This window comes from Streptomyces sp. DSM 15324 (assembly GCF_001514285.1).
Lineage (GTDB): Bacteria > Actinomycetota > Actinomycetes > Streptomycetales > Streptomycetaceae > Streptomyces.
On record NZ_KQ949024.1, the window covers coordinates 697,714 to 753,908 of the forward strand.

The following is a 56,195-nucleotide window of genomic DNA, read 5'->3' on the forward strand; positions in this document are numbered from 1 at the left end:
GCCCGATCCGGACGGACCCATCACTGCGGTGAACGTCCCCGGAGCGAAGCTGACGTCCACGCCGCGCAGCGCACGGACCGCGTCGCGGCCGCGGCCGTACGAACGGTGCAGGTTCTCGGCGCGGATGGGCAGGCCTCCTTCCGCGAGGGAAGGGACGGGGGACCCGGTGCTCAGTAACATGCCCCGATTCTCGGCCGCTCGTCTGCCCGGGGACCACCCGGCTACCTCCCGTCTTCGGGGTTCGGATATCCGCCCCCCATCACGAGCGCCTGACCTCCCGCACGTACGCGAGTACGGCCTTGACGCGACGGTTGTCGGCGTCGGTCAGGGGCAGGTCGAGCTTTCCGAACACGGAGGCCGCGTGCTTCTCCACCGACCGTTCGGACATGCGGAGCAGCCCGGCGATGGAGCGGTTCGAGTGGCCCTGTGCCATCAGGTCGAGGACTTCTCGCTCCCGGGGTGTCAGGCGCTCCAGGGGGCTGGTGCCGTGGTTCAGCATGCGGCGGACGATCTCCGGGTCGAGGGCCACACCGCCGGCCGCGACCCGGCGCAGCGCCTCGACGAAGTCGGCGGTGGCGGCGACGCGCTCCTTGAGCAGGTAACCGACGCCGGACGCCTCGCCCGCCAGCAGCCGGGCCGCCCAGGACGGCTCGGCGTGCTGGGAGAACACGAGGACACCCACCCCCGGGTGGTCCGTGCGGAGTCGGACGGCGGCCCTGATGCCCTCGTCGGTATGGGTCGGCGGCATACGGATGTCGACCACGGCGACGTCGGGGGTGTGCTCGGCCACGGCGGCCAGCAGTTCGTCGGCGTCGCCCGCGGTGGCGAGTACCTCGCAGCCGCGGGCGGTCAGCAACTCCACCATGCCTTCCCGGAGGATGACCGAGTCCTCGGCGATGACCAATCGCACTGCGCGCTCCCCTGTTCGCGGTCAACGGCCTTGACCCGACCGGGAGTTCATTCAATCAGCAGGTAACCGTCGTCCGGACGACCAGATCACGACCGGGTGCCGCTCAAGCACACACCGGGGCCGCGAGAGGTAAGAGTTCTTACCGCCCCGCCCACCGGGAGGGCGGTTTCTCCTGTACAGCCCCCTGCCGTGTCACCGCTCGTCAATAACGCGGTAACAACGGGAGCAGGCAGGCGAGACGGGGCGTTGGGCGGGGTAAGCAACCCGTTAGTCGTACCATTCCTGAAAGTTGAAGGCAGGACTACCGGATGTCGATCACGGGACCCTGCGCCAAGAACGGACTCGCCTTGCAAGATCGCCCCTCCGACTCGGCCGCCTCCTGGCGGATCGCACTGCCGCACTCCGCCGCGGCCGTGCCGGTGGCCCGTGCCCTGGTCCGTACGGCGCTGGCGGAGCTGGAGCACGGAGCGGACAGCGACACGGCGGAGCTGCTCACGGCCGAGCTGGTGGCGAACGCCGTGGAGCACACGGCCGTTGGGGACGCCCCGATAGAGCTGGTGGTGGAGCTGCGCCCGAGCGGCTGCCAGGTCGAGGTGCACGATCCCGACCCGATGCCGCCGGGCGATCTCACCCGTCCCTCGGGCGCGGAGCCCGACCCCTGGCTGGAGCACGGGCGGGGGCTGCTGCTGATCCGTGCCCTCAGCTCGTCGTGCGGGCACCGCCCCACCGCCCAGGGCAAGGCGGTGTGGTTCCGCCTGGCCGTGGTGCCTCCGCAGTGGCGGCCGCGGCCCGAGTGAGACGGGCCCCGGGTCAGGCGAGGGTGGCGACCAGGACGGCCTTGATGGTGTGCAGCCGGTTCTCCGCCTCGTCGAAGACGACCGAGTGGGCGGACTCGAAGACCTCGTCGGTGACCTCCAGCGAGTCCAGACCGTGGGCCTCGAAGATCTCGCGGCCCACCTTGGTGCCGAGGTCGTGGAAGGCCGGCAGGCAGTGCAGGAAGCGGACGTCCGGGTTGCCGGTGGCGCCCAGGACGTCCATCGTCACGGCGTACGGGCCGAGGGCGGCGATCCGCTCGTCCCAGACCTCCTTCGGCTCCCCCATCGACACCCAGACGTCGGTGGCGACGAAGTCCGCGCCGCGCACGCCCTCGGCGACGGACTCGGTGAGCGTGATCCGGGCGCCGCTGGCCTCCGCCAGCTCACGGGCCCGGTCCACGACCTCCTGGGCGGGCCAGTAGGTCTTCGGCGCGACGATCCGTACGTCCATGCCGAGCAGGGCACCGGTGACCAGGTAGGAGTTGCCCATGTTGAAGCGGGCGTCGCCGAGGTAGGCGAAGGCGATCTCCGGCAGCGGCTTGGCGGTGTGCTCGGTCATCGTCAGGACGTCGGCGAGCATCTGGGTGGGGTGCCAGTCGTCGGTCAGACCGTTGTAGACGGGCACACCGGCGTACGCGGCGAGCTCCTCGACCTTGTCCTGGCTGTCGCCGCGGTACTCGATGCCGTCGTACATCCGGCCCAGCACCCGCGCGGTGTCCTTGACCGACTCCTTGTGGCCGATCTGGGAGCCGGAGGGGTCCAGGTAGGTGGTGGCGGCGCCCTGGTCCGCGGCGGCGACCTCGAAGGCGCAGCGGGTGCGGGTCGAGGTCTTCTCGAAGATCAGCGCGATGTTCTTCCCGCGCAGGTGCTGGACCTCGGTCCCGGCCTTCTTGGCGGCCTTCAGCTCGGCGGCCAGTTCGATCAGGCCGCGGAACTCCTCCCCGGTGAAGTCCAGTTCCTTGAGGAAGTGGCGGCCGGCGAGGGCGGTCGGGACAGTCGCCATGGGGGCGCTCCAGAGGTACGAGAACGGGACTGTGGAAGTCTATACGACGAATAGCATTTCTATACAGCCCCGTTCGGCTCCCGTGTTCGCTACACGGCCCCCCGTTCGACGGGGCAGCTCATACAGCGCGGCCCACCCCTGCCCCGCCCCAGCTCGCTGCCCGGGATCTCGATCACCTCGATGCCCTGTTTGCGCAGATGGGTGTTGGTGGTGGCGTTGCGCTCGTAGGCGACGACGACACCCGGTTCGACGGCGAGGACGTTACAGCCGTCGTCCCACTGCTCGCGCTCGGCCGCATGCACGTCCTGGGTGGCGGTGAGCACGCGGATCTCGCTGAGGCCGAGGGCGGCGGCGATGGCCCGGTGCATGTGCTCGGGCGGATGGTCGGTGACCTTCAGCTCCTTCTCGCCGACGCCGGGCTCGATGGTGTACGAGCGGAGCATGCCGAGGCCGGCGTACTGGGTGAAGGTGTCGCCGTCGACCATCGTCATCACGGTGTCGAGGTGCATGAAGGCACGCCGCTTCGGCATGTCCAGGGCCACGATGGTCTGCGCCGAGCCCGCCGCGAACAGCTTGTGGGCGAGCATCTCCACGGCCTGCGGGGTGGTCCGCTCGCTCATGCCGATGAGGACGGCGCCGTTGCCGATGACGAGGACGTCGCCGCCCTCGATGGTCGACGGATAGTCGGCCTGACCCTCGGACCAGACGTGGAAGTCCTCCCCGCGGAACAACGGGTGGTGGCGGTAGATCGCCTCGAAGTGCACGGTCTCCCGCTGCCGGGCGGGCCAGCGCATGGCGTTGACGGCGACGCCGTCGTAGATCCAGGCGGAGGTGTCGCGGGTGAAGAGGTGGTTGGGCAGCGGGGCGAGGAGGAACTCGTCGAGGTCCATGACGTGGAAGCGCACGGAGGTCGGCTCGGGGTTGGCCGCCAGGAACTCCCGTTTGGTCATGCCGCCGACGAGGCTCTCGGCCAGGTCGGGCGCGGACAGGTTCTCGAAGACGGCACGGAGGTGGTCGGTGGCGAGCACCCCGTACTCCTTCTCGTCGAAGACGCGGTCCAGGACGAGCGCGCGGGCCGCCGGGATCTCCAGGGCCTCGACGAGGAGATCACCGAACAGATGGACCTCGACGCCCCGGTCGCGCAGGACGTCGGCGAACCCGTCGTGCTCGGCGCGCGCCCGGCGCACCCAGAGCACGTCGTCGAAGAGCAGCGCGTCCTTGTTGCTGGGGGTGAGCCTTTTCAGCTCGAGATCCGGCCGGTGCAGGATGACGCGGCGCAGCGGCCCGGCCTCGGAGTCGACATGGAATCCCATGCCTCCATCCTGACCATCGATGCCCGCCTTCACCCCCTCGTGTGTCGTTTCGCAACCGCTTGTTTCCGCCCTTTTCTCGTCCCCTTGACGACAAGTGATCCCTCCGATTATCGTCTCAGTGACGACAATCAAGGCGAGGGGGGCCTCATGGCCGACATCACCCGCCGGCTCGGCTGGCGCCATCTGCGCGGCGCACCGACGGCACACATCCGCCACCACCGCGCGGGCACCCTGGTGCACGACGGCCCGGGGCTCAGCTTCTGGTTCCGCGCGCTCACCGCCGCGCTCTCCGAAGTACCGGTCGACGACCGCGAGCTGGCCATGACCTTCCACGCCCGCACGGTCGACTTCCAGGACGTCACCGTGCAGGCGACGGTGACCTACCGGATCAGCGACCCGGCCGTGGCCGCCGCCCGCCTCGACTTCTCCGTCGACCCGGACACCGGCGTCTGGCGCGGCGCGCCCCTGGAACAGCTCGGCACCCTGCTCACCGAGACGGCCCAGCAGCACGCCCTGGACGTCCTCGCCCGTACGTCGCTGGCGGCGGCGCTGGTCGACGGCGTGACGGCGGTACGGGAACGGGTCGCGGCGGGGCTGGCGGCGGAACCGCGGCTGCCCGCGACGGGCATCGAGGTGGTCGCCGTACGGGTGATGGCACTGCGCCCCGAGGCGGAGGTGGAGCGCGCGCTGCGCACCCCGGCCCGGGAGCAGATCCAGCAGGAGGCCGACCGGGCGACGTACGAACGGCGGGCCGTGGCGGTCGAGCGGGAGCGCGCCATCGCCGAGAACGAACTGGCCAGCAGGATCGAACTCGCCCGGCGCGAGGAGCAGTTGGTCGAGCAGCGGGGCACCAACGCCCGCCGTGAGGCGGAGGAGACCGCGGCCGCCGACCGGGTGCGGGCGGAGGCCGAGGCGACGCGGACCGTCCGCCTCGCGGAGGCGGAGGCCGCGCGCTCGGTGAAGCTCGCGGAGGCCGAGGCCGCCAAGCAGGTGCATCTCGCGGACGCCGAGGCGCGGCGCACCGAGCGGCTGGCCGACGCGGAGTCGGCGCGCACGGTGAAGCTCGCGGAGGCCGAGGCGGCCCGTTCGGTACGGCTCGCCCGCGCCGAGGCCGAGGGCGCGCGCGAGGTCGGCGAGGCCCGCGCCCAGGCGCAGGCGGCCTGGCTGCGGGTCCACGCGGACGTCGACGTCACGACCCTGCACGCGCTGACCGGCACCCGGCTCGCGGAGAACCTGCCGCACATCGACAGCGTCACCATCTCGCCGGACGTGCTGACCGGCCTGCTCGCCAAGCTGGGAGCGCGGGAGTGAGCCTCGCCCCGCGGGCCGTACTGGTCCACCGCACCACGGAGTACGAGGAACTGGTGGCCCGGCACGGCACCCACGGCCAGGCCGCCTTCTTCCTCTCCTCCCGGGGCCGGGACGTCGAGGAGATCGCCGAACGGCACCGCCGCACCCGGCGCGCGCTGGCGGAGGTGACCTCGGCGATCCCCCTGACCTGGCGCCAGAGCCAGGTGGAGCGGGCCGACCTGGACCGCTTCCTGTTCGCACCGGAGGACGTGGTGATCGTGGTGGGCCAGGACGGTCTGGTGGCGAACGTCGCCAAGTACCTGACCGGGCAGCCCGTGGTCGGCATCGACACCGACCCCGGCCGCAACCCGGGCGTCCTGGTCCGCCACCGCCCCGCCGACGCCGCCGCCCTGCTGCCCTCGGCGCTCTCCTCCGCGACCGGGGTGTCCGAACTGACCATGGTCGAGGCCGTCGCCGACGACACCCAGCGGCTGCTGGCCCTCAACGAGATCTACCTGGGCGCCGCAGGGCACCAGACCGCCCGCTACCGCCTGGGCCTCGACGACGACGGGGGTGTCGTCGAGGCCCAGGCCTCCTCGGGCGTGCTCGTCGGCACCGGCACCGGCGCCACCGGCTGGATCCGCTCGGTCTGGCAGGAGCGCGGCGGGGGACCCCGGCTGCCGGCGCCGACGGAGGAACGGCTGGTGTGGTGCGTACGGGAGGCGTGGCCGTCACCGGCGACGGGGACCTCGTACGTGGCGGGCGAACTGACCGGCGGGAGCCGGCTGACGCTCACCGTCGAGTCCGAGCGGATCGTCGCGTTCGGGGACGGCATCGAGAGCGACGCGGTGGAGCTGACCTGGGGGCAGACGGTACGGGTGGGGGTGTGCGGGCAGCGGCTGCGGCTGGTGGGGTGACCCCCGATTCCTGGGCCAATAGGGCGAAATGCCGGGTCGCCACGGCGGGTCGCACGACGGGACGGGGGACCTCTCTGGTACATGCCCCCTCTGCGACAGGAGCCTGCCGTGCCCCCCATACGTACGATCCCGGGAAGGTGGCGCGCCCGCTGCGCCCTGACCGGGATCCTCGCCGCCGTCGCGGTGCTGTGCGGGATGCTGCCCGCCGGTGCGAAGAGCGGACTGACCTGGACCACGCTGACCTCCGAGCCGACGGCTCGGGCGAGCGCGGCCGGCACCGCAGCGCCCTGCCCGCGTGGGCAGACCGGCAACTGCTTCTACGTCGTCGGCGGATTCGCCGGCACGTCGGACCTGGCCACGGTGCGGTCGTACGACCGGAGCACCAACGCCTGGACCAGCCTGACGAACCTGCCCTCGCCGCGGAGCCTCCTCGGAGCGGCCGCCGCCCCCTGTCCGGACGGGCTGAGCGGAACATGCGTGTACGCCGTCGGAGGCGAACGGGACGACATCCCCCTGTCGACCGTCCAGTTCTACAACCCCGCGACCGCCGCCTGGAGCACGGTCACGTCCCTGGGGACGGCTCGGTCGGCCCTCGGGGTGGCGGCAGCGCCCTGCCCGTCCGGTCAGACCGGAACCTGTGTCTACGCCGTCGGCGGGGTCGGTACCAACGGCACGCTGGCCACCGCGGAGACGTTCAACCCGGCCACCAGGACCTGGACCACCATCGCGTCCCTGCGCCAGGCCCGCCAGCGCCTCGGCACGACGGCAGCGCCCTGTCCGGCCGGCCAGACGGGCACCTGTGTCTACGCGGTCGGCGGGTACGGCACGGACTACTCCGACACGGTGGAGTCCTACAACCCCGTCACAAGGGCCTGGAGCCTCGTGGCACGGCTCCCGGTCGCCCGGTCGTCGCCGGCCGTGGCCTCCACGACCTGCCCGCCCGGCCAGACGGGTACCTGCGTGTACGCGGTGGGCGGCGCGAACCTGGGCGCGCAGGACACCGCCCTGTCGTACAACCCGACGTCCAACGCCTGGACCACCCTGCCGCCCCTGCCGACTGCGCGTTTCAGGGCGGCGTCGGCGGCTCTTCCCTGTCCCCCCGGTGCCACCGGCAACTGCGTCTACGTCGCCGGTGGCTACACGAACACCGGTGAGGTGGCCACCCTGGAGGCCCTCGACCCGCCGCTGGCGCGCGGCGGGCGCTGACCTCACAGTCTCGGGTCCACCGGCTCCGACTCCAGGGCCAGCACCCCGAACACCGCCTCGTGGACGCGCCACAGCGGCTCGCCCTCCGCGAGGCGGTCCAGGGCCTCCAGGCCCAGCACGTACTCGCGGATCGCCAGCGAACGCTTGTGGTTCAGGAAGCGTCCGCGCAGCCGGGCGAGGTGGTCGGGGCGGGTGTACTCCGGGCCGTAGATGATCCGCAGGTACTCCCGGCCCCGGCACTTGATGCCGGGCTGCACCAGGCGGCCCTCGCCTCCCCCACTCTCGGCTTCGCTCGAGCGGGGGGACCCCCATCGGACCAGGGCGCCGAGCGGCTTGACGACCATGCCCTCGCCGCCCCGGCCGGTCAGCTCGAGCCACCAGTCGACACCGGCCGCCACCGAGTCGGGGTCGGACGTGTCGACGTGGAGCCGGCGGGTGGTCTGTAGCAGTCCGCTGCCGTCGTGCTCCACCAGCCGGTCCAGCAGGGCCAGTTGCTCGTCGTGCGGCAGGCCCGCGAGGCTGCGGCCCTGGACGGCGAGCAGCTGGAACGGGGCCAGGCGTGCGCCGTCCAGGCCGTCCGTCGGCCAGCAGTAGCGTCGGTACGCCGCCGTGAACGCGGCCGCGTCCGAGGCGCGCTCCCGCTGCCGGGCCAGCAGGTCCGTGACGTCGACGCCCCGCGCCGCGGCGCCCTCCAGCGCGGCCAGCGCGCCCGGGAAGACGGCACCGGAGGCGGCGCCGACCGCCGCGTACTGGGACCGCAGCAGCCCCGACGCCTTCAGCGACCACGGCATCAGCTCGGCGTCCAGCAGCAGCCAGTCGGTGTCCAGCTCCGTCCACAGGCCCGCCGCGTCCACCGCCGCCCGCAGCCGCCCGAGGACCTCCTCGGTCACCGCCGCGTCGTCGAAGAAGGGCCGGCCGGTGCGGGTGTAGAGCGACCCCGTGGGCCCTCCCTCCACGCCGAAGCGCCGGCGCGCGGCCTCCGCGTCGCGGCACACCAGGGCGACCGCGCGCGAGCCCATGTGCTTCTCCTCGCACACGACCCGCTGCACGCCGTCCTTCGCGTACTGCGCGAACGCCTCCGCCGGGTGCTCCAGATAGCCCTCCACCCGGCTGGTGGCGGTCGGAGCCATGGTCGGCGGGAGGTACGGCAGCAGCCGCGGGTCGACCGCGAACCGGCTCATGACCTCCAGGGCCGCCGCCGCGTTCTCCTCCCGGATCGAGACGCGCCGCTGCCCGTCGTAGCGGGTCTCCACGATCCGGCGGCCGTGGACGTCCGCCAGGTCGAGCGGCCGCCCGTCGTGCCCGCCGGGCGCCTGTGACCGCAGCGGCTTCACCGGCTCGTACCAGACCTGCCGCGCCGGTACGTCGACCAGCTCGCGCTCCGGCCAGCGCAGCGCGGTGAGCTTGCCGCCGAAGACGGCGCCGGTGTCCAGACAGATGGTGTTGTTCAGCCAGGTCGCCTCGGGGACGGGCGTGTGGCCGTAGACGACCGCGGCCCGGCCCCGGTAGTCCTCCGCCCACGGGTAGCGCACCGGCAGCCCGAACTCGTCGGTCTCGCCGGTGGTCTCGCCGTACAGCGCGTGCGAGCGGACCCGGCCGGAGGTGCGGCCGTGGTACTTCTCCGGCAGACCGGCGTGGCAGACCACCAGCCGGCCGCCGTCGAGGACGTAGTGGCTGACGAGTCCGTCGATGAACTCCCTTACCTCGGCGCGGAACTCCTCGCTCTCGCCCTCCATCTGCGCGATGGTCTCGGCGAGTCCGTGGGTGTGCTGGACGCTGCGGCCCTTCAGGTGGCGGCCGTACTTGTTCTCGTGGTTGCCGGGCACGCACAGCGCGTTGCCCGACTTCACCATGGACATCACGCGGCGCAGCACCCCGGGGCTGTCCGGGCCGCGGTCGACGAGGTCGCCGACGAAGACGGCCGTCCGGCCCTGCGGGTGCACGCCGTCGGCGTAGCCCAGCTTGCCCAGCAGCGACTCCAGTTCGGCGGCGCAGCCGTGGATGTCGCCGACGATGTCGAACGGACCGGTGAGGTGGGTCAGGTCGTTGAAGCGCTTCTCGGTGACGACGGTGGCGTTCTCCACGTCCGCCACGCCCCGCAGCACGTGCACCTTGCGGAAGCCCTCGCGCTCCAGGTGGCGCAGCGAACGGCGGAGTTCACGGGTGTGGCGCTGGATGACGCGGCGCGGCATGTCGGCGCGGTCGGTGCGGCCCGCGTTGCGCTCGGCGCACACCTCCTCGGGCACGTCGAGCACGATGGCGATGGGCAGCACGTCGTACTGCTTTGCCAGGTCGATCAGTTGCCGGCGGGCGTCCTGCTGGACGCTGGTGGCGTCGACGACCGTACGGCGGCCGGCGGCCAGCCGCTTGCCCGCGATGTAGTGCAGGACGTCGAAGGCGTCCCGGGTGGCGCTCTGGTCGTTCTCGTCGTCGCAGACCAGGCCCCGGCAGAAGTCGGAGGAGATGACCTCGGTGGGCTTGAAGTGCCGTCGCGCGAAGGTGGACTTGCCGGAGCCGGAGGCACCGATCAGCACCACGAGGGAGAGGTCGGTGACGGGGAGCACCCGACCCTTGTCCGTTGTCTCGGTCATGCCGCCTTCGCCTCCTTCTTCTTCTGCGGGGTGCCGGCCGTGGGGGTGGTTGTCAGGGTGAACACTGCCATCTGGGTGGGCGGGCCCACCTCGGGGTCGTCCGGTCCGACGGGGACGAACTCCACGGTGTAGCCGTGCCGTTCGGCGACGGCGGCCGCCCAGCCGCGGAACTCCTCGCGGGTCCACTCGAAGCGGTGGTCGCCGTGCCGTACGTGTCCGGCGGGGAGGGACTCCCAGCGGACGTTGTACTCGACGTTCGGGGTGGTGACGAGGACCGTGCGGGGGCGGGCCGCGCCGAACACCGCGTACTCCAGGGCGGGCAGCCGGGGCAGGTCGAGGTGCTCGATCACCTCGCTGAGCACGGCCGCGTCGTAGCCCTTGAGCCGGGTGTCGGTGTAGGCGAGCGAGCCCTGCAGCAGCCGGACGCGGGACGCCTGCCGCTCGCCCATCCGGTCCAGCTTCAGCCGGCGGGCGGCGATGGTGAGCGCGCGCATCGACACGTCCACGCCGACGATCTCGGTGAACCCCGGGTCCTTCAGCAGCGCCTGCACCAACTGGCCCTGGCCGCAGCCGAGGTCGAGCACCCGGGCGGCACCGGCGGTGCGCAGCGCCTCGATGAGGGCGTCGCGGCGCCGCACGGCCAGCGGGGTCGGCTTCTCCTCGGTCTCGACCTCCGCCCCGACGGCGTTGTCGATGTCCTCGACCGCGCTGTCGTCGGTCTCGGCGAGCCGCACCAGCTCCAGCCGCTCCATCGCTTGCCGGGTCAGCGACCAGCGGCGGGACAGGTAACGACTGGTGATCAGGCGCTGCTCGGGGTGCTCGGACAGCCAGCCCTCACCGGCGCGCAGCAGCTTGTCGACCTCGTCGGAGGAGACCCAGTAGTGCTTGGCGTCGTCGAGGACCGGCAGCAGCACATACAGATGGCGCAGGGCCTCGGCGAGGGTCAGCGTCTCCGACTCCAGGACGAGCCGTACGTACCGCGAGTCGCCCCACTCCGGAAACGCGGGGTCCAGGGGCACCGGGTCGGCGGTCACCGTCCAGCCGAGCGGCTCGAACAGCGCCCGGACGAGAGCGGGGCCGCCGCGGGCGGGCAGCGCGGGTACCTCGATGCGCAACGGCCGTGCCTGCGCGGGCAGTTCCGGCTTCGCGGCGCACACGGCCCGCATCGCGCTGGAGAAGACGCCGCTGAGCGCGACGGCCAGCAGCGAGGAGGCCGCGTACGGGCGGTCGTTGACGTACTGGGCGAGCGCCGCGTCGGGTGCGCCGCCACGGCCCTTGCCCTTGCCGCGCCGGACCAGCGCCACGGCGTCCACCTCCAGCAGCAGCGCCGCCGTGCAGCGGTCGGCATCGGCCTCGGGGTAGAGGACGTGGGCCTTGCCGTAGGACGTGGAGAACGCCTGCGCCTTCCCGGGATGCTTGTGCAGCAGATAGCCCAGGTCGGTGGCGGGACGTTCAGGGGTGCCGGTGGTGGTGATCGTCAGGAACACGTGACCGAGTATGAGCGCCGGTGGGCCCACGGCGGTACCGGATTACCCCGGGACGACGGAGGGCCCCGCCGGGCTCACCCCTCGCAGGAGCCCCTGTCGAGGCGGATGAGGTGCCGGCCGCTGGCCCAGCGGCACAGCCTGACCCCGACGACGATGCCCGCGATGGTGACCAGGGCGGGCAGGTACCCACTGGCGACCTGAATGATCGGGATCGCCGGGCATCCGCCGGAGATCGCCCAGCCGATACCGAACAGGACCGCGCCGGGGACCACACCGGCGTGGAGGCGCCCTCCGCCCCGGCGCACCCGAAGCAGGGCGAACACACTCGCGATCACCACGACGGCGCCGAAGAAGGAGAGGAACATCCGCAGGTCCTGGAAGGTGAACATGCGGTTCAGCTCGGCGTAGTCACCGAACCCGATTCGGGTCACGGTGAAACCGAGAGCCAGCCCGGTCAGGAGGTTGGCCAGCAGGAGTCCGCCCCGCGTGCGCATCAGATCACCTTCCACAGGAGGAACGACACCGCGACGGCGGTGCCGAAGAACGTGGCCGTGGCGACGAGACTGACGGGGCTGAGCCGACCGCAGCCGTTGAGCCCGTGCCCCGAACTGCATCCACCGGCCAGCCGGGTGCCGAAGCCGACCAGTACGCCTCCCGTGAACAGCAGGGCGATCATGGCGACGGGGTTGCCGGTCACCAGGTGCCGGTAGCCGGCGCCCATGTCGAAGCGGAGGTCGAAGCGCCCGGAGGTCACGGCGGCGATCAGTCCGCCCACGAAAATCGATACCAGCAGCACGGCCTGGGTGACCAGCGGAGCGGGGCGCGCCTGTGCGCCCCGCCGGGGCCCGGCCGGGGCCGGGGGGACAGGCCCGGTGGGAACGGGCGCGGCGGGCACGGGCGCGGCGGGCACGGGCGCGGCGGGCAGGGTGCCGAAATGCTCGGCGGTGGCAGCGACGAGGGCGGAGACAAGAGCCTGTTCGTCCGCCAGCCCCTCCTCCCGTCGCTCCACTTCGGCTTCGCGCCGCCAGTGCAGTACTCGCTCCCAGGCCCCGGACACCCCGAACGACCGGTCGGTCGCGAGGGTGTAGCCGATGGTCAGCACGGCGAGCCCGAGAGCACCCGCCCACCATGGCCAGTAGGCGCTCATGCGTTCCCTCTCATCCACTCCGCCAACCGGGCCCACCAGCCCTGCTCGGGCTTCTCGGGGGCCGTCGGCGGCTGTTCGGCGAGGTCGGGACCGCGCTTCGCGGGAGCGGTGGGTGCTGTCCTCGGCGCCAGATGACGGGCGTGCCGCCCGTTGGGCAGCAGGGTGATCGGCACCCGCTCACCGGTGAGTGAGACCTGGTAGCGCGCGCAACCGCGCCAGTTGGCCTCATTGTCACAGTAATAGGTCCGCCACCCCGCCAGACTCTCGTTGAGATGAGGGAAGAGAGGGCATGTCGAAGAATGTAAGCAACCCACGGGAAGATCAAACCATCATTCGTATCCAGCCAACAAGACGTTGAATGGTGAAGCATCACCCTGCGCCACGTCGCGACGCACGCCCGGGGACGGGGCGATGTCCGACTAGCGTCCGGCCGGCTTCCAGGCGCCGACGCCCAGCCTGCCGGTGGTGCCGAGGTCGAGGCGGGGGGCGATCATGACCGGGGCGGCGCCGGACCTGGCGCGGATCCGGACGTACGGGACGTTCACGGGGTCGGTGCCCGCGTCGGCGGTGTTGCGCCAGACCAGGCCGGAGACGGCGCTCTGGCCGGGTTTCAGGGTGAACGCGCGGGGCGGGTCGTCGTAGCCGGTGCCCGTGGCGATGCTGTCGCCGCCGTGGAGGATCCGCACCCCCTCGACCGGGGCGCGGTCCTCGTCGAGGAGGGTGAGCAGGGGGTAGCCGTCGAGCGGGTAGTCCTTCTCGCCGCAGTTCTCCAGGCGCAGTCCGACGACGCGCAGGCTCATCGCGGCGTCGCCGTCGTCGGCGGTGACCCGGATCCCGGAGGCCGGGCAGACGCCCGCCCGCGCCGGGGCCTCGGCGGCGGGGACCTTGAGGACCTCGGCCACCTTCACCGTGGTCACGGGCGAGGCACCCGGGGCGAGGACACCCAGCTCGACGGTGCCGCGTACGGTCCTGCCCGCGCGCACGTCCCGCACGGTCACCCACTGGTTGCCCATGACCTCCCCCGCGCTCGTCGTGAAGTCGAAGAGCACGGTGTACGTCAGCGCCTCTTTGCCGTCGTTGGTGACCTCGTAGGCGGCCGAGACGCCGGAGTCGTCGGCCGGGCGGTCGGCGTGGACGGTCCAGTCGGACGCGCCGGGCCTGGGGGTGGGGGTGGTGGCGGGGAGGGTCACGGCGGTGATGCGGACGCCGTCCACCGGAGGGGCGGTGACCGGGGTGCGGGACGCCGGGGAGGCGGCTCCCACGCCGTCGCCGCCGAGGTCGCCGCCCGCGTGTTCCCCTCCGCAGGCCGTGGCGAGCAGGAGCACGGTGGCGACGGCCGGCAGGAGGCGGAGGCGGAGGGTGCGGGGTGGGCGCATCCGGTCACCCCATCAGGCGGGGCCCGCACCGACTGTGGCGGAGGCCATAGTTCCGGTCACAGGCGTGTCACAGACCACCGGGTGCGCCGCCCCGCCCCGGGACTACAGCTGGGACTGGACCTCGGCGGAGATCAGTTCCAGGTGGTCGAGGTCGTGCAGGTCGAGGATCTGGAGGTAGAAACGGCGGGAACCGGTCTCGGCGTAGCGGCCGATCTTCTCGACGACCTCGGCCGGGGTGCCGGCCAGGCCGTTGGTCTTCAGTTCGTCGACCTCGCGGCCGATCGCGGCGGCCCGGCGGGCGACCTCCTGGTCGTCCCTGCCGACACAGACGACGAGGGCGTTGGAGTACGTGATGCTGTCGGCGTCGCGGCCGGCCTCCTCGGCAGCGGCCCGGACCCGGCCGAACTGGCGCGCGCTGTCCTCGACCGAGGAAAACGGCATGTTGAACTCGTCGGCGAACCGGGCCGCGAGGCGGGGCGTACGGGTCGCTCCGTGGCCGCCGATCAGCACGGGGATCTTCGGCTGCGCGGGCTTGGGCAGCGCGGGCGACGCGGTGAGGTCGTAGTGCTCACCGTGGAAGTCGAAGGTCTTGCCGGACTCGGTGGCCCACAGACCGGTCACGATCTCCAGCTGCTCCTCCAGGCGGCCGAACTTCGCCTTCGGGAAGGGAATGCCGTACGCCTTGTGCTCCTCCTCGAACCACCCCGCGCCGAGGCCGAGTTCGACGCGCCCGCCGGACATCTGGTCCACCTGCGCGACCTGGATGGCGAGGACGCCGGGCAGCCGGAAGGTGGCGGCGGTCATGAGCGTGCCGAGACGGATCCGGCGGGTCTCGCGGGCGAGGCCCGCCAGGGTGATCCAGGCGTCGGTGGGGCCGGGGAGACCGTCGACGTCGCCCATCTTCAGATAGTGGTCGGAGCGGAAGAAGGCGTCGAAGCCCAGGTCCTCGGTGGCCTTCGCCACGGTGAGGAGGGTGTCGTAGGTGGCGCCCTGCTGGGGCTCGGTGAAGATACGAAGATCCATGCCTCCCATCCTGCACCGCGGGGTCCCCGTCCGCCCCGGGGGTCCCGGTGCCCGGGTCTCACCATCCCGGTAAGCCCGGTAAGCCCGGATGTCATCACTCCGGTAAGCCCGGTGTCACCACTCCGGTAAGCCCGGTGTCACCACTCCGGTAAGCCCGGTGTCACCACTCCGGTAAGGCCACCCCCGCCACCCCCTCTTTCTCGCCTCTCGCCTCGCGCTCCTCCCGCTCCTCTCTCGCCGCCAGTTTGCGCAGCATCTCGAGGACGCGGTCCCGGGACTCGTCGGCCGCGTCGATGGCCTCCATGCACTGCCAGTAGGTGCCCTGGTCGTCCGCCGCGCTGGCCAGGGCCACCAGGGCGATGCCGACCTCGCCGAGCAGCGCGCCCAGGTCGAGCAGGGACGCGCGGGCGTCCTCCAGCGCGGTGAGCCGTGCGGCCAGCAGATCGGCGTGGTCGAGGTCGGGGGCCTCCAGCACGCCACAGCCCCGGCCCGCCAGCTCGGTCAACCCGAGGGCCTCGCCGCGCAGTTCGGGCGGGCCCGAGACGGCCAGCCGACTTCCTATGGCCTGGGCCAGGGCCTGGGCCTGCCACACCTCCGTGAGAATCTCCGCCCGGCCCGCGCTGCCCGCGAGCGCGCGCCTGCTGGTCAGGATGAGCCGCACCGCGTCCATGCGCCACCCCCGTCTGTCCGACGTGCTCCTCGCACGTCCGTCCGGACTCCCTTGCGCACCGCCCTCGCGCACAGAGAGCGTTCCACTACCCAGAGTGAGGGTCTGTGGGGCGAAAAGCCAGAGGAAGACGGAAATCTGTGGACAACAAATCGGTTGCGGCCCCCCGGACGACTCCGGAGAGTGAAACCGGACCGAAGGAGTCCCGGGGCCGTCCCGGGCCTCCTATGGCGCTGGGAACCTGCGTTCGTTGCGGTCGATCTTCGCGTCGAGGGCGGCGAGCGGATCGACGCCGAGCACCTCGCAGAGCTGGAGCAGATACGCGAGGACGTCGGCGACCTCGTCCGTCACCCGGTGCGCGGTCTCCGGGTCGTCCATGACCCGCGCGGACTCCTCCGGGGTCAGCCACTGGAAGATCTCGACCAGTTCGGATGCCTCCACGCTGAGCGCGGAGACGAGGTTCTTGGGGGTGTGGAAGGGCTGCCAGTTCCGTGCGGCCGCGAACTCGGCCAGTCTGCGCTGGAGTTTCGCCACGTCGAGGTGTTCTGTCACTCACCCAGGTGTACCACCGTGACGCCGTGGGTCCGGGCCGCCCAGGAGGGGTCGCTGACCGTGCCGACGCAGCGGATGTGCCCGCGGTCGGCCATCCGCACCGCGAGCCGGAGCAGAGCGGCGCGCTGGCGCGGGTCCAGGCCGCGGTCGAAGTTGTCGCAGAGCAGGGTGAGCGCCTGCATCGCGGAGGGCACCTCGCCGGCCGTGTCCAGGTCGAGGACGCCGGGGCCGGTGAGGAGGACCAGGGCGAGGGCGACGTAGCGCAGTTCGCCGTAGCCGAGGCGGGCGAGTTCCGTGGCGGTGCCGTCGCCGCGGTCGAGCACCGCGCGGACCGTGCCGTCGGGCAGGGGTTCGGCGCGCAGGTCGACGATCCGTCCGGCGCAGCCGGCGTCGAGGGCGGCGACCAGTTGGCCGTGGCGGCGGGCGCACTCCTCGCCGGTGCGCCAGAGCACGTCGGCGAGGTTGTCGCAGCCGCTGAGCAGCCGGCCGGAGCCGAGGGGCACCGGGGCGCCCATCCACTCCGGCTGGGGGTCGCAGACGAAGACCGAGCGCAGGGCGACGACCATCTGTTCGGCCGCGGCGAGGACCTGCCGCTGCCCGTCGGTCCGGCCGGATACGCGCAGCGGCAGCAGGGCGGTGCCGAGGCGGTCGTCGGGGAGGGGGGCGCGGGTGACGGGGGCGGATCCGCCGGTGTGCCAGGCGGCCTGCACCGTACGGCGTCCGGGATCGCGCAGCGCGGTCTCCAGCAGCACGAGTCCGTCGGCGCTCAGCCGCTCCCCCACGATCCGCAGCTCGGGTTCGGCCTGAACGGCGACGTCGAGGCGGACCGGGCCCTCGGGGCCGTCGGCGGTGCAGCCGATCCGGAAGCCGCGGCGCCGCTGGGCGTCGGGGCGGGCCCGCTCGGGGACGCAGGAGAGCGGATCGGGGAACACGTCGGCGACCCGCGCCCCGCCGCCGAGTCGCGCCAGCGCCTCGTACGCCCGCACCGCCGAGGTCTTCCCGCTCCCGCTGTCCCCCGCGATCACGGTCACGGCGCCCAACGGAACCCGCACCCGCCGATGCCCGGCGAACGCGGACAGCCGCAACTCGGTCACACAGGGGCGCAGAGGCCGGCGCGGTGCACCCGCGGCGCCGGAAACCCGCACCCCCTCAAAACCGCCCGCCCACCCGGGGTCCCCGACCGGGAGACCGTCGGCGAGCGCCCCGCCGAGACCGGCGCCACGGTCGCGACCGCCCGCCCCGACGGTACGCCCGGTGACGAACGGGACGGGGCCGAGGGGACCGGCGGGGCGGCCGTCGGAAGACGCGCCGTCACAATCGGCGGCACCGCCGGGACCATCCGCACGGCCCGAGCAACCGGCGTCACCACCGACACCAGCCGCACGGTCCGAGCAACCGGCGTCAACCGGGCCGGCCCCGGCAGGGCGACCACCGGCGGGCACGCCATCACCAGCGGCGGCGCCGTCGGCAGCAGCCGAGCCCTCCGCACGCCCGGCGACGGACGGGACAGGCCCGGCAGGACGACCCACGGCGGACACGCCAGGCCCGGCAGAGCAGCCAACGGCGGGCACCCCATCACCAGGGGCGGCGCCGCTGGCAGCAGCCCAGCCCTCCGCACGCCCGGCACCGGACGGGACAGACCCGGCAGGGCGCCCCACGGCGGACACGCCAGGCCTGGCAGAGCAGCGCACGCCGTCACCAGCGGCAGGGCTGCCGGGAGCAGCCGAGCCCTCCGGACGACCGACATCGACCAGGGCGGGCCCGGCAGGGCGCCCCACCGCGGACACGCCAGGCCCGGCAGAGCAGCCAACGGCGGGCACGCCGTCACCAGCGGCGGCGCCGTCGGCGACAGTCGTGCCCTCCCGGTCGGTCGGGTGACCGGCGGTGGACGGGGCGCGGTCGGAAGCGGGCGCCGCAGCGGCAGCGCGGTCAGGGGCGGGTGCGCCGTCGTCGGCGGCACTGCTGTCGGCCGGGCGGTCGGGGGCCGGTGGGGCGGCCCGATCGGTCGGACGGTCGGCAGTGGGGTGGGGGGACGGGGCGGGGGGCGCGGTCATATGCGGACCGTAGGGGTCCGGTCGGCGGGCGAACCGTTCCGGCCCTGAGGACTTCCTACGATCGAGCGACATGCCCGGCTGACACGCCCCGGCCGCTACACCCCCGCGCCCTCCATGAGCCCGCTCACCTCGGTGCCCGGCGGGGTGAGGAGGAAGACGTTGCGGTCGACGCGGTGCATACCGCTGGCGAGGCCGAAGACGACCCCGGTGGAGAAGTCCAGGACGCGCTTGGCCACGTCGGTCTCCGCGCTGGTGAGGTCGAGGAGGACCGGGATGCCGGCCATCAGGGTCTCGGCGACCTCCCGGGCGTCGGCGAAGATGTTGACCCGCAGCACGACGAAGCGCCGACGGGTCTCCGTCACGTCGTCGGGGAGCGAACGGTGGTTCACCGCCGACGGCCAGGCGTCCCGGCCCCGCAAGGGGACTACCTGGGCGAGCCCTTCCCACTGCTCGTCGGTGACGTCGTATCGGTTCACCGGGTCCCCCTGAACTGACTCGCACTCAATGCCTGCACCAGCCAATTCTTACGCCAAGTCACCCGTTCGGCCCAACAGCGACACGGACGGCGACCGGATCGGGCCTCCCACGGACGCTTCTTACCCGCCGCACACCGGAATCTTCACGTCCCGGAACAGCTCGTTCACCGAGCGCGACTACGTTCCCGTGCCGTGCACTTGGCAGAAACCCCGCTGGTGACACCCGGTCGGCGGACCCGGTCGGCGGTGTCCGCCCTTCCGGAACCCCCCGCGCAGTGGCACCGCGTGCTGACCCTCCTCTCCGCCGTGTCCCTCTTCATCGGCACCCGCTCGGTGTGGTCGACGGCAGCGAGCCACAAGGTCGTCGTGGCCGCCGTCATCTCGGTCTGCTACGCCTCGATCCTGGTCTGCGGAGTGCTCGCGCTCGTCGTGCGCCGGGCCCGCTCGCTGGCCCGCGTCGACCTGGGCGTACTGGTCACCGCCGTGGTCCTGGTGCTGTGTGCCTGGGCGGTGTACCACCAGGGCGGCGACGAAGCGGTCCTGACCACCCAGGCGGCCCGGGAGATCGCCGCCGGGCGGCCCGTCTACGGCCGGCCCTGGCCCTGGCTGTTCGGCCACGGCACCGTCGCCCTCACCCCGACCGTGTACGGCGGCTACGACTTCACGTACGGCTACCCCCCGCTCGCCCCGCTGCTCACCGCGCCGCTGCTGTGGCTCGGGCACGGGGGCGCCCCGGCGACGGCCACGGCGACCGGCGCGCTGCTCGTGGGCGCGGTGGCACTGTGGCGGATGCTGCCCGCACCATGGCGGCCGGCCGCGACCATGGTGTGCCTCGGCTTCTCGTTCCTGCCGATGTACGGGCGCCAGGGCTATCCGGCGATCCTCGCTCTGGCCCTGCTGCTGCCGGCCGTGGTGCGCTGGCCGCGTACGGGTCGCGGCGGAGTGCTCGGGCGGGCGGGCGTGGCCCGGGCGGTGTGCCTCGGCGCGGCCTGCGCCGCCCAGCAGTTGTCGTGGTTCGTGGTGCCGTTCCTGCTGGCCGGGATCTACGCGGTGCGCCGCGGTGAGCTGGGCCCGCGCGCGGCGGCGGGGGTGGTGCTGCGGATCGCCGGGGTCGCCGTCACCGTATGGCTGCTGATCAACGCCTACTTCCTGGCGCAGCAGCCGGCGGCCTGGCTGAAGGGCATCGCGCTGCCGCTCACGCAGGGCGCGGTGCTGCACGGCCAGGGGCTGATCGGTGTGTCGCTGTACCTCACGGACGGCAGCGACCGGCTCGACTGGTACGGGCACGCGAGCCTGCTGCTGGCGGTGGGGCTGCTGGCGGTGTTCGTGCTGTTCGTGCGGCGGCTGGGGCCGGCCGCGACGGTGCTGCCGTGGTGCGCGTTCTTCCTGGCCACGCGCTCCCAGGACGGCTACTACCTGATGATGACGCCGCTGTGGCTGGCGTCGGCGGTCACCGCGCCGCTGCCGGAGTTCGCCGGCGCGTGGCAGCCGAGGCCCCGGGTCCTGGCGGGGCCTCGGCGGCACCGGGCGCGGGTCGCCGCGGCCGTCCTGGTGCTGCTGCCCGCGCTGGCGAGCGCGACGGCGGCGGCCACCGGGACGCCCCCGCTGCGGATGCGGGTGACGGCGGCCCGGCACGACAGGGCGACCGCGGTGACGCTGATGACCGTACGGGTGACCAACACCGGGGACAGCGCGCTGAGTCCGCACTTCACCCTCACCACGGGCCAGGGCATGGACCCGTACTGGATCGTGGCCGCAGGGCCGCGCACGCTGCCCGCGCACGGCACGGCCCGCTACGAACTCCGGCCGCCCAAGGGGACGTTCCGCCTTCCCCGGCCGAGCGTGCGCATCCGGTTGCGGGCCTTCACCGCGGATCCGCAGACGCTGTCGAGCGCGGACGTGGGCTCCGCGCTGCGCACGTCCGCGGAACGACGGTGACGTGCCGGCGGGTCAGGCCGTCGCGCGGGTGAAGCGGAGCGTGCCGGTGACCGCGGTCAGGCCGCGGATCATGCCGAGCTGGTTCCAGCCCAGGCCGAACTCGGCGCGGTCGACGGTGAATTCGGCGTCCAGGGTGACGGCGTCGGCGCTCGCGCCGGTCAGCTTCGCAGTGAAGGAGTGCGGGCGGCTGATGCCGCGCACGGTGAGCTGGCCGGAGACCTCGACCGCGTCGGCGCCGCGCAGGGCGGCGGAGCGCACGGCGTAGGTGATCTCGGGGTGGTTCGCCGCGTCGAAGAAGTCGGCGCCGCGCAGGTGCTCGTCACGCTTGGCGTTCTTGGTGTCGAGCGAGGCGACGTCGAGGGCGAGGGTGCCGGTGGCGGAGCCGTCGGCGGCCACCTCTCCCCCGCCGCGCACGGTCCCGAAGGCGCCCTTGACGGTCACCAGGCCCCACATCGTCTTGTGCTTCAGGGCGACGGTGGAAGCGCTGGTGTCGAGCTGCCACAGTCCGGTGTCCACGGCGACGGTCATGGTCGTTTCCTGTCCAGAGTGATGATTCAAATTTGGATGATGCGACGCTAGCGGATTATCCAAAACTGAACAACCCCTGTCGTCCAAAATTGGACCACGGTTACACTCGAGGCATGGCCGCCTCCGAGGAGCACACCCCTGACCTGCCCGAGTGTCCGTCCGCCCGGGGCACCGGACTGCTGCCGCCCGAGCTGCGCGCCTGGATGGTGCTGCTCGCGGCGACCGGCGCGGTGGAACAGCGGCTGCGGGCGGTGGTCAAGGAGCGGCTGGACGTCTCGCACGACGAGTTCCTGATCCTCTGTCTGCTCGCGGAGCACCCGGAGGAGGGCCTGCGCATGACACGGGTCGCCGAGTTGCTGGGGCGCCCGAAGACCCGGCTGACCTATCAGGTCGCCTGTCTCCAGCACGCCGGGCTGGTCACCCGCCGCTCCGTCTGCGGGGACAAGCGGGGCATCGAGATCGCGCTCACCGAGAAGGCCCGCACCCTCCTGCGCGAGGCCTCCACCACCCTCGCCGGGACGGTCACCGAGGCGCTGGCCCAGGTCATGGGCCCCGAACAGTGCGCGGCGATGAGCGGCCTGGTGCCGGGACCCGGATCGGGCGGGGAGCAGGAGGCACCCGACGGCTCCGCGGAGAGGACCGGCACCGATGCGGCCGGCGTCCCCGAGCAGACGGGAACCGGGACGGTCGCGCCCCGCGCGGACAGCGGCACGGGGACGGAGACCACCGGAGGGCACGCGGAGCCGCGCACAGAGGCGGTCGGCGCATCCGGCTGAGGCCCGCTTCCGGCCCGGGTCCACGCCCGCACCGTCAGCCCTAGTCCAGAACGTCGGGCTCCACGGTCGGCACGTCCGGCGTGACCTCCTCGACCACCACGCCCGCGCGCTCCGCCGGTACCCCGGCCGCGATGAGCGTGACCACGGTGACCCGGGTGCCGTCGTCCTCCAGTGCGCCGGTGTTGACCTGCTCCAGCAGGGCGAAGTGCATGGCCTCCAGGCCCGCGCTGAGCACGGCGGGCGGGAGCTGGGCGTGGAAGACCCCTTCGCGCCCGCCGCGCTCCAGGATGGACGTGACCTCCTCCCGGGCGGGCGCCAGGATCTCGGCGACGCGCTCCATGCCGAGATCACGCCGGGCGAGCGCGAGCAGCAGCCGGTAGCGGTCGCCGACGGGCCAGATGCACCGCATGAAGTGGGCGAGCGCCCGCTCGGCCGGCTCCTCCGGCCGCCGGGCGGTCTCCAGCACCCCGCGCAGCGTCTCGGACGCCTCCTCTGCGAGCGCCTCCAGCAGCGCGGCCCGCCCGGGGAAGTGCCCGAACAGGGTGCGCCGTACGACACCGGAGGCGCGCGCCAGCTCCTCCAGGGTGACGTCGGGGTTCCGGCCGAGCTCCCGGCGGGCCGTGGCCAGGATGCGCGCCCGGTTGGACCGCGAATTACGGCGCTGCGGCTCGCGGGCCACGGGCTTGGTCACGGGGCACCTCGGTGATCGGCGGTGACGACGGGACGCCCATTCTGGCACGGTCCCCACCAGCCCCACGGACCCCGTCCGGCCCGGTGGAACGCGTACCGGGCGGCCCCGTACGCCACCATAGCGGGACGAAGCGGCCCTGACCCGACACGCCAAACTTGTTGGCATCGCTTTCTTGAACTCTTCGTGTTTAGCCGAGTAGGTTGTCCCCATGACCACGCCCCAGCCCCGAACCGTCGCCGAAGAGCTGCGCGGTGCCGGCCTGCGGGTGACGGCCGCCCGCGTCGCGCTGCTGGAGACCGTCCGCGGCGGTGACCACCTCGACGTCGAGACGATCGCCTCCGGCGTGCGCGACCGCGTCGGCCACATCTCCGTACAGGCCGTGTACGAAGCGCTGCACGCGCTGACCGCGGCCGGACTCGTCCGCCGTATCGAGCCGCCGGGCAGCCCCGCGCGGTTCGAGGGGCGCGTCGGGGACAACCACCACCACCTCGTGTGCCGCTCGTGCGGCGTCGTCGCCGACGTCGACTGCGCGGTCGGTCACGCCCCCTGTCTCACCGCCTCCGACGACCGCGGCTTCTCGATCGACGAGGCCGAGGTCATCTACTGGGGCCTGTGCCCCGCCTGTTCCACCGCCGGTACCGCAGCAGCACCCTGATGTCCCCCTTCGGAAGGAATACCTTTCTATGTCCGAGAACCCCTCGTCCGAGGCGAAGTGCCCCGTCGCCCACGACCGTGCGGCACACCCCACCCAGGGCGGCGGCAACCGCCAGTGGTGGCCCGAGCGCCTCAACCTGAAGATCCTCGCCAAGAACCCGGCGGTGGCGAACCCGCTCGGTGAGGACTTCGACTACGCGGAGGCGTTCAAGAACCTCGACCTGGCGGCCGTCAAACAGGACATCGCCGCGGTACTGACGGAGTCCCAGGACTGGTGGCCGGCCGACTTCGGCAACTACGGCCCCCTGATGATCCGTATGGCCTGGCACAGCGCCGGCACCTACCGCATCTCCGACGGCCGCGGCGGCGCCGGCGCCGGCCAGCAGCGCTTCGCGCCGCTGAACAGCTGGCCGGACAACGGCAACCTGGACAAGGCCCGCCGTCTGCTGTGGCCGGTGAAGAAGAAGTACGGCCAGTCGCTGTCCTGGGCCGACCTGATGGTCCTGGCCGGCAACGTGGCCCTGGAGGAGATGGGCTTCGAGACCTTCGGCTTCGGCGGCGGCCGCGCCGACGTCTGGGAGGCCGAGGAGGACGTCTACTGGGGTCCCGAGAAGGTCTGGCTGGACGACCAGCGCTACACGGGCGACCGCGACCTGGAGAGCCCGCTCGGCGCCGTCCAGATGGGCCTCATCTACGTCAACCCCGAGGGCCCCAACGGCAACCCGGACCCGGTCGCCGCGGCCCGCGACATCCGTGAGACGTTCCGCCGCATGGCGATGAACGACGAGGAGACCGTCGCCCTCATCGCCGGTGGTCACACCTTCGGCAAGACCCACGGCGCCGGCCCGGCGGACAACGTGGGCGCCGAGCCCGAGGCCGCCCCGATCGAGGCCCAGGGCCTCGGCTGGGCCAGCACCTACGGCTCCGGCAAGGGCGGCGACACCATCACCTCCGGCCTGGAGGTCACCTGGACCGCCACGCCGACCCAGTGGAGCAACGGGTTCTTCAAGAACCTCTTCGAGTACGAGTACGAGCTGACCGAGTCCCCGGCCGGCGCCAAGCAGTGGGTCGCCAAGGACGCCGAGGCGATCATCCCCGACGCGCACGACGCGTCGAAGAAGCACCTGCCGACCATGCTCACCACCGACCTGTCGCTGCGCTTCGACCCGGTCTACGAGCAGATCTCGCGCCGCTTCTACGAGAACCCGGCCGAGTTCGCCGACGCGTTCGCCCGCGCCTGGTTCAAGCTGACCCACCGTGACATGGGCCCGAAGTCCCTGTACCTCGGCCCGGAGGTCCCCGAGGAGACCCTGCTCTGGCAGGACCCGCTGCCGGCGGCCGAGGGCGAGCCCATCGACGCGGCCGACGTCGCGGCCCTCAAGGCCAAGCTGCTCGCCTCCGGTCTGACCGTCTCCGAGCTGGTCTCCACCGCCTGGGCGTCCGCCTCCACCTTCCGCGGCAGCGACAAGCGCGGCGGTGCCAACGGCGCCCGGATCCGCCTGGAGCCGCAGCGCTCCTGGGAGGCCAACGACCCCGACCAGCTGCGTCACGTCCTCAGCGTCATCGAGGGCGTCCAGGCCGAGTTCAACACCGGCGCCAAGAAGGTCTCCGTGGCCGACCTGATCGTCCTCGGCGGTGCCGCCGCGGTCGAGAAGGCCGCCAAGGACGCCGGCTTCGACGTGGAGGTCCCCTTCACGCCGGGCCGGGTCGACGCGACCGAGGAGCACACGGACGCCGAGTCGTTCGCCGCGCTGGAGCCGGCCTGGGACGGCTTCCGCAACTACACCGGCAAGGGCACCCGCCTGCCGGCCGAGTACCTGCTGCTCGACAAGGCGAACCTGCTCACCCTGAGCGCCCCCGAGATGACGGTCCTCGTCGGCGGTCTGCGCGTCCTCGGCGCCAACAGCGGCGGGTCCAAGCACGGCGTGTTCACCGACACCCCGGGCGTCCTGACCAACGACTTCTTCGTCAACCTGCTCGAGCTGGGCACGACCTGGAAGTCCACCTCGGAGGACCAGCACACCTTCGAGGGCCGTGACGACGCGGGCAACCTCAAGTGGACCGGCACCCGCGCCGACCTCGTCTTCGGCTCCAACTCCGAACTGCGCGCCCTCGCCGAGGTCTACGCGGGCGACGACGCGAAGGAGAAGTTCGTGAAGGACTTCGTCGCGGCCTGGGCCAAGGTCTCGGACCTGGACCGGTTCGACCTGGTCTGATCCTGAACCGACCCTGAGCTGAGCGAGGGCGCCCGGGCCTGCCCCGGGCGCCCTTCGCATGCGGCTCCACAGGGTGTGGCCGCACGACAGCACGGCGTGCTGGCCCTCGGGCCCGTCCGTCGGGCCTGTGGTAGCTTGCCGAAGCCAGTCGTACCCCTGTGTGTACACGTACGCACGACGGGTCAGGGAATCCGGGGGGGGGAATCCGGAGCAGGACGCGGCCGCCACGCTGGGCGTGCACGTGGCCCGTACCCGGCTCGTGCTGCTGTGCGTCACCGCGCTGCTGACGGCGGTGCTGGTCGGCTCGGCGGGGGCGATCGGCTTCGTCGGGCTGGTGCTGCCGCATGCCGCCCGTGCGCTGACCGGTCCCGGGCACACCCGGCTGCTGCCGGCGAGCGCGCTGGCCGGGGCGGTGTTCCTGGTCTGGGTCGACACCCTGGCCCGTACCCTGCTGGACCCGCAGGAGGTGCCGGTGGGCGTGATGACCTCGCTGATCGGCGTACCGGCGTTCGTGCTGGTCCTCTACCGGGGCAGGGACACCCGATGACCGGCCCCGCCCCCTCCACCGACGGTCTGCGCGCCGACCGGGTCGGCCGGTCGGCCGACGGCGCCCTGATCCTGGACGGGGTCAGCATCGCCCCGCGCCCCGGGACCGTCACCGGGCTGCTCGGCCCGAACGGCTCCGGCAAGTCCACCCTGCTGCGGCTGCTCGCCGGGGTCCTCGCCCCGGCCCGCGGCACCGTCACGCTCGACGGGCGCCCGCTGGAGCGGGTGGGGCGCCGCGCCGTCGCCCGGCGGGTGGCCGTGGTCGAGCAACAGGCCGACACCCAGGTGGCGTTGACCGTACTCGTCGTCGTACGACTCGGCCGGGTCCCGCACCGCCGGGCCTGGGCGCCCGCCTCCGCCGAGGACGAGGAGGCCGTCCGTTCCGCGCTGGCCCGCACCGGTCTGGCCGACAAGGCCGCCCGCCCCTGGCGGACCCTGTCCGGCGGGGAGCGCCAGCGGGTGCAGATCGCCCGCGCCCTCGCCCAGCAGCCCCGGGAGCTGCTGCTGGACGAACCCACCAACCACCTCGACATCCAGCATCAGCTCGCCCTGCTGGACCTGATCACCGAGCTCCGGCTCACCAGCGTGGTCGCCCTGCACGACCTCAACCTGGCAGCGATGTACTGCGACCGGCTGCTCGTCCTGCGCCGGGGCCGGGTGGTGGCCACCGGCACCCCGCAGGAGGTCCTCACCGAGGAGCTGATCGCCGAGGTGTACGGCGTCCGCGCCACCGTCACCCGGGCCGCCCCCGGGGACCGCCCGCACATACGCTTCCTGGGCACGCTCCCGCCCGAACGGACCGCACCCGGAGGAACCCCCTCGTGACCAGCCGTGTCAGCTTCGTCCCGCCCGCGATGAACGACTCCCTGCGCCGGGCCCGCTTCGACGACGGGTGCTCGCTGGACGCGGGCGGCCTGGCCCGGGCGCGGGCCGCCGCCGGGTCGCTGCCCGCCGCCGTACGGGTGGCGCTCTCCCCGAGTGTGCGCTGCCGTCAGACGGCGGCCGCCCTCGGTCTCGACGGGGTCGAGGAAGGGGACCTCGCGGGCCTGGACGTGGGGCGCTGGCGGGGCCTGACCCTCGCCGAGGTCGGCGCCGCCGAGCCGCAGGAGGTGGGCCGCTGGCTCGCCGACCCCGACGCGGCACCGCACGGCGGGGAGTCGGTGACGGACCTGTGCGCACGGGTGGGCCGCTGGCTGCGGGCGGCGGCCGGGACGGACGGGCACACGGTCGCGGTGGTCGAGCCGGAGATCGTACGGGCCGTGGCGGTGGGGGTGTTGGGGGCGCCGGCGGCGGCGTTCTGGCGGCTCGACGTGCCCCCGCTGGGCGTCACCTCGGTCAGCGGGCGGGACGGCCGCTGGAACCTGCGGCTCGGACAGCCGCCGGCCCCGGCCGGCGAACAGTCGGACGACCGCGCATGACAGGGCCCCCGGACGGATCCGGGGGGCCTGGTGTCATTCCGGTGTCATTCCGGTCGGCTCACTGCGGGACGGTCATCGCCGCCCGCGCCGACGCCTGCACGGGCCTGGGGTTCAGGAGCCGTTCGGCCAGTTCGCCGAAGAGGAGGCCGAAGCCCGTCCACAGCGTGATCTGGAGGGCGAGGGTGGACAGGCGGAACCGCCACAGGAGGGTGGCCGGGAAGTCCGCCGGGACTTCGTTGATCGCGGGCAGGAACGCGTACGCCAGACCGATCAGGGTGACGAAGCCGAGGACGGCGACGACGGTCGCGTACCAGGTGCCGAGCCTCGGCGCGAGGCGCTTGCCGGCGATCACCGCGGCGATCGCGAGGAGCACACCGAGCAGCATCATCAGGAAGAACAGGGTGGTGCGTTTGGCGATCGTGTCGTGGTCGCCGACCGCGGGCGGGTTGGCCGGGTACTTCAGGAACGGCACGACGTACACGGCCAGCAGCGCGGCCCCCGACAGCAGCAGCGCCGTGGCCCGCGGGCCGAAACGGCCGACCCGGCCGAGGGCGAAGCAGTAGGCGAGGGCGGCGATGCCGCCGAAGGCGACGCCGTAGACCAGGACTCCGGTGGCGAGTCCGGCCGTGGACTGCAGGGAGCGGGAGACGAGTTCGACCTCGTGCTCGTGGGCGTGGGACTCCTCGAAGCCGATGGCGCTGTCGACGTTCGGCTCGCCCAGGAAGTAGGCGACGACGAGGGCGAGCACGCCGGCCGCGAGGCCGGCGAGCATGCCCCGCACCAGAAGGTTGCGCACGGTTGCGGAGTTCATGGTGGTGCGGCGCCCCTCGTCAGTGGCAGGGGAAGCCGAGCAGGTGGCGGGCGTCGTGCACCCACTCGTGGACTCCCTCGCCGGAGACGACGGAGGTGGCGCCCTGCTCGGCGCCGACGAAGTACAGCAGGACCAGCATGAGGATGCCGAAGAAGACCGCCCAGGGAGCGATGTCCTTGAGCGGGAGCTTGGCGGGAACGGCGGGTGCGGCGGTGGTCGGCTGGGCGACGTGCTGCGCCATGGCAGGGCCTCCTCTGGGAGTTCGCGTCCCATCTCGGTGGTGCACAGGACGACGGCCCCGGGTCTGACTCGCGGTCCGCTCCCGCTGCGGGGAGCGCACCGTTCACAGTGGCGCGACCGTGCCGGACTTCCACCGGCTTCCGTGTTTCCGTCGTCGATATCAGAGTGAAGGTACCGTGCCCCGCCGAACTGGCCAAGAGCGCGAGGTCCGACGTGATCAGGCTCTCCACCGCGTGGCGGTTCCAGGACGCCGATCTGACGGCCCGTCTGCACGGTCCGTACGACGCCGACGGGCCGGTGCGCTCGGCCCGGCGGATCCGCACGGTCGGACCGCTGGACGCCGGCCGGTCGGCCGCGCTGGCCGCCAGGGTCCCCTTTGTGGCCGCACCGGTCAGTCCCGGGGCGGCTGCGCGCTGCCTAAGTTCCTCCCACGCCGAACGGGGCGACGAGAGGAGGTGGACTCGTGAAGGAGTCCGAATTCGACACGTGTGTGATCGGGGCCGGTCCCGCGGGGCTGGCGGTGGCGCGGGCGCTCGCCGAGCGGCGGCTTCCCTACACGCACATCGAGCGGCACACGGGTCCGGGCGGCCTGTGGGACATCGACAACCCGGGCGGCCCGATGTACGAGTCCGCGCATTTCATCTCCAGCAGGACCCTCTCGGGCTTCGGCGGCTGGCCGATGCCCGACCACTTCGCCGACTACCCCTCGCGGCGCCAGATCCTGTCGTACCTGACCTCCTTCGCCGACGCGTACGGGCTGACGGAGCGGATCGGGTTCGGGACCGAGGTCCGTGACGTGGCGAAGAACCCGGACGGCACCTGGACCGTCACCCGTGCCGACGGGCGCACCAGCCGGCACGGGCGGGTCGTGGTCTGCACCGGTTCGCAGTGGCACCCCAACGTCCCCGAGATCCCCGGTGACTTCAGCGGCGAGATCCGGCACACGATCGGCTACCGCAGCAGCGACGAACTGCGGGGCAAGCGGGTGCTGGTGGTCGGCGCGGGCAACTCCGGCTGTGACATCGCGTGCGACGCGGCCCGCGCCGCCGACCACGCGGAGATCAGCATGCGCCGCGGCTACTGGTTCATCCCCAAGCACCTCTTCGGCAGGCCCGTGGACACCCTCGAAGGCGTCGGTCCGCGGCTGCCGAAGTGGCTGGAGCAGAAGCTGTTCGGCGCCCTCCTGCGGATCGTCAACGGCGATCCGCGCCGCCTCGGTCTGCAGAAGCCGGACCACAGGCTCTTCGAGACCCATCCGACGGTCAACTCCCTCCTGCTGCACCATCTGCGGCACGGCGACATCACCGCGCGGCCCGGGATCGTGCGCGCCGAGGGCCGTACCGTCCACTTCACCGACGGCAGCAGCAACGACTTCGACCTGATCCTGCTCGCGACCGGATACGTCCACAAGGTGCCCGTCGCGCAGCGCTACTTCGGCGACGAGCAACACCCCGACCTGTATCTGTCGTCGTTCTCGCGCGAGCACGAGGGGCTGTTCGGGGTCGGCTTCATCGAGACCAACTCCGGTGCCTACCAACTCTTCGACGCCCAGGCGCAGTTGATCGCCGGCTTCGTCCAGGACACCCGTGACGGCCGGCCGAACGCCGAGCGGTTCGCCCGCATGATCCGGGGCGACCGTCCGGACCTGTCCGGCGGCCTGCGGTTCGTGGACTCCCCGCGCCACACCGGTTACGTCGACAGCGCGGCGTACACCAAGTACCTCACGAGGGTCGCCGGCGCCATGGGCTGGCCCACCGAGGGCCGCCCGCCGGCGGCACCCGCCGCCCGCCGCAGCGTCGGCGGCCGCACCAGCGGCAAGGAGGCCGTGGCATGAGCGGCTACGACTGCACCGGCAAGGTGATGCTGGTGACCGGCGGCGCGGGCGGCATCGGCAGCGCGCTGTGCCGGCGGTTCGCGCTCGGCGGCGCCGTGTGCGTGGTCGTCGACATCGACGGTGAGCGGGCGGAGCGGGTCGCGGACGGCCTGCCCGGCGCCGGTCACCTCGGTCTCGGCTGCGACCTGCTGGACCGGGCGGCGGTGGCGGGGCTCTTCGAGCACGTCGCCTCCGCCTTCGGCCGGCTCGACGTGCTGGTCAACAACGTGGGGATGACCAGCACCGAGCGGTTCGACGTGCGCGGGGTGGAGAGCATCGAGCGCGAGATCGACCTCAACCTGCTCTCCCCGCTCGTCGCGACCCGGCTCGCCATCCCCCTGCTGAGGGCCTCCGCCGACCCCCGCGTCATCACCACGGTCTCCCTCGCGGGCATCTTCCCGCAGGGCGAGACCCCCATCTACGCGGCGTCGAAGTTCGGGCTGCGCGGCGCGATGCTGTCCATCGCGCTCGACCTGGGCGACAAGGGCATCCGGGTCGGCTCGGTGCTGCCGTCGGCCACCGACACCCCGATGCTGCGCCGGGAGGCCGTCAGCGGCGGCAACTCCCTCCAGTTCCAGGACCCGCCGCAGCAGCCGTCGGACGTCGTCGCCGCGGTGGTGAGCATGCTCGACCGGCCACGGCTGGAGGTGTATCCGCGGCCCGGCGAATCCCGTCTGGTCCGCTGCTCCATGCTGGTGCCGAACCTCCTGCCCCGGCTCCTCCCGCTCTTCCGCAGGCGCGGCGAGCGCGGTCTGGCCCGGTACCTGGAGGACCTGCGGCGCCAAGGCCTGGCCCGGCAGACCGACGGCCGCTGGGAACTGGTGCAGGAGGCGCCGACCACGGGACGCAGGACCTAGAGTGGTCGCCAGTACGGCCCTGGAGAGAAGCCATGCCCGACCCGCCCCGCCCGGAGAACGGCACCACGCGCAGCACCTCGGCGACGATCTCCCCGAACATCCTGCGCTACCTCGGCCAGATCACGCAGGAGTACGGCGTCGACCTGCGCCCCGTGCTCTCGGACGTGGGGCTCACCGAGACCCTGATGCGCTCGGCGGCCCTGCGGGTCTCCTACCGGCAGGGCAGTTCCGTCATCCGGCGCGCCGTCGAGCTGACCGGTGACGAGCACCTGGGTCTGCGGGTCGGGGCCGCGCAGCACCTCACCGCGTGGGGGCTCCTCGGTTTCGCCATGCTCGCCGGCGACACCCTCCAGGTGGCCATCGAGACGGGTGTGCGGTTCCAGAACGTGTCCGGGGCCATGACCGTCTGGTCGGCCGGCCGGGAGGGCCCGGACTACGTGGTGCGGGCCGACCTGCCCGACCCGGTGGTCGACCCGAGCGTCGGCGTCTTCCTGGTCGAGGAGGCGTTCTCCAGCGTCGTCACCCTGGGCCGCCTCGCCGCCGGCAGCGGCCTCGCGCCGCAGGAGGTCCACTTCGCCTTCGCCGCCCCGCACGACGTCCGGCCGTTCCGCGAGCTCTTCCGCTGCCCCGTGTCCTTCGGCGCCGCCCGCAACCGTATGGTGGTGCCGCAGGCGTGGATCCACCGGCCGATGCCGGGCCGCGATCCCACCACCTTCGCCTCGACGCTCGACCTGCTCGAAGCGCAGATGGCCTCGCGGCGCCGGCAGCAGGACCTCCTGGAAGTCCTGGAGATCTCCGTGGCGCAGGGCCTGCCGGTGGTCCCCTCCTTCGCCGAGCAGGCCCGCAGACACGCGTCCAGCGAACGCACCCTGCGCCGCCGCCTCGCCGAGTGCGGCACGTCCTACGAGGCGATCGTCGACGGCGTCCGCCGCGAACGCGTCGAACAGCTCCTGCACCGCCCCCACCTCACGCTCCGCGAGGTGGCCCGCCAGGCCGGCTTCTCCGACGAACGCGCCCTGCGCCGAGCGGTCCACCGCTGGCACGGCATGGCCCCCTTGCAACTGCGCGAGGACCTTTTGGCAGGTCAGCGCCGCTCCCCCGCGCTCGTTGAATAGGACGCCGCCCGAGTCGGCGGTCATGACGGTGTGAGCACCGCGCGGGCGAGTTCGCGTGCTTCCTTCGGGTCGACGGCTTTGAGGACGTTCTCGGCCGCCGCTCGGCAGTGCTCGGCCGTGACGCTCTCCACCAGGACGCCGACAGCCGGCACCGCCGCGGGCGCCATGGACAGGGAGGTGACCCCGAGTCCGACCAGGACGGCGGCGAGGAGCGGGTCGGCGGCTGCTTCGCCGCACACGCCCACAGGCTTGCCGAGCCGACGCCCGGCTTCGGCGGTCATCGCCACCAGCCGCAGGACCCCGACGGCAAGAAGTTCGCGTACACCGAGACGCAGGGGTCCAGCACGCCTCCACGAGAGTCCCTGGAGTTCGTCGGAAGGTTGCCGGGAGAGCAATGAACACCGCTGAGTCCACGGCCGTCGCGTCCGGCCTCACCTGGTTCAAGAGCAGCTACAGCGGCGCGGAGGGCGGCGACTGCATCGAGGTCGCTGCCGACGGCGCAACCGTGCACATCCGTGACTCCAAGACCGTGGCCGGGCCCGTCGTCCGTGTGTCACGCGAGGCGTGGGCCGGGTTCGTCGGGGAGGCCTGACGGGCGGGCCCCTTCACACGGTGCCCCCGCACGGTCCGTCGATAATCGAGGCGTCAGGGACGTTGAGGCCGACTGAGTGGGGTGGCAGGGTGATTCGGGTGCTCTTGGCGGACGACGAGGCGTTGATCCGCGCCGGAATCCGGTTCGTGCTCGAGGTCGCCGATGACATCGAGATCGTGGCCGAGGCGGACAACGGTGCCGGCGCCGTCGAGCTCGCTCGCAAACACCTCGTCGACGTGGCGCTGCTGGACATTCGCATGCCCGGCGTCGACGGGCTGGCCGCGGCCGCCGAGATGCGAAAGGTGGCACCGCGGACAAGCGTGGTCATGCTGACCACCTTCGGCGAGGAAGACCATGTCACCCGGGCGCTGCGCTGCGGCGCGGCGGGGTTTCTGCTCAAGGACACCCCGCCCGACGACCTGATCAGGGCTGTCCGGGTGGCGGCCGCCGGTGAGCCCATCCTCTCGCCCCGGGTCACCCAGCAGTTGATCGAACGCTACGTCGACCGCGACCTGAGCCGGGCCGACGAGGCGCGGCGCCGCGTCGCGGCCCTGACCGACCGCGAGCGCGAGGTGCTGTGCCTGCTGCGTGAGGGCTCCTCGAACGCGGAGATCGCCAAGGCGCTGCTCATCGGCGAAGGGACCGCCAAGTCTCACGTCAGTCGCATTCTCTCCGTCCTCGGCTGCACGAACCGGGTCCAGGCGGCCATCCTGGCGCACGACGCCGGAGTCCGTCCGCCGGACAGGCGTTCCTGAACCCACCGGGACCGGGCCTGCCGGTCTACGGTGCTCTGTTCGTCGAGGTGCTGGTCGAGGCCCAGGCCAGGAGCATCCGCAGGCCGTCGTGCGAGGGGCTGCCCGGCTCGGCGGCATACGTGATCAAGGCCTGATCAGGGTCGTCCGCTGCGCGCAGGGTCTCGTAGGCCAGTTCCAGATGGCCGACCACCGGATGGCGGAATCGCTTGGTTCCCGAGGTCTTGTCCTGCACCGGATGCTCAGCCCACCAGCGACGGAAGTCCTCGCTCTTCATCGACAGTTCGCCGATCAGGCTCGCCAACTGGGGGTCCTCGGGGTGCCGTCCCGCGTCCAGGTGGAGGTAGGCCACGTTCTCGCGGGCGCAGGAGGTCCAGTCTGCGTACAGTTCCCGGGACGTCTCGTCGAGGAAGGTGATCCGGGCGATGTTGCGCTCGGCTCGGTCCAGGGCCGCGTAGTCGCCGAAGAGGGCGACCGCTGCCGTGTTCCAGGCCAGTATGTCCATGCGTCGGCCCATCACCATCGCCGGCATGTCCACCAGGTCGTCCAGCAACCGCTGGAGCATGGGGCGTACGCGTTGCGGCCGGGCCTGGCGCCGGGGAGCGTGCCGGGCGGAGGGCTGTGGTCGGGCGAGGCGGTGCAGGTGCCGCGTGGCATCCCCGTCCAGACGAAGTGCGCGGGCGAGGGCGTCGAGCACCGCGCCCGAAGGGTTGGGCACGCGGCCCTGTTCCATCCGGGTGTAGTAGTCGACGCTTACTCCGGCGAGCTGCGCGATCTCCTCGCGGCGCAGGCCCGCGACCCGGCGCCGGCCTCCGAAGTCCGGCAGGGCAACGTCCTCGGGGTGCAGGAGGGAGCGGCGGGTGCGAAGAAACTCGCCCAGGCTGATCGCTGTGCTCATACGACGATTGTGGCCGGTCGTGAGGGGTGGCTGCCTGGCCCTGCCGGGGCCAGGCAGCCACCACCCGCCGTCAGGAGGCGGGGACGGCGGTCACCAGGCCCCCGTCGACGACGATGTCCTGAGCGGTGATGTACGACGACCGCGGGGAGAGAAGGAAGGCCACGGTCTCGGCGATGTCCTGGGCCCGGCCGAGCCGCCTCAGCGGCACCTGGGCGCGGATGGCATCGTGCGAGGCGGGGTCCGGGTTGGCGGCGTCGAACATCTCGGTGACGATGTAGCCCGGGCTGATCGAATTGACCCGGATGCCGCGCTCGGCAAGATCACTGCCCAGCGTGCGGGCCAGATTGTGGACGGCGGCCTTGGTGGCCGCGTACACCGGTGCGACGGCCAGGCCCCGGTGCAGTGTCCACGAGGCGTTGAGCACGATGGAACCGCCACCCGCCGCCTCGAGCAGCGGCAGCACCTTCTGGACCGTGAAGAACACGCCCTTGAAGTTGACGTCGACACTGAGGTCGAAGTCCTGCTCGGTGAGCTCGCCACTGCGCCGGAACACTCCGACCCCGGCATTGGCGAACACCCCGTCCAGCCGTCCGTGGCGTTCACGGATCAGGGCGGCCAAGCGGTCGAGATCGGTGAGGCCGGCGGAGTCGGCCCGAACCGTGAACAGCCGGGCACCCTGGTCGGACACCTTGTCCAGTTGTTCGGCCGCGCGGTCGAGGCGGGCATCGTCACGGCCGGTGATGACGATGTCGGCGCCGGCTTCCAGGAGCAGGCGCGCGGTGGCCAGGCCCATCCCGCTGGTTCCGCCGGTGATCAGGACGACACGGTCGTGGAAGCCGGTCACATCGTTGTTGCTGTCGGTCATGACCACAGCCTCGCCCCCGGCCTTCGGGCCAACCAGACCCGGAACAACCTGGGTCGCCCAGAGCCCCCTTCTTTCGTCACGTGGGAGTCTGACCGGTGGTCGTACTCATGGTGACCGGGCTTCCCTGACGCAGCGGAAGCTCGGCGGTGAGGACGTGGTCGCCGGTGAGCGGGTCCGTGCCGGCGGTGAAGTCGCCACCGGCCAGGCGCGCGCGTTCGCCCAGGCCGGCCAGCCCCAGGCCGCTGCTGGGCGGTGGGACGGCGGGCGGGCGGGCGGCGTTGCGTACCTCGATGGTGAGTCGTTCGGTGTCGACGGCGACGGTCAGCCGCCTGCCGGCCGGCCAGACCGGTCTTGCGGCCGAGGTCGCCGGTCCGGGCGCCCTGACGCGTCTGCCGAGCTTCCGGATCGCCCCCTCCGAATGGCAGAGGAGGCCGAGCCGATCAGCCTCGGCGGGTCACTCGGCGGGCAGGCGTCGCACCGGCCCGGTCAGACCGGATCTTTTGGTCCGCGGGCCGGCCGGCCTGTCGGGCTGTTCGGTCCGTCCGGTGCGGTGATGCGGAACGACAGGTGCGCACCGCGCGGTGTGTCCTGGACCGTGAGGGTTCCTCCGTGGGCGGTGGCGATGTCGCGGGCGATGGCCAGGCCGAGCCCCGATCCGCCCGCGTCACGGGCCCGGGCCTCGTCCAGGCGGTGGAAGCGCTGGAACACCCGTTCACGGGAGGCGGCCGGGATGCCCGGGCCGTCGTCGATGACGTCGAGCCCGTCGGCCGTGACGCGGATGGTGACCTGGCAGGCGGCGTGGCGGACCGCGTTGGCGACGAGGTTGGCGACCATGCGTTCCAGGTGCGAGCGGGAGCCGGTCACCACGACGTCGGACTCCAGCTCCAGCGCGATCCTCACGGGGGCCGGGCGTGCGGCGGCCTCGGCCGCGACCTGTGCCAGATCGACCTCGGTGCCGATCAGTGGTTCGCCGCCGTCGAGCCGGGCGAGGAGCAGCAGATCACCGGTCAGCTTTTTGATGCGGGCCACGTCGGTGAGTGCTTCGGTGACGAGGTCGGGTGCCTGTGGCATCCCGAGTTCGAGCCGGGCGCTCAGCGTGGCGACGGGGTTGCGCAGTTCGTGGGCGGCGTCGGCGACGAACTGCTTGTGCCGCTCGACCGCGGACTCCAGCTGGCCCAGGGTGACGTTCATGGTCCGGGCCAGGCGTGCCACCTCGTCGCGGGTCACGGGCTCGGGCACACGACGGTGGAGGTTCTTGGCGGTGATGTCGGCGAAGGTGGACCTGATCGATTCCACGGGGGCGAGCACCCGGCCCATCAACTGCCATGTCATCACGGCCATCAGCACCACCAACGCCGGGACCCCCACCAGGAGCAACTGCTCGAGCACGCCGAGGGCGTTTTGCACGGGGGCCAGCGAGACCCGGGCCTTCACCGTCACCGGGCCGTCGGTGGTGTGCACCACCGTGGTGGCGGTCGCGTAGCCCCCGGCCAGGACCACCTTCTCCTCGCCCGGGGCGGCGCCGTTCCCGCTCTTGTCCGGTGTCGGCTCTGCGCTGCCCTCCTCGCCGGGTGGAGCCGCGAGGACGGGCGGTTCCTCGTGGAGTGCCGCGGCACTGGCCCTGACCTTCCGGGTGGCCTCGTCCGCGACGTCGCCCTGCAGACTGTCGCGCAACGTGAGGATCAGCACGAGGGAGGCCGCGGTCAGCACCGTGGCGACCATGACGGACGCGGCCAGCGTCACCCGCGTCCGCACCGACAGCCGGTTCACGGAAGTTCCAGGAGATAGCCGCTGCCCCGGACGGTCGTCAGGGTGCGGACTCCGAACGGCGCGTCGATCTTGCGGCGCAGGGCACTGATGTAGACCTCGACGATGTTGGGATCGCCCTCGAAGGCGAAGTCCCAGGCGTGCTGGAGCAGTTCCGCCTTGGTCACCACCTGGCCGGCCCTGCGGCACAGCAGATGCAGCACCGCGAACTCCTTGGGAGTCAGCGCTATGTGTACGCCGCCGCGCCGGGCGCACGCCGCCGCCGGGTCCACCTGTAGATCCCCCACCTCGATGACGGCGGGCCGTTCCTGCGCCCCGCGGCGGACGAGCGCCCGCAGCCGCGCCAGCAGCACCGCGAAGGAGAACGGTTTGGCCAGGTAGTCGTCCGCGCCGCTGTCCAACGACTGGACCTCGTCGAGTTCACCGTCCATCGCGGTCAGCATCATGATCGGTGTCCAGTTACCGGCTTCGCGCAGCTTCCGGCACACGGCGAAGCCGTTGAGGCCTGGCAGCATCACGTCCAGCACGATCGCGTCGTACCGGTGCTCACCGGCCATCCAGACAGCCTCACTGCCGTCACCGACCACGTCCACGGCGAAACCCTTGTCCACCAGTCCGGACTTGATGACGTCGGCGAGTCGTTGTTCATCCTCGACCAGAAGCAGGCGCATCCGCTCAGTTTCCGCCATGCGACCTGAAGAAATCCTGAAGACGCCCCTCAGGAAGGTTTCAGGTGCGGCACGGAAAGCTGGCCGCCATGAACACGACCCCAAACTCCCGTGTCAGGCGTCAAGCGGCGGCCGGTGCTCTCGCTGCCCTCGTGCTCGCCGGATGCGGGACCAGCGTGGCCGCCACGGACCCGGACGGGCACAAGGCCTCGCCGCAGGCCCTCTCCGGTATCTGCGCGGCCTCCACGCAGCGAAACGGCATCGTGCACTGTACGGAACTGTTCGCGGGAAAGAAGCCGATCCGACTGCCCGGCGACCCGTCCCGCACACAGCGCTACGGAGCCATCAAGCGCGACGGATCGAAGTTCCACACCCGCGGCGGCGATCTGCCGCTCTCCGCCGCCGTCACCAAGCAGTTGGAGGCGGCAGCAGCGGGTCGCGGTATGGCCGACAAGAGCCGCACCGCCTACGCGAACACGATCTACCTCGCGGTGGTCTCCCGGGGCACCGTCACCAGGATCGAACCGGTCGCGGACATCGAGGAGAACGCCGTCCTCCGTGCCGCCTTCGCCGGGCGGGCCATGGAGGGCACCATCGGTGTCCGCACCCGACAGGGCGACTACGCCTCCGCCGCCACTCTCCCCGTCCGTATCGAATTCGCCACGTCACCGGTCCGCGGGGCACTGACCGGAAAGATCACCAACGCCACCAGGGCCGTCCGGAGCGCCAAGGGCCCCTGCTTCGCCCCGCTCAACCGCACCCGGGCAAATCCTCTCGTCGCGGGATTCACCGCCGACATCGCCATCCAGCGGGTCGCCTCCATGCATGCGCCGTTCAACGACGAACTCGTCCTCCAGTGGTCAAGCGGCATGAGCAACATGGGCGCCGCGTACTACCCGAGCATCGCGACCCTGCTCGGCGGGGATCCCCTCGGCCGGACCTGGGAGACGATTCTCCACGGAACACCGTCGGCCGGCCCGTCCGTCGACCTCCGCCTCGTCAGCGGCGGCGGCGCAACCTGCTGACCACATGGCTCGGCCGATCGGCTCGGCGTCCTCCGCCGTTCGGAGGGGGGCGGTCCGGAAGCTCGGCAGACGCGTCACGGCGCCCGGACCGGCGGCCTTGGCCGCATGACTCGGACAGCCATCTCGCACCGAACGCCCCCTCCGCGGCACGCGGCACCGGCTACGTACGCGGTCGCGACCGCCGCCGCCCTGCTGGCAGCCCTCCTCACCCCGGCGGCGGCCCACGCCGCCCCCGCCCCGAAGGAGAGCCGGCCGGTCTACTCCTACACCCGGGCCGTCCGTGAGTCCGTCTGGGTGGACACCGGCCTCGACGGCGACGGCGACCGGAGGAAGGACAGGGTCGCCGCCGACATCGTCCGCCCCCGCGAACCCGCCCGGGTGGGCCGCAAGGTGCCCGTCATCATGGACGCCAGCCCGTACACCCCGACGCTCACCCTGGACCTCGCCCGTACGTCGGTTCACCTGCCGCTCCTCGGCGGCGCCGCCGCGTTCGCCCGCGCCACCTCGGGCGGTACGTCCACGGCGTCCGAGGCCACGGTCCTGGACGGCGTGCGGGCACCGCACCCCGCCCAGCGCGCACCGGGCAACTGACCGGCCCGGGCGCCGGGACGCGTCACGGAAGGCCGCCACGCGCACCTTCCCGGTGAGGCAGCCGCCCTCGGGGACGCTGATGAGCGCCATGCATCACGGCGTCCCCAACCGGCATTGGACCGCGCAGGAGCCGGTCACCAATAGTGCTGGGCATGGGCGCAGATGCCGTGACGGAGGTTCGCCGATGACCAACTCCCCAGCACCCGGAACCGCCGAGCCGGCCCGTGCCGCCTCGCCGTTGACGATCAGCGAGCAAGGCGCGTTCTGGGTCGGTGTCGGGCGCAAGCCGACCGAGGCCGGGACCGCCGCCGAGGCCGCGATGTACGTCCAGTACCAGATCCCGGCCGATCTGCGGCATCCGCTGCCCGTGGTGATGGTCCACGGCGGCGGCGGCCAGGGCACGGACTACCTGTCGACGCCGGACGGGCGCCCCGGCTGGGCCACCCGGTTCCTCCAGGCCGGTTACGCCGTCTACGTGGTCGACCGTCCGGGTCACGGACGCTCCCCGTACCACCCCGATGTCCTCGGGCCCATCGAGGGCGCGGCGCCGACGTACGAGTTCATCCGCTGGCTGTTCTGCGACGGGGCGGCACGACCCGGCAGTCAGTGGCCCGGCAGCGGCGAGGTCGGCGACGACTCCGCGCTGGACCAGTTGATGGCGAGCCAGGGCCCGACGCTGCCCACTTTCGCCGAGAACGAGGAGCAGATGCGTCGCTGCGGGGCCGAGTTGCTGGACCGGATCGGACCGGCCGTGCTGATCACCCACTCCATGGGGGCGCCGTTCGGCTGGCTGGTCGCCGATGCCCGGCCCGGGCTGGTGAAGGCCCTTGTCTCCATCGAGCCGATCGGGCCGCCGTTCACCGAACTGCCCGGCCTCGGAAAGCTGGAGTGGGGGCTCACCGCGGCCCCGATCACCTACGAGCCGCCGGTACGGACCCCGGAGGAACTGCGCCTCCGGCTGCGCGAGGCCAGGGGCCACGGGCTGCAGGACTGCCTCGTCCAGGACGAACAGGCCGGCCCCGTGCGGTCCCTGCCAGGGCTGCGGGGCTTCCCGATCGCCGTGGTCGCGGCCGACACCTCGCCGTTCGCGCCGTTCCAGCACGGTGTCGCCGACTACCTCGCCCAGGCCGGTGCGGACGCCGAGTTGCTGCGCCTGGCGGACCTGGGGCTCACGGGCAACGGTCACCTGCCCATGGGTGAGAAGAACTCCGACGACGTGGCCGAGGCACTGATGACCTGGCTGAACAAGCGACTGGCGGCAGCGGAAGAAACGCCCCGATGACAACCATGACGACCGTGCCGGCTGTCGAGCCACAGCACCTCATGGAGCCGGTGCTCGTGAAAGGGGCCGTAGCACGCGGAAGCCGACTGCGGTTCGGCACCGAGATCACCGGCATCGGCGGCAAGGAGTTCGGCCTGGCGATCGCCACGGCGGTCATCGGCCCCGGCCAGGAGTACGAGGACCCGTACGGGGACTGGGCCCGGCTGCGGGAGATCGGCGACCCGGGCGCGCTGCTGGTGCGGCCGGACAACCACGTGGCCTTCTTCGCGCGGGGCTGAGCGGCCATGGACCTCACCACGAAGACCGCGAAGACCGCGACGACGACGGCGGTGCTGGAAAGTTTCGCCCACACCTCCGATCCCCGACTGCGCGAGGTGCTGGTCTCCCTGACCCGTCACCTGCACGATTTCGTACGGGACATCGAGCCGACCCAGGCCGAGTGGGAGCGGGCGATCGACTTCCTCACCGCCACCGGGCACATGTGCGACGACACCCGGCAGGAGTTCATCCTGCTGTCGGACGTCCTGGGTGTGTCGATGCTCGTCGAGACGATCAACGACCACAAGGCGGCCGCCGCGACCGACTCGACGGTGCTCGGCCCGTTCCACATGACCGAGTCCCCGGTCCGTGACCTCGGGGCGAACATCGATCTGGTCGGCGGCGGCGAGCCGTGTGTGATCAGCGGACGGGTCGTCTCCGTCGACGGCACCCCGCTGCCCGGTGCGACGCTGGACGTGTGGCAGGCCGACGACCAGGGCTTCTACGACGTCCAGCAGCCAAAGAAGCAGCCGCCGGGCAATGGCCGCGGGCTGTTCACGGCGGACGCGGAGGGGCGGTTCTGGTTCCGCTCGTGCGTTCCGAGCCCGTATCCCATTCCGACGGACGGGCCGGTCGGCTCGCTGCTGGAGGCGACCGGCCGTCACCCCTACCGTCCGGCCCATGTCCACTTCATCGTGGGCGCCGAGGGGTACAGCCCGGTGACGACGCACATCTTCGTGGCGGGCAGCGACTATCTGGAGTCGGACGCCGTCTTCGCCGTGAGGGAGAGCCTGGTCGAGGAGTTCGTCGAGGTGGACTCCCTCGAGGAGGCCGCGGAGTTGGGCCTGGCCAACCCCTTCCGCCGGGCGCGCTTCGACATCGTGCTGCAACCGGTGATCGTGTGAGGGAACGCGCGCTGGACTTCACCTGTCAGGCCCAGCCGATGCGCGTCCTCTTCCGGTCGGGTGCCGTCCCGGACGCGGTGCCCGACGCGGTCGCGCTTCTCGCCCTGTGCCGCGTCCTCGTGCTGTGCGACGACCATGGCCTGGACACGGCCCGTGCCGTCGCCGCGTCTCTCGGCGACGCCTGCGCCGACCTGCACGCGGGGGCGGTGACGCACGTCCCGGTGGAGGTCGCCGACCTGGCCGTCGAAGCGGCTCGCGAAGCCCGGGCCGACGGCTGCGTGGCGGTCGGCGGCGGTTCCGTGACCGGCCTGGCCAAGGCCGTCGCGCTCAGGACCGGTCTGCCGATCGTCGCCGTCCCGACGACGTACGCCGGATCGGGGATGACACCCGTCTGGGGCCTGACCGAGGGCGCGGTCAAACGCACCGGGCGCGACCCGAAGGTGGTGCCGCGCAGCGTCGTGTACGACCCGCTGCTCACGCTCACCATGCCGCCCGTGGGGTGCGACCAGCGGCATGAACGCGATCGCGCACGCAGTCCGGCCCTGTACGCCCCGGACTGCACTCCGATCGTCTCCCTCATGCCGGAGGAGGGTGTGCGGGCGCCGGCCGCGGCCCTTCCCGAGATCGTCGCCGACCCCTCGGGGCATGACGCGCGCAGCCGCGCGCTGTACGGGGCGTGGCTGTGCGGTGCCTGTCTCGGCGCTACCAGCACGGGGCTGCACCACAAGCTCTGCCATGTGCTCGGCGGCACCTTCGACCTGCCGCACGCCGAGACACACGCCGTCGTCCTGCCCCATGTGCCGGTCTGCAACGCGCCGGCGGTTCCCGAGGCACCGGCGGCGCTGCGCCGGGCGCTCGATGTCCCGGATCCGGTACGGGAGCTGCACGAGCCGGGCGAGCAGCTGGGCATCCCGCGATCGCTCGCCGACCTGGGCCCGACCGCCGCCGGCGTGGACCGTGCGGTCGACGTCGCTCTCGGGGCGCCGTACGCGAATCCCCGCCCGGCCTCCGCCGACGATCTGCGCGCCGTCCTGCACGCGGCCTGGGCGGGCGAGCCGCCGTACGGCGGCTGACCGCTTCTACCGGGCGAGTTCGGCGTACGGAACGCCGCTCGCACGTCGGGCCACCCGGCGTGCGACCTCGGCGAACGCCGGGGCTGCGAGCGAGTGACCGGCCTCCGGATAGGCGACGGCGGCCACCAGGCCGAGGGGCTCCTTCGGAGCGACGTTCTCCACTCCCGGGTGCGGGAACATCCGGGTGGCCGACAGCGGCATCAGTCCCACCATGTGCTGGTAGGCGATCTTCAAGGACACGTCCAGGGCCGAGCGGGCGTGGGAGCCGACCGTCGGGGCCTCGTCGTCCCCCGTTCGTCCGCCCACCCAGAAGTCGAGACCCGGCTCGGGGGTGACCCAGGGCTGATCGAAGACCTCGGTCACGTCCACCGCGGCTGCCAGGGCCAGCGGATGCCCCTTCCACAGCGCGAGGGAAAGGGGCTCGGTGAAGATCGGTACGCGTGTCAGGCCCGGCAGGTCGACGTTCAGGGGCACCAGCGCCACGTCGTACTCGCCGGCCAGCAGCGGGGCGAGACCCTGGTGGAAGTCCGCTTCGTGTACCCGGATCGTGACGCTGGGATACCGCTCGCAGAACGCCTCGATGACCGGATGAGTGAGTTCGGCCAGAGCCACGCCGTAGCACGCGACCCGCACCTCGTCCCGTCGCCTGGCCCGGATGGCGCCCGCGGTGGCGGAGAGCCGCTCGGCGTCGGCCAGCACCTCGCCCGCCCGTTCGAGCAGTTCCGCGCCGTCGGCGGTGAGCGCCACATGCCGTTTGTCGCGGTCGAACAGCTGGACGCCCAGCTCACGCTCGAGGGCGGCGATCGATCGCGTCAGCGCGGGCTGGGTGAGGTGCAGACGCTCGGCGGCGACCCGGTAATTCAAGGTCTCGGCGAGCGCCGAGAAATGGCGCAGGCTCCGGAGTTCCACTCAGCCCTCCAGAAAGGCTAGGTCCACGGCGCTGTGGTCCGCGCCAGGTTACAGCGCGCTTCCCCGCACGTCACCAGGCCGAAATGTGCGGCATTCCCGTCACCCGCTCCGACCTGCTGTGATGCACGGCACTCATCAAGGCCACGGTTACCGGCATTGGACGGCCCTTCGCCGCGCCGCCAACACTCCCTTCAGGCCGACCCAGAACAGCAGCGGATGGGGTGCGAATTGTCCGAGACAACCGAGGCAGCCGAGAAAATCATCGAGATTCGGCAGCCGGAGCCGGACCTGACACCGGAGGAACTGGTGCGCCGGGCCGCCGGCATGAGGGCCTGGCTACGTGATCATCAGGACGAGACCGAACAGCGGACCGGAATCTCCGAGGACACGCACAAGGCGTTCCTGGAGGCGGGTTTCTACCGGTCCCTCCAGCCACGCCGCTTCGGCGGCTACGAGTTCGACCTGCGGACCTACTCCCGGATGGTCACCGAGGTGGCCCGCGGCTGCCCGTCCAGCGGCTGGAACCTGTGTCTGGCCGCCTCCCACAGCCTGGTGGTGGCCGGCCGCTTCCCCGAGAGCACCCAGCGCGAGGTGTTCGGGCCGGACGGTGACTTCCGTGCCCCGCTGCCGATCGCCCCGAGCGCCACCGCGACGAGGACCCCCGACGGGTACCTGGTCAACGGCCGCTGGGACTACTCCTCCGGAGTCAACGTCTCCACCCACTTCCTGGGTGGCGTGCTCGTCATCGACGAAGAGGGCGGCATGCCCACGCCGGGCATGGTGCTCGTGCCCTCCGGCTGGCGGATGCTCGACAACTGGGGCGAGATCCTGGGCTTCCGCGGCAGCGGCTCCAACAGCGTCGTGGCCGAGGACGTCCTCGTACCGTATGAGTACGTGTCCAGGACCCATCTCGGGGCGGCCGACGCCACCGACGGGCCGGGTGTGGAACTGCACGGCAACCCGATGTACGCGGGCCGGCTGATGCCGTTCTTCAACATCCAGCTGTGTTCGATCGTGGCGGGCACCGCCTGGGCCGCGGTCGACGAGTACCGGCGGATCATCACCACCAAGAACAGTCAGCTGCCGCCCTTCAAGCCGCGCAGCCACGATCCGGAACACCAGCGCAACCTCGGCCTGGCCACGGCCCTGGCCGACAGCGCGCAGCGGATCATCCTGTCGGTCGCCGACGACTACACCGCGTACGCCGCCCGGGGCCTGGCAGGGGACGAGCCCTTCTCCGAACTGGACGACCAGGCTCTCTCCCTCACGGCCCGGCAGTCCGGCCAACTCGCCTGCCAGGCCGTCGAGATGCTGGCCTCGGCCAGTGGCTCCAGTGCGCTGGCGAACGGCCAGCGCATGCAGCGGTACCTGCGCGACGTCGCCACGTACAAGACCCACATCAACGCGCAGCACGGCTCGTGGGCCACGGCGTACGCCCGTTCTCTGCTCGGCGTGGAGAACCCGGCGTGAACCGGACGACGTCCGCCGCGACGGCGCCCGGCGGCGGCCCGGCGGACGACCCCGGCCGGTTCCGGCACGTGCTCGGCCACTACCCGACGGGTGTCACGGTCGTCACCGCGAAGGAACCCGACGGCACCCCGGTCGGCATGGTGATCGGCTCGTTTGTCTCGGTGTCCCTGGACCCTCCGCTCGTCGCGTTCCTCCCCGGCCGCTCCTCCACGACCTGGCCCAGGATCATGGCCGGCGGCGCCTTCTGCGTGAACGTGCTGGCCGCCGGCCAGGAGGGCCTCTGCCGGGACATCAGCGCCAAGGCACCCGACGTCTTCGACCGCCACCCGTGGCGCGGCGCGGCCTCGGGCAGCCCCGTCCTGGCGGGCGTCGCCGCCTGGATCGACTGCGACATCGCCGACGTGTGGACCCTCGGCGACCACTACTTCGTCCTCGGCCGCGTGCGGGACCTCGCGGTGGAGAAGACCGGCGTCTCGCCGCTGGTCTTCTCCCGGGGGCGGCTCGCACCGCTGCCGCCACGCCGGGACCACGACGAATCGGCCGACTACACGTGGCCCGACTGGCTCTGAGAGATCTGAGAGAAGAGAGACGCACCATGCGCAATCAAGGGCTCGGCTCGTGGCCCGCGCGGCGCGCCCGCATGGCGCCGGAGGCCACCGCCGTCGTGCACGACGGTGGATCCCTGTCCTACGGAGAGCTGGCCGCCCGCGTGACGCGGCTCGCTCACGCCCTGCGTGCCCTGGGGGTCGGACACGGCGACCGGGTGGCCTACCTGGGCGCGAACCATCCGGCCCTGGTGGAGACCCTGTTCGCCGCGAACGCGCTGGGCGCCGTCTTCGTACCGCTCAACACCCGCCTCGCGGCACCTGAGCTGGCCTTCATCCTGGGGGACGCGGGGGCGCCGGTGCTGGTGTTCGGGGCCGAACTCACCGACATCGTCGACGCGTTCAGGGACGACGTCGAGGTGAAGCACTACGTCGAGGTGGGGAAGGCGTACGAGGAGCTCCTCGCGAGCGCGCCGGACAACCCCCTGGACGAGACTGTGGGCCTCGATGAGGTATGCATGATCCAGTACACCTCCGGCACCAGCGGCCGTCCCAAGGGGGTCATGCTCACCCACGCCAACATCGCCTGGAACTGCTTCAACATGCTGCTGGATGTGGACATCGCCTCCGACGACGTCGCTCTGGTGGTGGCACCGATGTTCCACACCGCCGCCCTCAACACCGTCTTCCTGCCGGGCTTCCTCAAAGGAGGGACGTCGGTGCTGATGCACGCTTTCGACCCGGAACGGGTGCTCGACGTCATCGCCGAGCACCGGGTGACGAGGATGTTCGGCGTGCCCGCGATGTACCAGGCCATGGCCCGGTCGTCGCGGTGGGCGACGGCCGACCTGTCGTCGATCCGGATCCTGATGTGCGCGGCGGCACCCGTACCCAAGGCCCTCATCCACACATACCAGGACCGTGGCCTGACCTTCCTCCAGGCGTACGGCCTGACCGAGACCGCTCCCGCCGCGCTGGGCCTGCGCGCGCGGGACAGCATCCGCAAGGCCGGCTCAGCCGGCACGCCCTGCTTCTTCACCGACGTACGCGTGGTGCGGCCCGACCTCACCGATGTCGCACCGGGCGAGGTCGGCGAGGTGATCATCGAGGGCCTCAACGTGATGAAGGGCTACTGGGAGTGGCCCGAAGCGACCAAGGACGCCTTCGTGGACGGAAATTGGTTCCGCTCCGGAGACGCGGCCACTGTCGACGAGGAGGGATTCGTCACGATCGTCGACAGGATCAAGGACATGTACATCTCCGGCGGGGAGAACGTCTATCCGGCCGAGGTCGAGCAACTCCTCTACCAGCATCCCGCGGTCGCCGAATGCGCGGTGATCGGCGTACCCGACGAACGATGGGGCGAGGTCGGCAGAGCGCTGGTCGTGCCCCGCGCGGGCGCCGACGTGTCGCCCGACGACATCATGGACTCCCTGTCCGGCCGACTCGCCAAGTACAAGCTCCCCAAGTCGGTCGTCCTCGTCGACGCCCTGCCCCGCAACGCCACCGGCAAGATCCTCAGGGCCCGCCTGCGCAGCCAGTACGGCTCAATGGCGACCCGCGGCGCCGAGGAGGCATGAGGTCAGGCGACCCGCAAACGCCCGGTGCCGGCTGATCCACTCGACCTCACGGTCGCGAAAGGGGTGCGGAGGCCGTTCGAGACCAGCGCAGCCCCGAAACTCCCCGCGCCCCCAAGCCCAGACCGAAGGATCTCCACGCACTCGACATGGTGCGTCATCGGAAAGATGCCGACCTGAGTACATCGCAAACAATGCCAGGTCAGAGGCGCTTTCTCGGCTCGCCCACCCTGCGTGCGGGCGCCAGAGCGTCACAGCTGTCGGCCCGTCCCGCCCCGGTTTCCCGCACCAGCCCCGGCACTCGCCGGGTCGTGGAGCCTCCCCGACTGCCGGCCCCCAAGCCGGCTGTCGAGTCACGCCCGAGCGGTCTCCTGTGAAGTCTGCGTCCGTCGCAGGAGAGGCAGCAGTCCGATCGCCACGACCGCCGAGGCGAAGCCGAGGCTGCTCACGGCGGTGGTGCGGAGACCGGTGGCGGACTCCATGGCCATCAGGGTGAACGGGCAGAGGAACTGGCCGAGGAAGAACGACGCGATCCACAGGCCGGTGACGCGGCCGCGGTTGGCGTACTCCAGCTTCGACGTCGCCCAGGTGAGCAGTGAGGGCAACAAGAAACCGGTGCCGATGCAGTTGAGGAACGTGCCGAAGATCAGGACCGCCACGTTGTGGGCCAAGCCGATCATCACAAACCCCGCCCCGCACAAGGCGAAGATCGCGGGCAGCCTGCGCTCCGACCTGCCGATCATGGAGGCGAAGATGACACTCCCGCAGACGGTACCCGCGCTTGCGATCGCCGTGACCATGCCGATGAGGCCGCTTGACTCTATGCCCAGGCCATTCATCAGATACGCCGTTTCCACCGGGACGGTGTAGAACACGATGCCACCGAAAACCGAGAGCACGCAGACGCCCGCCAGCCGGAGGGACGAGGCCGGCCGCCGCGCGACGTCGAGCGCCTCCTCCACGGCACGATTCGATCTGACGGCCCTCGACCCGGACTTGGGCAGGAACGCAGCCATCGCGGGGGCAAGGAGCAGCCCGACGGCGTAGAGCCGGAACGGGCCATGCCAGTCCGAGGCACCCATGGCGCCGCCGAGGATGATGAAGACGGTGGCCGAGACGGTGGCACACACGGTCTGCAGGGCCAGGTACTGGTCGCGCGCTCGGCCCTGGTAGTGATCGCCGATCATCGTCGTGCAGGCGGTCATGATGAATGCCTCCGTGACACCGAGCAGGGCTCGGCCGGCCACAACGGCATGAAGCGAGTCCAGCCACAGGGGGGCGGTGCCGAACAGCGCGTACAGAAGCGTCGCGACCACCAACAGGCGTTTGCGCCCGAAGCGGTCGATCATGACACCCGCGAGGGGAGCGAACAGGGCGAGCGTGAGCGCGGGAACCGTGAGGATCATCGGGACCAGCGCGTCCGCGTCGGGTACCGTACCGAACCTCTCCTGCAGCTTCGTCAGCATCGGCGCAAGCAGCACCGAGCCGAGGACCGTCAGACAGCTGCCGAGCATCAGGAGCGTCACGGGCACACGGCTCCCGGCCTCAGGCACGGGCGCGGTGCTTTGCGCCACGAGATCGTCGGCGGGTACGGGCGGCGGAGCGAATCCAGGCATGCGAGGTCTCCACGAAGGCGCTCACCAAGGCGCCCAGTGGGGTACCGCCGTGGCCGTGCCAAGAAAAGTGGTATCAGGGCGTGCATGACTATGGGGCAAAATGCATGTCACGCCTACCCTTTGACTCATTTGGCTCACCTATGACGGACATCCACCTCGTGAATTTCCCGACGCCTGCCCCGCAGGCCCCGACTCCCTTCCCCGGCAGCCCGGCGATGCTTCCGCGCAGCGCGAGCAGGGTCACCGCGATAAGGACCTGCCCAACCGACGAGCCCATGTTCGCCACGGCCCCGTACAGCGCTGAAGCCCTGTACGCGGGGCAGCAGGATCAGCAGAGGCCGAGCCGGTCCCCCCACGCCGGCGAAGACGGGTCGAGGACACCGCGCCGTACGAAGCGAAGTCGAACCACTCCCCCGGGCGGGCAGTAATCGTGGTCCCTGCCCGCCCGACGCGTCCATGGTTCACGGCTTCCGGATGAGAGGTGCATGCGTGCGGGCGGCGATGTACTCGGCGGTGACATCCGGCGCGCATTCCACGAGAGCGAGGCCCCCGGGTGTGACGTCGAGGACGCCGAGGTCGGTGATGATGCGGTGGACGCACCGTTCGCCGGTGAGCGGCAGGGTGCATTCGGTGAGGATCTTGGGGCTGCCGTCCTTGGCGGTGTGTTCCATCAGGACGATGACGCGGCGCGCGCCGTGGACGAGGTCCATCGCGCCGCCCATGCCCTTGACCATCTTGCCCGGGATCATCCAGTTGGCCAGGTCGCCTGCGGCGGAGACCTGCATCGCGCCGAGCACGGCAGTGTCGATGTGGCCGCCCCGGATCATGCCGAAGGACAGGGCCGAGTCGAAGAAGGAGGCCCCGGGCAGCACCGTGACGGTCTCCTTGCCCGCGTTGATCAGGTCGGGGTCGACCTCGGCCTCGGTCGGGTACGGGCCTGTGCCCAGGATGCCGTTCTCGGAGTGCAGGACCACATGGACGTCCGGGGGCAGGTGGCCGGGGATGAGGGTCGGCAGGCCGATACCGAGGTTGACGTAGGAGCCGTCGGTGAGTTCGGCGGCGGCGCGGGCGGCCATCTGCTCCCGGGTCCAGCCCAGCTGCGTTCCGAAGGTGGTGCTCATGCGCGTACGGCCCCTCGTGTCGAAGACGCGGAAAGGGAAAGGTGCTCGATCTGCTTGTCGGCGGCCTCGGTCGGGGTGAGGACGACGATCCGCTGGACGAAGATTCCCGGCAGGTGGATTTCGTCCGGACTCAGCGCGCCCGGCTCGACGAGCTCCTCCACCTCGGCGACGGTGATGCTGCCCGCCATCGCGGCCAGCGGGTTGAAGTTGGCGGCGGACTTACGGAAGACCAGGTTCCCGTGGCGGTCGCCGCGCCAGGCCCGTACGAGGGCGAAGTCGGTGGTGATGCCGTGCTCCAGGACGTACGTGCGGCCCGCGAAGTCGCGGGTCTCCTTGGGCGGGGAGGCCACCGCGACCGTGCCGTCGGGCCGGTAACGCCAGGGCAGCCCTCCCCTGGCCACCTGGGTGCCCACCCCTGCCGGGGTGTAGAAGGCGGGGATGCCCGCTCCCCCGGCGCGCAGCCGTTCGGCCAGCGTGCCCTGCGGCACCAGCTCCACCTCCAGTTCGCCGGACAGGTACTGACGGGCGAACTCCTTGTTCTCGCCCACGTAACTGCCCGTGACTCGGGCGATCCGCCTGTCGGCCAGCAGGACTCCCAGTCCGCGCCCGTCCACACCGCAGTTGTTGGACACGACCTCCAGGCCGGTGGTGCCCTGGGCGTGGAGTGCCTGGATGAGCACGCCGGGGATGCCGCTGAGGCCGAAGCCGCCGACGGCCAGCGACGCGCCGTCGGGGATGTCGAGGACCGCCTCGGCGGCGCTCGCGCGGAGCTTGTCCATGAGAGAGAGGGCCTTTCTGTCGTGGCTGTCCTGCGTGGTCGCCGGTTCAGGCGTCCGCGCGCGGGACGTCAGAGATCGGCTTGGCGCCGCCGTGCGCGGTGAGTCCGCCGTCGACCGATGCGTGACGTCGAGACGGCGGCAGCCGGGTGACTCCGAGACGTCGGTGGCGATCACCCGGCGCCCTCGCGGGTCAGCGCCTCGGCCTCCGCGGCGCCCTGGCCACCGGCCGCGCCCGTGACCACGACGACCCGGTCGAGGAGCCTCCCCCGGCCTGCGGCCGGGAGGTGCCCCCAGGGATGGAGATCGGTCACGGCCGTTGCCTCGTGCGGCGTCGGGCGACGGGAACGGTCACGGGGTCCGGGCCGGCCACCACGGTGTTGGAGACGGAGCCGATGCCCTCGACGGTGAGGGTGACCGTGTCGCCGGGCTTCAGGGGAGGCGGGGACTGCTCACCCCGTACACCCCACAGCTCGGCGAGGCAGCCGCCGTTTCCGCAGGTCCCGGAACCGAGGACGTCGCCGGGGCGGACGACGGTGCCGCGTGAGGCGTAGGCGGCCATCTCCTCGAAGGTCCAGCTCATGTTGGACAGCAGATCCCTGCCCACGACCTCGCCGTTGATCTCGGCGGTGAGCGCCAGGCGCAGGAAGCCGTCCGCGTCGCGGTACTTCCCCAACTCGTCGGCGGTGACCAGGTAAGGACCCAGCGTGGTGGCGGTGTCCTTGCCCTTGCAGGGGCCGAGGCCGACCTTCATCTCGGCGGACTGCAGGTCGCGGGCCGACCAGTCGTTGAAGACGGTGTAGCCGACGATGTGGTCGCGGGCCTGCTCGGGCGTGAGGTCGCGGCCCTCCTTTCCGATCACGGCGGCGACCTCCAGCTCGAAGTCGAGCACGCTCGACCCCGGCGGCATGGGGATGTCGTCGTGCGGCCCGTACATCGCGTAGGGGTTGCCGAAGTAGAACGTCGGGGCCGCGTACCACCGCTCCGGTACTCCGGAAGCCCCGTCCACGGACCGCCGTACGCCCTCGACGTGTTCCTCGAAGGTGACGAAGTCCCGCACGGTGGGCGGCTGGAGCGGCACCAGCAGTCGTACGTCAGAGATGTGGGGGCCGGCCGGGACGTCGAGGGTCGCGGAGCCCGCGTCGAGCAGTTCGGGCAGGCCGCCGCCCTCGGCGAGCAGGCCGGTCAGCGAGCTGACGCCGGGCAGAGGGTGGAGCGTGCCGTCCTCTGCGACGACGGCCACGTGGCGTCGGTTGCGGTACTCGTACGCGGCGAAACGCATGGCAGTTCCTGTCGGCTGTCGGCGTGAGGGGTGGCACGAAGGCCGGGGGCGCGGCATGGGAGTCAGGGCAGTTGACAGGGCAACCGCGCCCCCGGGGACTGAAGGCTCCGCCGATCAGACCGGCGGAGCGACGAAGACGCCGCGGTCGACGTCGTTGAAGGACTCCTTCGTCACCAGTTCGTTCATGGGGTTGGCGGTGCCCCACTGGTCGGTGACCTCGGGCTGGGAGAAGTCGTAGACGTGCGGGTGCCAGGTGTCCTCGTCCAGCAGCTCCAACTCCGTCGTGTACTCCACCGTGTTGCCGTGCGGGTCGAGGAAGTAGGTGAAGGTGTTGTCGCCCGCCATGTGCCGGCCCGGCCCCCAGATCTTGCGGGCGCCGGAACGGATGACACGGCCGGAGCCTCGCATGTACTCGTCGATTCCGCGCATCTCGAAGGAGATGTGGTGCAGCGAGGCGTGCGGGCCCTTGGCGATGGCCATGGAGTGGTGCTGGTTGCTGATCCGCATGAAGTGCATGACGTCGCCGATATGCGGATGGCCGAGCGTGTCGGACAGCCGGAAGCCGAGGTGCTGCTCGTACCACGCCTTGGTCTTGTCCAGATCCGGCGAGTTGAGGACCACGTGCGACAGCTTGACCGGGATCGACTCCTTCTCCTCGATCTTGCGGTGCTGCCGCACCTCGACGTCGGCCGAGACCTCGATGGTGCGCCCGTCGACGTCGAAGAAGCGGAAGCCATAACCGCCGCCGGGTGTGTCCACCTTGCCCGGCTGGTGGATCAGCTGGACGCCCCCGGCGAGGAGTTGCTCGGCGAGCGTGTCCACGTCGGCCGGGCTCGCGGCACCGTAGGACACGAGGTCGAGACGCTTCTCCTCGGCCTTGCGCAGCCGGACGACGTACTGCTCCGGGCTGCCCTCGGCGGCCAGGAAGGAGATGCCGGAGTCCTCGGCGACCTTGGTCAGGCCCCAGACTCCGGCGTAGAAGTCGAGTTGCCTGTCGTAGTCCGGCACGGCGAGGTCGACGTGGCGCAGGTGGGTGAGCAGGCGGTTGTTCATGGGGGGGCTCCTCAGACGAGGTTGAGCAGAGCGGCGGCGTTTCCGCCGCGGACGGAGTGGAAGTCGGGGTCGGGCAGGTCCGCGGCGCGCAGCGCGCCGAGCGGGTCGTCGGTGCCCATGTCGAAGGGGAAGTCGGAGCCGAGCAGGACGCGTTCCGGGCCGACCGCTCGCAGCAGCTCCCGCAGCACCTGAGGGTCGTGGGCGAGGGAGTCGAAGTACAGCTGCTTCAGATAGCTGCTCGGTTCCCGCTCACAGCCCCGGGCGTCGGGACGGGCCCGCCAGGCGTGGTCGGAGCGGCCGATGTGGGTGGGCAGGTAGCCGCCGCCGTGCGCCGCGATCAGCTTCAGGCCCGGGTGGCGGTCCAGGACACCGGAGAAGATCAGGTGGGAGAGGGCGACAGCGTTCTCGGTGGGCTGGCCGACGGTGTTGGACAGGTACCACTGGTCCAGCCGCTCGTCCAGGGAGCAGCCGAACGGGTGCAGGAAGACCAGGGCGCCCGTCTCCTCCGCACGGGACCAGAAGGCTTCGTACGCCGGGTCCGACAGTTCGCGGCCGGGCCCCTCCTGCCCGATGGCGGGCGAGGAGGGAGCGTGCGAGGAGATCTCCACGCCCCTCAGCCCTTGATCCAGGGCGTGGTCGAGCAGGCCGACCGCGAGGTCGGGGTGCTGGAGCGGGACCAGGCCCAGGCCGTGCAGGCGGTCGGGAGCCTGCGCACAGTGTGCGGCGGTGCCCTCGTTGGCCAGTCGGCAGACCTTCTCGGCCAGTTGGGGCTCGGCCCAGTAGTGATAGTGGGACGGCGAGGGGCTGACCAGCTGGATGTCGACGCCCTGCGCGTCCATGGCCGTCAGGCGCACCGCGGCGTCCGTCAGCTTCGGCACACGCGCGCCGACCATCGGACCGTTCACCGCCAGGGCCGCCGGGCCGTTGCGGCGCGCGTCGAGGGCGCGGGCCTCGGCGAGACCGGGATGACCGGCGACGGCCTCCTCGATCTCCGGGAGCAGGACGTGCGCGTGGACGTCGATGGTCGGCGCGGAGGATGTGGTGGTGGTCACGGGCGCTCCTTGAGGAGGTTCATGGTGCGGCCGACCAGCCCGGCCATGTCGGCGTCGCGCACACCGTCCAGCTGCCACTGGCCGATCTGCAGGGACGCCTCGACGACGGTGCGCACCCGGGGAATGCGGCGGTCGTGGTAGGCCTGGAGCAGCCCGTCGTTCCAGTCCCGGCCGTCGGCCACGGCCCCGCTGAGCAGCTCGGCGAGGACGAGGGCGTCCTCCAGGGACATGGCCGCGCCCTGGGCCATGGTGGGCGGGCAGCAGTGGGCGGCGTCGCCGATGAGCACGACCCGGCCCCGGTGCCAGGAGTCCTCGACCAGCAGGCGGTCGAACCAGGTGTAGTTGACCTTCTTCGGGTCGGTGATGTGCTCGGTGATCTCCGGCCAGACCCCGCCGTAGCTCGTCGCCAGGCGGCGCATCTCGTCGGCGTAGGTGGCCGGATCGATGGAGGCGCGGTCGCGGCACCCTTCGACGACGTACGCGTAGATGGTGTTCTCGCTGGTGGGGCAGTAGCCGGCGATGTAGGCGGGGCCGCCGTAGGCGAGGTCGGTGCGCGTCACGCTCTCGGGCCGCGGGGCGGCGATGCGCCAGATGGCCATGCCGGTCGGCTCGGGTTTGTCCGTGATGCCGATCGCGGCGCGGGTGGCGGAGTTGACTCCGTCGGCGCCGATCACCAGGTCGTAGCGGCCCTCGCTGCCGTCGCTGAAGCGCACCGACACGCCGTCGGCGTCCTGCTCCAGCGCTTCGGCGGTGGTGCCGAGGCGAACGCCGGCGCCGGAGGCGCGGACCGTGTCGATGAGAATCCGCTGCAGCTGGGGGCGCTGCATGCCGAGGGTGGCGGGCAGGTCCTCGCCGCCGGTCTGGATGTCCTCGGCAACGAACAGGACGGTGCCGTCGGGGGTGGTCACGCCCAGCGAGCCGAAGGCGTATCCGGAGGCTTTCACCTGTTCCCACACGCCCAGCTCGCGCAGGACCCGCAGGGCGTTGCCCTGGAGGGTGATGCCGGAGCCGGTGGTGGCGTTCCAGTCCGGCTTGGCCTCGATCAGGTCGACGGCGATGCCGGCGCGGCGCAGCAGGATGGTGACGGCGTTGCCTGAGGCGCCCCCGCCGATGACCAGGACGGTGGGTGTGCCTCCGGCCGGAGGCTGGGAGAGAGTGCGGCTGTCAGCCATGTCGGGGATTCCTCCCGGGGTTGGGCCGCACGACGTCGGGCGGCGGGGGCTGCGGCTCGCCCGCTGCGAGTGCGGGCCAGAGGTGGGGACGGTCACCCGGCGAAGCGGGTGGAGCGGTGGGGGCCGGATGCGCCGCTGCTGTCCGGGGAACGGCGCATCCGGCAGTAGTGCGGGTTACTTGACGGCGATCGGGTTGACCGGGGAGCCGACGGCTCCGGTGATGGGGAGGGGAGCGGCGGTGAGCCAGAACTCGTACACGCCGTCGTCGGCGCAGTCGGCGGCGAGTGCGTCGAGGTCCCACATCTCGCCGATCAGCAGGCCCATGTTGGGGATGACGACCTGGTGCAGCGGTTGGAAGGCGTTGTCGAACTCGTTGGGGCGGACCTCGAAACCCCAGGTGTCGGTGGCGATGGCGGCGATCTCGGTGCCGTGCAGCCAGCCGGCGGTGGTGAACGA

Annotated in this window: 52 protein-coding genes, 7 pseudogenes and 1 riboswitch (2 of these 60 only partly in view); of the genes and pseudogenes, 25 read left to right on the plus strand and 34 right to left on the minus strand. The window is 71.8% G+C overall.

Translation table 11 applies throughout. The annotated features are described in order from the left end of the window. Positions 1-180 carry the start of an ABC transporter ATP-binding protein gene (locus tag AQJ58_RS09165; RefSeq protein WP_067247147.1) on the minus strand. The gene continues 588 nt to the left of window position 1, outside the view, so 180 of the gene's 768 nt are visible here — the first part of the coding sequence; it begins with the start codon at positions 178-180; the stop codon falls past the left edge of the window. 79 nt (positions 181-259) lie between these two features. Continuing rightward, positions 260-910: a response regulator transcription factor gene (locus tag AQJ58_RS09170; protein ID WP_079078790.1), complete on the minus strand. Its 651-nt coding sequence runs from the start codon at positions 908-910 to the stop codon at positions 260-262. Between the two features lie 308 nt (positions 911-1,218). Between AQJ58_RS09170 and AQJ58_RS09175 the strand changes: the two genes are divergently transcribed. Further along, positions 1,219-1,707 (plus strand): ATP-binding protein, encoded by a 489-nt coding sequence (locus tag AQJ58_RS09175; RefSeq protein ID WP_067247149.1) that lies wholly within the window; start codon positions 1,219-1,221, stop codon positions 1,705-1,707. Positions 1,708-1,720: 13 nt separating this feature from the next. Here the strand turns inward: AQJ58_RS09175 and argF are convergent, their stop codons facing one another. Both argF and AQJ58_RS09185 read right to left on the minus strand, forming a co-directional pair. Beyond that, entirely contained in the window at positions 1,721-2,728 is a 1,008-nt protein-coding gene (gene argF / locus AQJ58_RS09180; RefSeq protein WP_067247150.1) for an ornithine carbamoyltransferase, read from the minus strand. 89 nt (positions 2,729-2,817) lie between these two features. After that, positions 2,818-4,041 carry an arginine deiminase gene (locus AQJ58_RS09185; protein WP_067247159.1) on the minus strand — a complete coding sequence of 408 codons (1,224 nt, stop codon included), beginning with the start codon at positions 4,039-4,041 and terminating at the stop codon, positions 2,818-2,820. A gap of 147 nt (positions 4,042-4,188) precedes the next feature. Here AQJ58_RS09185 and AQJ58_RS09190 point away from each other — a divergent pair, with 147 nt between their 5' ends. The 3 genes from AQJ58_RS09190 to AQJ58_RS09200 all read left to right on the plus strand — a co-directional run bounded on the left by AQJ58_RS09190 (position 4,189) and on the right by AQJ58_RS09200 (position 7,454). Next, positions 4,189-5,352, plus strand: a complete 1,164-nt coding sequence (locus AQJ58_RS09190; RefSeq protein ID WP_067247161.1) for an SPFH domain-containing protein — start codon at positions 4,189-4,191, stop codon at positions 5,350-5,352. Further along, positions 5,349-6,248: an NAD(+)/NADH kinase gene (locus AQJ58_RS09195; RefSeq protein WP_067247164.1), complete on the plus strand. Its 900-nt coding sequence runs from the start codon at positions 5,349-5,351 to the stop codon at positions 6,246-6,248. The genes AQJ58_RS09190 and AQJ58_RS09195 overlap by 4 nt, the downstream gene beginning before the upstream one ends. A 108-nt stretch (positions 6,249-6,356) precedes the next feature. Beyond that, on the plus strand, positions 6,357-7,454 hold the full coding sequence (locus tag AQJ58_RS09200; protein ID WP_067247166.1) for a Kelch repeat-containing protein: 1,098 nt from the start codon (positions 6,357-6,359) through the stop codon (positions 7,452-7,454). 2 nt (positions 7,455-7,456) lie between these two features. Here the strand turns inward: AQJ58_RS09200 and AQJ58_RS09205 are convergent, their stop codons facing one another. The 11 genes from AQJ58_RS09205 to AQJ58_RS09250 form a co-directional block, all read right to left on the minus strand. Beyond that, a complete protein-coding gene (locus AQJ58_RS09205) occupies positions 7,457-10,045 on the minus strand; it encodes a polynucleotide kinase-phosphatase (protein WP_067247169.1) in 2,589 nt (862 codons plus the stop codon). Beyond that, on the minus strand, positions 10,042-11,532 hold the full coding sequence (locus AQJ58_RS09210) for a 3' terminal RNA ribose 2'-O-methyltransferase Hen1 (protein WP_067247782.1): 1,491 nt from the start codon (positions 11,530-11,532) through the stop codon (positions 10,042-10,044). The genes AQJ58_RS09205 and AQJ58_RS09210 overlap by 4 nt, the downstream gene beginning before the upstream one ends. Before the next feature lie 74 nt (positions 11,533-11,606). After that, positions 11,607-12,026 carry a YeeE/YedE thiosulfate transporter family protein gene (locus AQJ58_RS09215; RefSeq protein WP_067247171.1) on the minus strand — a complete coding sequence of 140 codons (420 nt, stop codon included), beginning with the start codon at positions 12,024-12,026 and terminating at the stop codon, positions 11,607-11,609. After that, complete coding sequence (locus AQJ58_RS09220) at positions 12,026-12,679, minus strand: YeeE/YedE family protein (RefSeq protein ID WP_067247177.1); 654 nt, start codon at positions 12,677-12,679, stop codon at positions 12,026-12,028. The genes AQJ58_RS09215 and AQJ58_RS09220 overlap by 1 nt, the downstream gene beginning before the upstream one ends. Further along, the gene (locus tag AQJ58_RS43800) at positions 12,676-12,852 is read right to left on the minus strand and encodes a hypothetical protein (protein ID WP_199844551.1); all 177 of its coding nucleotides are present in this window, start codon (positions 12,850-12,852) and stop codon (positions 12,676-12,678) included. Before AQJ58_RS43800 ends, AQJ58_RS09220 begins: the two co-directional genes overlap by 4 nt. A 246-nt stretch (positions 12,853-13,098) precedes the next feature. Next, entirely contained in the window at positions 13,099-14,055 is a 957-nt protein-coding gene (locus AQJ58_RS09225) for a DUF4232 domain-containing protein (protein ID WP_067247184.1), read from the minus strand. Positions 14,056-14,157: 102 nt separating this feature from the next. Further along, a complete protein-coding gene (locus AQJ58_RS09230) occupies positions 14,158-15,078 on the minus strand; it encodes an LLM class F420-dependent oxidoreductase (RefSeq protein ID WP_067247187.1) in 921 nt (306 codons plus the stop codon). Positions 15,079-15,238: 160 nt separating this feature from the next. Continuing rightward, the gene (locus tag AQJ58_RS09235) at positions 15,239-15,748 is read right to left on the minus strand and encodes a DUF6099 family protein (RefSeq protein ID WP_067247190.1); all 510 of its coding nucleotides are present in this window, start codon (positions 15,746-15,748) and stop codon (positions 15,239-15,241) included. A gap of 222 nt (positions 15,749-15,970) precedes the next feature. Further along, a complete protein-coding gene (locus AQJ58_RS09240) occupies positions 15,971-16,297 on the minus strand; it encodes a nucleotide pyrophosphohydrolase (protein ID WP_067247192.1) in 327 nt (108 codons plus the stop codon). After that, positions 16,294-17,442 carry an ATP-binding cassette domain-containing protein gene (locus tag AQJ58_RS09245; protein ID WP_067247195.1) on the minus strand — a complete coding sequence of 383 codons (1,149 nt, stop codon included), beginning with the start codon at positions 17,440-17,442 and terminating at the stop codon, positions 16,294-16,296. The genes AQJ58_RS09240 and AQJ58_RS09245 overlap by 4 nt, the downstream gene beginning before the upstream one ends. Positions 17,443-18,446: 1,004 nt before the next feature. After that, positions 18,447-18,827, minus strand: coding sequence for a cell division protein SepF (locus tag AQJ58_RS09250; RefSeq protein WP_067247198.1), 381 nt, complete (start codon positions 18,825-18,827; stop codon positions 18,447-18,449). A 192-nt stretch (positions 18,828-19,019) separates the two neighbouring features. Here AQJ58_RS09250 and AQJ58_RS09255 point away from each other — a divergent pair, with 192 nt between their 5' ends. Next, a complete protein-coding gene (locus tag AQJ58_RS09255; protein WP_420712144.1) occupies positions 19,020-20,765 on the plus strand; it encodes a hypothetical protein in 1,746 nt (581 codons plus the stop codon). Between the two features lie 12 nt (positions 20,766-20,777). Here the strand turns inward: AQJ58_RS09255 and AQJ58_RS09260 are convergent, their stop codons facing one another. Continuing rightward, entirely contained in the window at positions 20,778-21,293 is a 516-nt protein-coding gene (locus AQJ58_RS09260) for a YceI family protein (protein ID WP_067247201.1), read from the minus strand. 113 nt (positions 21,294-21,406) lie between these two features. On the opposite strand from AQJ58_RS09260, the pseudogene AQJ58_RS09265 reads away from it, so the two are divergent. After that, positions 21,407-21,880 (plus strand): annotated as a pseudogene (locus tag AQJ58_RS09265) (MarR family winged helix-turn-helix transcriptional regulator); the annotation flags it as partial. A 229-nt stretch (positions 21,881-22,109) separates the two neighbouring features. On the opposite strand, the gene AQJ58_RS09270 reads toward AQJ58_RS09265, so the two are convergent. Next, entirely contained in the window at positions 22,110-22,760 is a 651-nt protein-coding gene (locus AQJ58_RS09270) for a TetR/AcrR family transcriptional regulator (protein WP_067247203.1), read from the minus strand. A gap of 208 nt (positions 22,761-22,968) precedes the next feature. On the opposite strand from AQJ58_RS09270, the gene AQJ58_RS09275 reads away from it, so the two are divergent. From AQJ58_RS09275 to AQJ58_RS09295, 5 genes and pseudogenes are all read left to right on the plus strand, one after another. Continuing rightward, positions 22,969-23,415 (plus strand): Fur family transcriptional regulator, encoded by a 447-nt coding sequence (locus tag AQJ58_RS09275; RefSeq protein ID WP_067247206.1) that lies wholly within the window; start codon positions 22,969-22,971, stop codon positions 23,413-23,415. 28 nt (positions 23,416-23,443) lie between these two features. After that, complete coding sequence (gene katG, locus AQJ58_RS09280; protein WP_067247208.1) at positions 23,444-25,630, plus strand: catalase/peroxidase HPI; 2,187 nt, start codon at positions 23,444-23,446, stop codon at positions 25,628-25,630. Positions 25,631-25,841: 211 nt separating this feature from the next. Continuing rightward, a pseudogene (locus AQJ58_RS09285) lies at positions 25,842-26,177 on the plus strand (FecCD family ABC transporter permease); the annotation flags it as partial. Then, positions 26,174-27,001: an ABC transporter ATP-binding protein gene (locus tag AQJ58_RS09290; protein WP_067247210.1), complete on the plus strand. Its 828-nt coding sequence runs from the start codon at positions 26,174-26,176 to the stop codon at positions 26,999-27,001. The pseudogene AQJ58_RS09285 and the gene AQJ58_RS09290, both read left to right, overlap by 4 nt. Beyond that, positions 26,998-27,594 (plus strand): histidine phosphatase family protein, encoded by a 597-nt coding sequence (locus AQJ58_RS09295; protein ID WP_067247213.1) that lies wholly within the window; start codon positions 26,998-27,000, stop codon positions 27,592-27,594. Before AQJ58_RS09290 ends, AQJ58_RS09295 begins: the two co-directional genes overlap by 4 nt. 58 nt (positions 27,595-27,652) lie before the next feature. Here the strand turns inward: AQJ58_RS09295 and AQJ58_RS09300 are convergent, their stop codons facing one another. Continuing rightward, a complete protein-coding gene (locus AQJ58_RS09300; protein ID WP_067247214.1) occupies positions 27,653-28,405 on the minus strand; it encodes a CbtA family protein in 753 nt (250 codons plus the stop codon). A gap of 19 nt (positions 28,406-28,424) precedes the next feature. Continuing rightward, entirely contained in the window at positions 28,425-28,646 is a 222-nt protein-coding gene (locus tag AQJ58_RS09305) for a CbtB domain-containing protein (RefSeq protein ID WP_055632059.1), read from the minus strand. A 35-nt stretch (positions 28,647-28,681) separates the two neighbouring features. Next, positions 28,682-28,839: riboswitch (cobalamin riboswitch) on the minus strand. Positions 28,840-29,108: 269 nt separating this feature from the next. Here AQJ58_RS09305 and AQJ58_RS09310 point away from each other — a divergent pair. From AQJ58_RS09310 to AQJ58_RS09320, 3 genes are read left to right on the plus strand one after another with little or no spacing between them, the layout of a single operon-like run. Next, entirely contained in the window at positions 29,109-30,479 is a 1,371-nt protein-coding gene (locus AQJ58_RS09310; protein WP_199844552.1) for a flavin-containing monooxygenase, read from the plus strand. Continuing rightward, entirely contained in the window at positions 30,476-31,375 is a 900-nt protein-coding gene (locus AQJ58_RS09315; protein WP_067247217.1) for an SDR family NAD(P)-dependent oxidoreductase, read from the plus strand. The genes AQJ58_RS09310 and AQJ58_RS09315 overlap by 4 nt, the downstream gene beginning before the upstream one ends. A 32-nt stretch (positions 31,376-31,407) precedes the next feature. Beyond that, positions 31,408-32,490: an AraC family transcriptional regulator gene (locus AQJ58_RS09320; protein ID WP_067247218.1), complete on the plus strand. Its 1,083-nt coding sequence runs from the start codon at positions 31,408-31,410 to the stop codon at positions 32,488-32,490. A 154-nt stretch (positions 32,491-32,644) separates the two neighbouring features. Here the strand turns inward: AQJ58_RS09320 and AQJ58_RS45850 are convergent. Then, positions 32,645-32,789, minus strand: a pseudogene (locus AQJ58_RS45850) (putative PEP-binding protein); the annotation flags it as partial. Positions 32,790-32,884: 95 nt separating this feature from the next. On the opposite strand from AQJ58_RS45850, the gene AQJ58_RS09330 reads away from it, so the two are divergent. Then, positions 32,885-33,082, plus strand: a complete 198-nt coding sequence (locus AQJ58_RS09330) for a DUF397 domain-containing protein (protein WP_067247223.1) — start codon at positions 32,885-32,887, stop codon at positions 33,080-33,082. 98 nt (positions 33,083-33,180) lie between these two features. Beyond that, positions 33,181-33,837, plus strand: a complete 657-nt coding sequence (locus AQJ58_RS09335; RefSeq protein WP_079078794.1) for a response regulator — start codon at positions 33,181-33,183, stop codon at positions 33,835-33,837. A gap of 25 nt (positions 33,838-33,862) precedes the next feature. Here AQJ58_RS09335 and AQJ58_RS09340 read toward each other — a convergent pair whose 3' ends face one another. From AQJ58_RS09340 to AQJ58_RS09355, 4 genes are all read right to left on the minus strand, one after another. Next, complete coding sequence (locus AQJ58_RS09340) at positions 33,863-34,732, minus strand: helix-turn-helix transcriptional regulator (RefSeq protein ID WP_067247227.1); 870 nt, start codon at positions 34,730-34,732, stop codon at positions 33,863-33,865. Between the two features lie 70 nt (positions 34,733-34,802). Beyond that, the gene (locus tag AQJ58_RS09345) at positions 34,803-35,597 is read right to left on the minus strand and encodes an SDR family NAD(P)-dependent oxidoreductase (RefSeq protein WP_067247230.1); all 795 of its coding nucleotides are present in this window, start codon (positions 35,595-35,597) and stop codon (positions 34,803-34,805) included. Positions 35,598-36,083: 486 nt separating this feature from the next. Then, on the minus strand, positions 36,084-37,367 hold the full coding sequence (locus AQJ58_RS09350) for a sensor histidine kinase (RefSeq protein ID WP_079078795.1): 1,284 nt from the start codon (positions 37,365-37,367) through the stop codon (positions 36,084-36,086). Then, a complete protein-coding gene (locus AQJ58_RS09355) occupies positions 37,364-38,035 on the minus strand; it encodes a response regulator transcription factor (RefSeq protein WP_067247233.1) in 672 nt (223 codons plus the stop codon). Before AQJ58_RS09355 ends, AQJ58_RS09350 begins: the two co-directional genes overlap by 4 nt. A gap of 86 nt (positions 38,036-38,121) precedes the next feature. Between AQJ58_RS09355 and AQJ58_RS09360 the strand changes: the two genes are divergently transcribed. From AQJ58_RS09360 to AQJ58_RS09385, 6 genes and pseudogenes are all read left to right on the plus strand, one after another. Further along, positions 38,122-39,057, plus strand: a complete 936-nt coding sequence (locus tag AQJ58_RS09360) for a hypothetical protein (protein ID WP_159056224.1) — start codon at positions 38,122-38,124, stop codon at positions 39,055-39,057. Positions 39,058-39,162: 105 nt separating this feature from the next. Beyond that, positions 39,163-39,477, plus strand: a pseudogene (locus tag AQJ58_RS45620) (Xaa-Pro dipeptidyl-peptidase); the annotation flags it as partial. A gap of 355 nt (positions 39,478-39,832) precedes the next feature. Further along, a complete protein-coding gene (locus AQJ58_RS09370; protein WP_067247241.1) occupies positions 39,833-40,930 on the plus strand; it encodes an alpha/beta hydrolase in 1,098 nt (365 codons plus the stop codon). A 98-nt stretch (positions 40,931-41,028) separates the two neighbouring features. Then, positions 41,029-41,193 (plus strand): annotated as a pseudogene (locus AQJ58_RS09375) (2,4-dichlorophenol 6-monooxygenase); the annotation flags it as partial. A 21-nt stretch (positions 41,194-41,214) separates the two neighbouring features. Then, entirely contained in the window at positions 41,215-42,093 is an 879-nt protein-coding gene (locus tag AQJ58_RS09380) for an intradiol ring-cleavage dioxygenase (RefSeq protein WP_067247245.1), read from the plus strand. Between the two features lie 38 nt (positions 42,094-42,131). Next, positions 42,132-43,166: pseudogene (locus AQJ58_RS09385) on the plus strand (maleylacetate reductase). A gap of 6 nt (positions 43,167-43,172) precedes the next feature. Here the strand turns inward: AQJ58_RS09385 and AQJ58_RS09390 are convergent. Next, positions 43,173-44,075, minus strand: coding sequence for a LysR family transcriptional regulator (locus AQJ58_RS09390; protein ID WP_067247248.1), 903 nt, complete (start codon positions 44,073-44,075; stop codon positions 43,173-43,175). Between the two features lie 228 nt (positions 44,076-44,303). Between AQJ58_RS09390 and AQJ58_RS09395 the strand changes: the two genes are divergently transcribed. The 3 genes from AQJ58_RS09395 to AQJ58_RS09405 are packed head-to-tail and all read left to right on the plus strand — an operon-like array spanning position 44,304 to position 47,670. Next, complete coding sequence (locus AQJ58_RS09395; RefSeq protein ID WP_159056225.1) at positions 44,304-45,545, plus strand: acyl-CoA dehydrogenase family protein; 1,242 nt, start codon at positions 44,304-44,306, stop codon at positions 45,543-45,545. Then, positions 45,542-46,114: a flavin reductase family protein gene (locus AQJ58_RS09400; RefSeq protein ID WP_067247254.1), complete on the plus strand. Its 573-nt coding sequence runs from the start codon at positions 45,542-45,544 to the stop codon at positions 46,112-46,114. The genes AQJ58_RS09395 and AQJ58_RS09400 overlap by 4 nt, the downstream gene beginning before the upstream one ends. 26 nt (positions 46,115-46,140) lie before the next feature. Next, a complete protein-coding gene (locus AQJ58_RS09405; protein WP_067247256.1) occupies positions 46,141-47,670 on the plus strand; it encodes an acyl-CoA synthetase in 1,530 nt (509 codons plus the stop codon). A gap of 350 nt (positions 47,671-48,020) precedes the next feature. Here AQJ58_RS09405 and AQJ58_RS09410 read toward each other — a convergent pair whose 3' ends face one another. The 9 genes and pseudogenes from AQJ58_RS09410 to AQJ58_RS09445 form a co-directional block, all read right to left on the minus strand. Continuing rightward, on the minus strand, positions 48,021-49,193 hold the full coding sequence (locus AQJ58_RS09410) for an MFS transporter (protein WP_234360000.1): 1,173 nt from the start codon (positions 49,191-49,193) through the stop codon (positions 48,021-48,023). Between the two features lie 551 nt (positions 49,194-49,744). After that, positions 49,745-50,380 (minus strand): CoA transferase subunit B, encoded by a 636-nt coding sequence (locus AQJ58_RS09415; protein WP_067247790.1) that lies wholly within the window; start codon positions 50,378-50,380, stop codon positions 49,745-49,747. A 20-nt stretch (positions 50,381-50,400) separates the two neighbouring features. After that, entirely contained in the window at positions 50,401-51,183 is a 783-nt protein-coding gene (locus AQJ58_RS09420; protein WP_067247260.1) for a CoA transferase subunit A, read from the minus strand. Positions 51,184-51,303: 120 nt separating this feature from the next. Then, positions 51,304-51,494, minus strand: a pseudogene (locus AQJ58_RS42385) (hypothetical protein); the annotation flags it as partial. Then, on the minus strand, positions 51,491-52,462 hold the full coding sequence (locus AQJ58_RS09425) for a fumarylacetoacetate hydrolase family protein (protein WP_067247263.1): 972 nt from the start codon (positions 52,460-52,462) through the stop codon (positions 51,491-51,493). The gene AQJ58_RS09425 and the pseudogene AQJ58_RS42385, both read right to left, overlap by 4 nt. A gap of 114 nt (positions 52,463-52,576) precedes the next feature. Further along, positions 52,577-53,515, minus strand: a complete 939-nt coding sequence (locus tag AQJ58_RS09430; RefSeq protein ID WP_067247265.1) for a VOC family protein — start codon at positions 53,513-53,515, stop codon at positions 52,577-52,579. Positions 53,516-53,526: 11 nt separating this feature from the next. Beyond that, positions 53,527-54,567: an amidohydrolase family protein gene (locus AQJ58_RS09435; protein WP_067247268.1), complete on the minus strand. Its 1,041-nt coding sequence runs from the start codon at positions 54,565-54,567 to the stop codon at positions 53,527-53,529. Continuing rightward, positions 54,564-55,739 (minus strand): FAD-dependent oxidoreductase, encoded by a 1,176-nt coding sequence (locus AQJ58_RS09440; protein WP_067247271.1) that lies wholly within the window; start codon positions 55,737-55,739, stop codon positions 54,564-54,566. The genes AQJ58_RS09435 and AQJ58_RS09440 overlap by 4 nt, the downstream gene beginning before the upstream one ends. A gap of 174 nt (positions 55,740-55,913) precedes the next feature. Next, positions 55,914-56,195 carry the final stretch of a cyclase family protein gene (locus AQJ58_RS09445; protein WP_067247274.1) on the minus strand. Its footprint extends 717 nt past the window's final position, so the window shows 282 of its 999 coding nt (coding positions 718-999); its start codon lies beyond the right edge, outside the window — the gene reads right to left on this strand; its stop codon occupies positions 55,914-55,916.

Coding starts and splice junctions, on each gene's coding strand:
- AQJ58_RS09345 (WP_067247230.1), bottom strand. CDS start 35,597: ATGACCGACAGCAACAACGATGTGACCGGCTTCCACGACCGTGTCGTC.
- AQJ58_RS09260 (WP_067247201.1), bottom strand. CDS start 21,293: ATGACCGTCGCCGTGGACACCGGACTGTGGCAGCTCGACACCAGCGCT.
- AQJ58_RS09405 (WP_067247256.1), top strand. CDS start 46,141: ATGCGCAATCAAGGGCTCGGCTCGTGGCCCGCGCGGCGCGCCCGCATG.
- AQJ58_RS09190 (WP_067247161.1), top strand. CDS start 4,189: ATGGCCGACATCACCCGCCGGCTCGGCTGGCGCCATCTGCGCGGCGCA.
- AQJ58_RS09320 (WP_067247218.1), top strand. CDS start 31,408: ATGCCCGACCCGCCCCGCCCGGAGAACGGCACCACGCGCAGCACCTCG.
- AQJ58_RS09275 (WP_067247206.1), top strand. CDS start 22,969: ATGACCACGCCCCAGCCCCGAACCGTCGCCGAAGAGCTGCGCGGTGCC.
- AQJ58_RS09225 (WP_067247184.1), bottom strand. CDS start 14,055: ATGCGCCCACCCCGCACCCTCCGCCTCCGCCTCCTGCCGGCCGTCGCC.
- AQJ58_RS09370 (WP_067247241.1), top strand. CDS start 39,833: ATGACCAACTCCCCAGCACCCGGAACCGCCGAGCCGGCCCGTGCCGCC.
- AQJ58_RS09380 (WP_067247245.1), top strand. CDS start 41,215: ATGGACCTCACCACGAAGACCGCGAAGACCGCGACGACGACGGCGGTG.
- argF (WP_067247150.1), bottom strand. CDS start 2,728: ATGGCGACTGTCCCGACCGCCCTCGCCGGCCGCCACTTCCTCAAGGAA.
- AQJ58_RS09420 (WP_067247260.1), bottom strand. CDS start 51,183: ATGGACAAGCTCCGCGCGAGCGCCGCCGAGGCGGTCCTCGACATCCCC.
- AQJ58_RS09440 (WP_067247271.1), bottom strand. CDS start 55,739: ATGGCTGACAGCCGCACTCTCTCCCAGCCTCCGGCCGGAGGCACACCC.
- AQJ58_RS09430 (WP_067247265.1), bottom strand. CDS start 53,515: ATGAACAACCGCCTGCTCACCCACCTGCGCCACGTCGACCTCGCCGTG.
- AQJ58_RS09305 (WP_055632059.1), bottom strand. CDS start 28,646: ATGGCGCAGCACGTCGCCCAGCCGACCACCGCCGCACCCGCCGTTCCC.
- AQJ58_RS09315 (WP_067247217.1), top strand. CDS start 30,476: ATGAGCGGCTACGACTGCACCGGCAAGGTGATGCTGGTGACCGGCGGC.
- AQJ58_RS09205 (WP_067247169.1), bottom strand. CDS start 10,045: ATGACCGAGACAACGGACAAGGGTCGGGTGCTCCCCGTCACCGACCTC.
- AQJ58_RS09220 (WP_067247177.1), bottom strand. CDS start 12,679: ATGAGCGCCTACTGGCCATGGTGGGCGGGTGCTCTCGGGCTCGCCGTG.
- katG (WP_067247208.1), top strand. CDS start 23,444: ATGTCCGAGAACCCCTCGTCCGAGGCGAAGTGCCCCGTCGCCCACGAC.
- AQJ58_RS09360 (WP_159056224.1), top strand. CDS start 38,122: ATGAACACGACCCCAAACTCCCGTGTCAGGCGTCAAGCGGCGGCCGGT.
- AQJ58_RS09300 (WP_067247214.1), bottom strand. CDS start 28,405: ATGAACTCCGCAACCGTGCGCAACCTTCTGGTGCGGGGCATGCTCGCC.
- AQJ58_RS09235 (WP_067247190.1), bottom strand. CDS start 15,748: ATGGACGCGGTGCGGCTCATCCTGACCAGCAGGCGCGCGCTCGCGGGC.
- AQJ58_RS09290 (WP_067247210.1), top strand. CDS start 26,174: ATGACCGGCCCCGCCCCCTCCACCGACGGTCTGCGCGCCGACCGGGTC.
- AQJ58_RS09215 (WP_067247171.1), bottom strand. CDS start 12,026: ATGCGCACGCGGGGCGGACTCCTGCTGGCCAACCTCCTGACCGGGCTG.
- AQJ58_RS09175 (WP_067247149.1), top strand. CDS start 1,219: ATGTCGATCACGGGACCCTGCGCCAAGAACGGACTCGCCTTGCAAGAT.
- AQJ58_RS09185 (WP_067247159.1), bottom strand. CDS start 4,041: ATGGGATTCCATGTCGACTCCGAGGCCGGGCCGCTGCGCCGCGTCATC.
- AQJ58_RS09330 (WP_067247223.1), top strand. CDS start 32,885: ATGAACACCGCTGAGTCCACGGCCGTCGCGTCCGGCCTCACCTGGTTC.
- AQJ58_RS09425 (WP_067247263.1), bottom strand. CDS start 52,462: ATGCGTTTCGCCGCGTACGAGTACCGCAACCGACGCCACGTGGCCGTC.
- AQJ58_RS09355 (WP_067247233.1), bottom strand. CDS start 38,035: ATGCGCCTGCTTCTGGTCGAGGATGAACAACGACTCGCCGACGTCATC.
- AQJ58_RS09340 (WP_067247227.1), bottom strand. CDS start 34,732: ATGAGCACAGCGATCAGCCTGGGCGAGTTTCTTCGCACCCGCCGCTCC.
- AQJ58_RS09230 (WP_067247187.1), bottom strand. CDS start 15,078: ATGGATCTTCGTATCTTCACCGAGCCCCAGCAGGGCGCCACCTACGAC.